We start from the raw sequence: 56213 nt of genomic DNA on the forward strand, positions 1-56213 counted from the left end.
CTCTGACAGTACGATGCCAGGCGGTGGGCACAGCAGGCGGCGCTTAATCTTCTGTGCGTTCTCCTCTCCCGAGTCCAACTGCTGCACCAGCCTCTCATAGGTCTGGCGCCACAAGGAGAGACGGGTCCCGGCGAGTACGACGATGATGTCGAGGCCCTTGTCGATGGCCAAGGCTGAGACACCCAGCATGGAAGCGGTCTTGCCGGACTGGACCGAACCCATGACGAGTCCCGTGCGCGATCGGCGGGATGACCACTCTTCGGTTTTCGCGGTGTCGGCTGCCAAGATTCCGCGCTGGAGAATGTAGCGGGAGTCTGCTTCAACTGAGTGACGCGCTGTGTCGGTCAAGCCGGTGAGCTGAGCCTTGTAGCGGGCCCACCACGAGTCCGCCTCCTGGGGAGCGGGTGGATTGAAGTAGACGTGCTCGACGAGGGGGGAGCTTCCTGGCACCGCTCTCAACCCTTCGGTTTGATGAGCATCCGTTGCAACGACGCGTACCCGCAGGACCCGAACTGCTGACGTACGGCCTCAGCCGCTTGATCAGGGTCGATGTGCAATAGTTCGAGTAGACTTTTGCTGATCCTGGCTATGTAGTCCCACTGGGTTTTGGTCTGCGTTTTGTTGGGGCGTTCCCAGTCCTTGGATTCTGCGCTCGCCGTTCGGATAGCATCGCCATTAGCCTCGATGCGGTCCTCGATGTCGTCTGGCGAGGCCGCTAAGGCCATTGTAATGCCCACGAGGGAACCTACGAGTTGGAGTTCCTGCCACTTGGCACCCTTACCGCCATCCTTGAATTGATCGGACCACAACTCATCGTGCGATGAGTGGAGCTCGACAGCTTTTAGCAGCAGCGAGAACAGCTTCGTCAACGTCGAGGAATGGGCTAGCGGGTGTGACTTGCTCTTCTGAATCGCGATCAGCAACTGGTCGATGTTGCGACTAGTCGATGCCAGGTCTTTGCCAGCGGTGTCATGCACCAGGACCGAGATGACCCAAGCGAGAACCTTGGTGCGCTTGTAGCGTGTGTCCCCAAAACCGTAGTTCTTCAACGCCTCACCGAGGCGGCCAAGATCGGGGACACCGGCCAGCGATTCAGCAATTTTGGCGGCATCAGTGTTCGGGTCGGCGTCGCCGGCGGCGGCAAGAGTCGCGCGGGTGAGTTCTACCTCGTGGTAGACCGCGTTACGGATCTCTTCCGCGTTCAGGTGCACGCCCTGCTTGTTGTAGAGGCGAAAGACCTCATGAATCTGGGCTTGGCTCGCCTGTGTGTACTCGATGACGGGAATGGTGTATTCCACGACGTCCTCGAACAAAGCATCGACGGTGAGTTGCTGACCAGCGACGTTGATTTCCCGGGTTTTGATCTGCGTGTAATACTTGCCACGGAGAGGCTCAAGGTTGGAACCAACAAGTCCGCCGTCTCCAGTCGTGCGCAGCTTGAACGGGAAGTAGTAGTCGTTCTCCTGTGCGGAATTGAGTGCGTAACCCTCCAACGCTTTCCACGCACGGCGGAAGGCCGGGTAGTCGTCGTTGAACAGATCTGTCAAGTTCCTGCGACCGCTATCGTCGAGGCGTCCTTGTTCGTTGAACTTTTTTCCACTGTGCCGGGCGGTGACCTCAGCAACCTTCTGCTTGGCAACGGGGTGCTTTCCCACGAACCGGAGGATGGCCGTGAGCCGCTGCTTGCCGTCGACGACCTCATGCGGGGTCGAAGATCCGGTTCTCAACAGTATGATGGACGGCAGGGGGACGCCCCGGAGGATGGACTCCATCAGGGACTGCCGGTCGCCATTGCCCCAAACATCACCTCGTTGGTACGACGGCGTTAGGTTAGGCGCCTTCTTGGTGAGTTGGAAGATCGGCCAAACTGCGGCCTTTGCCGTGACTGGTTCCGGGCTCACCGCTTCCTCGCTCGCGTCGATCTCGGCCCACGCGTCAGCCCAGGACTGGGTGGCCGTCGCACGGCTAGTGCCCTTCGCCTCAAGTTCTTCAAGAAAATTAACCTGGAGCCGAGCGGCGGCTTCCACACGCTCGTTCAGACGTTCAAGCGCGCGAAGGCTCAGCGGCGGGTAGGCGTTTCCGGAAGCAAGGAGGTCGGTGGGTTCAAGTTTGAGTTCAGCGATGAGCGCCTGAAGGAAGGGTTCACCGCCTGTGAGTGGGAGGTCTTCGCTGAGGCTCAGCCAGCCTTGGATCTCCGCCAGTTTGTTCATCCATGCGTCTGAGGCAAAGTCGACGTCATCGCTGCTGAACATTGAAGATACTGGGGGAACGCCGTCGGGCGTGTCTGAAGCCTCCGAGAGAGTCGCCAACCCATCGGCGAGGCTCTCCAGCAACAGGACCCGCGGGTCCTCCTCGTCGAAGTCGTCTTCGTGTTCGATGTGGTCAGTCACGCAGCAGTTCTCAACGGTTCGAGGTCAGAGGTGATGCTCAAGGTGGGCCGGATGAGCCCGCACAACAATCGTTCGGCGATCGCTTTGACGACGCGGGCATTCACTGCGTTACCCAAAGCTTTATACGCGTCGAGGTCGGACGCGGGCAACTGGATGCCGCCGAGGCACTGAAGTTCAGCGCACTCGGCTGGGGTCATGTAACGACGTTCGCCGGTCAGGTTCGCACCGAGGATGGGCACTTGGGTCTGCGTGAAGGCGATGAGACTTGGGGAGGTCGTGGGCCGCTTCACCCGCAGTCCAGACGCACGCACCTGTAGCACGAAGTTGTCGATGTCACGGTCTTCACCTTGCGCGTTCCATTCCATCTTCTGGAAGCTAGAGTGGAAGCCTTGTGGGTTCCATTGTGCGATCCAGGGATCGATCCAGGAGCGGTTGGCTTGGTAGAACTCGCGGTTCTGCCTGATAAAAGTCCGCTTCCACTGTGGGAAACTCAAGTCGCCTGGGCGGTTGGCGTGGCTCGGTATCCTCGTAAATTGTTCGTCGAGCGAGCACTCGAGGGATTGGCCGAAGCTGCCCTTGAAGCCCATCTGACGAAGACCCCACACAGGTCTGCGAACCCAAACCGCTGCCGGAGTCTCGTCCTCGTAGGGATATGTTGCCCCAAACTCCATTGCCCAGATCGGGAAGGAAGGCAGCTTCAGCGCAGCCGGCGAGCGGCGCAGGAAGTCGCCCCACATGTCGATGGCTCGCAGCGTCTGGTCCGGGATGGCGCGCCTGGAATGCCCTTCGTGGCGGAGTACCCAGTGGATTTCCGTGGGATTCTTGTGCTTCGTGGGCCACTCGAAATGATCGAGACCCTCGAGTGAACCTACGAAGTAGGCGCGGTCTCGCACCTGTGGAATGCCGAACTCGTGGGGCGAGAAGTGCTCTACGTCGACGGAGTAGCCAAGCTTCTCCAACATGCGGATGATCCTGGTCTTGGTGCGACCGCCGTCGTGCTTGAGGATGTTGGGCACGTTCTCCAAGATGAAGTGTCGTGGCCGCTTGACGCGCAGGATGTCGTGCACCTTGAAGAAGAGATTGCCCTGACTGGTGTCCTTGAAGCCCAGTTGGTCTCCTGCTTTCGAGAACGGCTGACACGGAAAACCCGCAGTAAGGACGTGGTGATCGGGTACGTTACAGGCGATGATCTCGTCGCTGCTGAGATCGTTAAGGTCGCCCCAAGCGTCTATGCCGAAGTTGACCTTGTAAAGGGCCTTCAGCGTGGGCTCCCACTCTGCCGCGAACACGCCGCGTCCCTCCAACTCATCAAGGGCGACGTGGAAACCGCCCAGCCCGGCGAAGAGGTCGACGAAACGGAAGGCCTCGCTGCTAGTTCCCATCACTTCGGTCCCGTCCTTCCCCGTCTGATCGGGCGAGATTTCTCATGGTTTGTTCAATGCGCGCATTATGTCACGTCTTGCTGTACGCGGAAACGGGGCAGGTCAGGGCACCGGACCAGATCATCGATTGGCGGGTAAGGCCAGCCGCGATACGTTGCGACAACGGTCCGGAGTATCTGAGCGAGGCGATCACGTAATGGGCGATGGCGCAGGGAATCGCGTTGAACTACATCCAGCCGGGGAAGCCCTAACAGAATGCCTACGTGGAGCGATTTAACCGGACTGTGCGATATGAATGGCTGTCCCAGTACTACTGGGATGACCTGGCACACGTGCGGGACTTCGGGAAGCACTGGATGTGGCAATACAATCATGAGCGCCCGAACATGGACTTTGGTGGCATGACGCCAAAACAGCGGCTCCTGGCCGCAGCATAGTCTCTACTTCCGCCTCGCGTTAAAAGCGGGGGGATTACCAACTATTTCACGGCACTAAATTCGACGGCAGAGCCACAGGGCTAGGAGCCGACAGCTTTGAGCCTTGCTCGGTAGTCCATCGGTTCAAGGTCCAACTGGTCCTTCAGTCCCCCACGCAATACAAACAGCTTTGGCTCGGTGGCGAAGTCGAAGACTCGATATAGATAAAAAGCATCTCCTTTCTCTTCGGAAAACTCCACCTCGTTCTGACTAACCATGAATGGCGTCTGAGAGACGCCAGTCGTAGTCTTGACCTCGATGAACATCTCTTCCCCATTCGCCGCGTAGGACAGGATGTCGTAGCCGGCTCCATCGCCTAAGCTCTCGGATACCCAGTCAATTTTCTCGGCCAAATCGGGCCTGTGCTCGTCAACCAAACGAGCGCGTTCCACGTCCACGACCCAGCTTTCCCCGTTCCGGCCCAACGTACGATTGCGCTCGTCGCGAGCGGCGTAGTCGATCTTTCGCGGTAGTCGGGCGCGTCGCACGCGGTGCTTGATAGGCTCGATGACCGGTGGGGCGACGAATACACCCTTGAGTTTTAGTTTCCCGGGAGCGGTTTGATCCTCGAAGTTGTCGACGATCTCTGCCATCTCCTTTTGGTGAGTCAGGACATATTCCCTCACTACCTCCCGCAGCAGACCTTGAGAGTTTGAGAGCGGTTTGTAGCCAGTGATGTAACGCAATCCAAGTTGATCAAGGATGGAGGAGATGTTTTGGTGCTTCTGTTCGACCGCTCGATGGCTTCTCGTTGTGAGGATCGTACGAAGATCGGCATTGCGCTGGGTCTTGATGAACGGAACGTTCCGCGACTCTAATAAAAGCATCTGAAAATAGTCGTTCACCGTGAGTTCGACTTCGAAGCGAGTCCAATCTTCGCCTCGGAGGCCAATTTTATTGCTGTCGTCGTCAGCCGATTCTAAAGCTTTCGGATTGATAGTCATTGGGGCGCAGGGGGCGGTAACGCCGAATATAGGCGTCCAAATCCTAAGACATTTCCCACCCTTTGTGACGCCCCCCTGTCACATTGATGTAGCCCATCAATCACGCCCCTGTCACAACCCCTCCCTAAACTCCACCCCGCCTCACATGTCCTTTCCGTGAAACATTCCAACGCGATTGGCCTGATCAATCGCCTGACACCATGTTTGCCCGTCCTTCTCTCAAAACATTGCTCGCCTCGTTGCTGGTGACCGCCGCGCTGGCCGCTTGCGGTGGCGATGATGCGCCGTCTACCCCGGCGAATCCGAATCAGCCGGCCAATCCGCCGGCGGCTGGTCAGCCGAATCCGACGCCGCCTACCAAGAGCTGCGCGCCGGACTGAGCGGCCGGCTGGATATCGGCAAACGCCTTGAAAAGCGTACCCACCGCTGCGCTCCGCGCCATCTCCCCGCAATCTCTCGCACAAGATCGAGCAATGAATTCACGTCGTAACTTCCTGAAGGCGGCCGCTGGTACTGGCTTGTCCGCCGCCGCGCTGGCCGCGTTTCCGCCGAGCATTCGCAAGGCGCTGGCCATTCCCGCCAACAACGCCACGGGCACCATCAAGGATGTGGAGCACGTCGTTATCCTGATGCAGGAGAACCGCTCCTTCGATCAGTACTTCGGCACGCTGCGTGGCGTCCGCGGTTTTGGGGATCGGATGACGATTCCGATGGTCAATGGGCGCAAGGTCTGGCAGCAGGCGCGCGCCAACGGCACGCTCATTACGCCTTATTACCTCGACAGCACGGCCAATAACGCGCAGCGCGTTTCCGGGACGCCGCACTCGTGGGCGGATTCGCAGAATGCGTGGGATGCGGGGCGCATGGGCAACTGGCCCCAGTACAAGACGGACGCCTCCATGGGGTACTTCAAGGAAAAGGAGATTCCGTTCCACTTCGCGCTGGCGAATGCCTTTACCTTGTGCGATTCGTACCACTGCTCGATGCATACCGGCACCGACGCCAACCGGTCGTTCCATTTGACCGGCACCAACGGTCCGACCGCGCAGAACGTGGCGTATGTCGTCAACGAGTGGGACTACATCGATGGGCTGCCTGCTTCGGCCAACGTCGGGTACACGTGGAAGACCTATGCCGAGCGTCTGGAAGACGCCGGCGTGAACTGGATCTGCTATCAGAACATGCCGGACGAGTGGGGCGACAACATGCTCGGCGCGTTCCAGCAGTTTCGTCGGGCCAATCTGGCGTCCGGCTATCCCGTGGCCAGTGGCGGGTCGCCGAATGCGCCTTATGCCAACACGGGGCAGGCTTTGCCTTACAAGGCGTATGACGCCGCCACCGACAATCCCGGTAATCCGCTGTACAAGGGCATTGCCAATACGCTGCCGGGGACCACGCCGGACACGTATCTCGATGCGTTCAAGCGCGATATCGCGGCTGGCAAGCTGCCGCAGGTGAGCTGGGTCAGCGCGCCGTCCATCTATTGCGAGCACCCGGGGCCGTCCAGCCCCGTGCAGGGCGGCTGGTTCATTCAGGAAATTCTCGATGCGCTGACCGCGAACCCCGAGGTCTGGAGCAAGACCGTTCTGCTCGTCAACTACGACGAGAACGATGGCTACTTCGACCACGTGCCGTCGCCGTCGCCGCCTTCGCGCAACCCGGACAACACGCTCGCCGGCAAGACGACGCTGTCCGATGACGACATGAAGTACGAGTACTACACCTTCAACCCGCCCGCTGGCAGCACGAACCAGCCGGCGCGCGATGGCAAGGTGTTCGGCCCGGGACCGCGTGTGCCGATGTTCGTGATCTCGCCCTGGAGCCGCGGTGGCTGGGTGAACTCGCAGGTGTTCGATCACACCTCGGTGCTGCGTTTCCTCGAGGCGCGCTTTGGGGTGCAGGAGCCGAATATCTCGCCGTTCCGTCGTGCGGTCTGCGGCGATCTGACCAGCGCCTTCAACTTCGCGACCCCGAATGCCGAGGCACTGGCTTCGCTCGGCGGGCGTAGTACGCGCACCACCGCGGATGCACTGCGCGCTGCGCAGGCAGCGCTGCCCGCCGTGCCGGTGCCGGTCGATATGAAGCTGCCGCTGCAGGAAAGCGGTACACGTCCGTCACGCGCGCTCCCTTACGAGCTCCATACGACGGCGCATGCCAATGCGTCGGGCACGGTCGAGCTCGTGTTCGCGAACTCGGGCAAGCAGGGCGCCGTGTTCCATGTCTACGACCGTCTGAACCTCGGCCGGCTGCCGCGTCGCTATACCGTCGAGGCGGGCAAGACGTTGAGCGATACGTGGAATGCGCGGATCGATAACCTCGGCATGTACGACCTGTGGGTGCTGGGTCCCAATGGCTATCACCGTCATTTCAAGGGCGATCTGAATCGCATCTCGGCGTCCGCCGTTGCGCCGGAGATTCGGGTTTGCTACGACACGAATGGCGATGTGTATGTCGATCTGAAGAACGGTGGCAAGGCCGCTGGCAACTTCACGATTACGCCGCTGGCTTATCGGAAGGATGCGCCCGTGCAGGTGGCCGTGGCTGCCGGCGCAGTGGTCACGCGCCAGTGGTCGCTGGCCGATAGCGGGCACTGGTATGACTTTGCTGTGACCTGCGACAGCGATTCGGCCTTTTATCGTCGGTTTGCTGGCCGGGTGGAGAATGGTCAGCACTCGGTGAGTGATCCGGCGATGGGGACTGTGTTGGGTTGATCGGGAGCGGGGGAACAACGGCCGAGCGAGCCTATCGTTCCAACGCCCGGCACAACGCCGTCAAGTCCGACACGATCAGGTGCGGCGCCGGCGTGGTCCGGTCCCACTTCACCGGGACCGGCGCCTCGCCCACCTCGCCGCGCACGACCCATGCGGCATGCATGCCCGCGCTCATCGCCCCCACCACATCGAGATCCGCATCGTCGCCAACGTGCAGGATGCGTTCGGGCGCCACGCCCACGGCCTCCGCCGCCGCATGGAAGATCGCGGCTTCGGGTTTGCCGCTGCCGAACGTCTGCGCGCTGAATGCCGCCTTGAAATACTCGTGGCCGCCCGTGACCTGCAGGTTGGCATTGCCGTTCGATACGGCCACCAGCGGGTACCGCGCGCTCAGCCATTGCAGCGCGGGCAGCGCGTCCTCGTAGAACGCCACGCGCTGCCGCGCCGCGAAGAACACGTCGTAGGCGGCTTCGGCCAGTGCGACATCTTCTTCGGCGTGTTCGAGTGCCCAGCGGATCGACCCCAGCCGCAATGCGCGCATGTCATGGCTCAGGTCCGGACGTTCTTCCTGAAACCGGATGCGCAGTTCGCGCAACGACTGCGGCGTGGTCAGCGTGCGGGATGTGCCCGGCGCGTTCGCGATCAGCCAGTCGTGCAGCGCCTGTTCGGCACCGAGCACCGCGGGCAGAAAGGGCCACAGCGTGTCGTCGAGGTCGAGGGAAATGGCGGCGATGTGTTTCAGAGGCATGGGCAGTCGGCGCGCGTGATGTGGCGCCGTGGCAGGAAGCGGAAAAGCATCGACAGTGTAAACGTTTAAGCATTAGCCGATGGAAAGCCCGCGCAGGCTCCCTAGAGTGGGAAGTTTTGCGAGGACGGCCGGCGTGCCGTGTGGGTGTCATGTTCGGCAAGCTTCCGCTGTTGTTGCTAATTGCGTCGGCGTCGTTCGTCGCCACTTCCGTGTTCAGCAGGGACTACTGGAAGTACCTGTTGCGCGCGATGGCGAGTTATCGCGCGTCCTGCGCATGGGCGCGCTTTGTTCTCTCCGATGCGCGCATGCGCGAGATGGCGCGGCACGATCGGTCGCTGATGTTTCGGCTGCAGCGGCCTTATCTGCGGACCGCGTTATCCACCGCGCAAAAGCTCTGTTATCTGCTCGATCACTATCGCTGGATGCGTGACGCCTTGTCGCCGGCAGTGACGAGTGCCCTGTTGCATGACGGGCGTGTCGTGCTCGCGCGGCTCTCCGCGACCTATCGCATTGAGCTGATGACGGCCGGACGCAATGGCAAGGAAGGCGAACTGGCGATGGCGCTGATGATGGACGATGCGCCGCTGATGCTCGCGGCGTTTGCGGTGCATCGCTTTGGCGACGGTCTCGCGCTCGATATCGGTTGCATGCAGGGGCTCCGCAATGACGATGCGCTCGCGTTGCAGCGCCAGGCCACGCGCGATCTGCATGGACTGCGACCGAAGCAGGCGCTGCTCGTTGCCCTGTACGCGTTTGCCGCGCACTCGGGCATTCGCCAGCTGCTCGGCGTTCCCAACGACGCGCATATCTATCAGGACAACGCGCGCACACGCGGTCGCGTGCGGGCGGACTTCGACGATTTCTGGGAGGAGATGGGCGCGACCCGAGTGGGCGCCGATTACCGGTTACCGGCGAGCCTTCCGCGCAAGCCGATCGAGGCCGTGCCGTCGCACAAGCGCGCGCAGTATCGGCGCCGCTATGCGCTCGAGCAAGCGCTGGAAATATCGCTTCAGGAAGTGCTCGTTACGTCTGGTTACATTGATCGGACGCACGTTGTTGCATTCTCGCCTCATTGCGCCGCGGCTTAAGTTCGGCAGCGCACATTCCGTAAGACCCCCAATAGATAATCGATCCCCAAATACATCGACGACCCGCCCCGCGATCCCATCCGGACGACAGGACGGGCACTCACTATTCGGGGCTGTTACTGAAGGGGCGTTATGTTTGGCAAATTCACAAGCCAGGCCTTCGTGTGCCTGCTGACCGCATGCGCGAGCGGTGCGCTCACCGCATGCGGCGGTGGCGGGGATGATTCGGGCGGTTCGACCGTGCGCGTGAGCGATAGCTCTGGTACCAATACGACCTCCGGGACGACCTCCGGAACGGCATCCGGTGGATCGAACGGCAGCGGAAATACCGGCACGGGGAATACCGGCAGCGGGAATGCCGGCAGCGGGAATACCGGCAATACCAACGCCGGCACGCAACCCACGACCTCGCGCTGGGTGCCGCAGCTTGGCGATACCTGGCAGCTGCAATTGCAGGGCACGGCCAATATCGGCTACAACGCGGCCGTGTACGACATCGACATGTACGACACGCCGCAGGCGACCATCAATCTGCTGAAGTCGCAGGGCAAGCGCGTGGTCTGCTATTTCTCCGCGGGCAGCAGCGAGAACTGGCGCGCGGACTTCGGGCAGTTCCAGGCCAGCGACATGGGCAACGGTCTCTCGGGCTGGCCCGGCGAACGCTGGCTCGATACGCGTTCGGCCAACGTGCGCGCGATCATGGCGGCGCGCATGGATATGGCCAAGGCCAAGGGTTGCGACGGCATCGACACCGACAACGTCGATGGCTATACCAACAACACGGGCCTGCCGCTCACGGCCGCCACGCAGCTCGACTACAACCGCTATCTGGCCGCGCAGGCGCATGCGCGCGGGCTGGCCATCGGGCTCAAGAACGACGTGGATCAGGTGGCGCAGCTTGCCTCGGACTTCGACTTCGCCGTCAACGAGCAGTGCTTCCAGTACAACGAGTGCGGGGTGTACTCCGCGTTCACCACGCAGGGCAAGCCGGTGTTTCAGGTGGAGTACGACACGAAGTACAAGGTTGATGCCACGCGCGCGCCGTTGTGCGCCTCGGCGCGGGCGTTGAATCTGCGAACGTTGGTGCTGCCGCTGAGCCTCAACGACGGATACCGCTACAGCTGCGATTGAGCCGGCGCCTTGCCCTGCGCCGCATCGAGTTCGCGCCACGCCAGATACAGGCGGGTGTCGAACTCGAGCTGATGGTAGTGCGGCTCCATATGTTCGCAGAGCCGGTAGAACGCCTTGTTGTGATCGCTCTCCTTCAGGTGAGCGAGTTCATGCACGACGATCATGCGCAGGAATTCCGGCGGCGCGTCCTTGAACAGCGACGCCACGCGGATTTCCTTCTTGGCTTTCAGCTTGCCGCCCTGCACGCGGGAGATCGCGGTATGCAGGCCGAGCGCATGCTGCGCGGTATCGAGCCGCGCGTCATAGCCCACCTTGTGCAGCGGCGGCGCGCTGCGCAGGTATTCCTGCTTCAGCTCGGTGGTGTAGTCGTAGAGCGCGCGGTCCGTCTGCACGGTATGCCGCTGCGGATACCGCCGCGCAATATGCTCGCCGAGCTTGCCGGCAGCCATCATCGCGCGCACCTGGTCGAGCACGTTCGCCGGGTATCCCCCCAGAAAACGCATCGGATCTTTCGCGGTCAGGCGCCAGCTTTCCATGACGTACGGCTACCGTTCAGTGGTGGTGATGATGGTGGTGCATCCAGCTGTTGTCGAACGAGTTCACGAACGACTCGACGGCATCCTTGTCGCCGGTGGCGTGGCGCATCAGCTCGCCGCACTTGCAGAAGCCCTGATAGGGCGTGATATGCGAGCAGGCGGAGGTTTTTTGCAGGTACAGCGTGACGGGCTTCGTGCACTTCTTGCACTTGAACTTCAGGGTCAGGGCGGGCTTCATCGGGCGTGTGGTGGCAATGCGGATCGGAATCCGAGGGCCGTATTGTAATGGGGGCGGGCGATCGCCGATGCAAGGGCGCTTCACGGTCCGCCTGCTACACTTCGCCCATCGCAATTCCACCCAATACCGCTGCCATGGCTCAGTACGTTTTCACCATGAATCGCGTGGGCAAGATCGTTCCGCCCAAGCGTCACATTCTCAAGGACATCTCGCTGTCGTTCTTTCCGGGCGCCAAGATCGGCGTGCTGGGCCTGAACGGCTCGGGCAAGTCCACGCTGCTGAAGATCATGGCGGGCCTCGATCAGGAGATCGAGGGCGAAGCCACGCCGATGCCGAACCTCAATATCGGCTATCTGTCGCAGGAGCCCGAGCTCGATCCCGAGCAGACCGTGCGCGAGTCCGTGGAAGCGGCGCTCGGCGGCGTGTTCGAGGCACGCAAGAAGCTCGACGAGATCTACGCCGCGTATGCCGAGCCCGATGCGGACTTCGACGCGTTGGCCGCCGAGCAGGCCAAGTACGAGGCGATCCTGTCGGCCAGCGACGGCAACAATGCCGAACTGCAGCTCGATATCGCGGCCGATGCGCTGCGCCTGCCGGCGTGGGATGCCAAGGTCGGCAACCTGTCCGGCGGTGAAAAGCGCCGTGTCGCGCTGTGCCGCTTGCTGCTGTCGCGCCCCGACATGCTGCTGCTCGACGAACCGACCAACCACCTGGATGCGGAATCGGTCGATTGGCTCGAGCAGTTCCTTACGCGCTTCCCGGGTACCGTGGTGGCCGTGACCCACGATCGCTACTTCCTCGACAACGCGGCCGAGTGGATTCTCGAACTCGACCGTGGCCATGGCATTCCCTGGAAGGGCAACTACAGCTCGTGGCTGGACCAGAAGGAAAATCGCCTGAAGCAGGAAGAGGCAAGCGAGTCCGCGCGCCAGAAGGCACTGCAGAAGGAACTGGAGTGGGTGCGCCAGAACCCGAAGGGCCGTCAGGCCAAGTCGAAGGCGCGTCTCGCGCGGTTCGACGAACTGAACAGCCAGGAATACCAGAAGCGCAACGAGACGCAGGAAATCTTTATCCCGGTGGGCGAGCGCCTGGGTAACGAGGTCATCGAGTTCGACGGCGTGAGCAAGGCCTATGGCGACCGCCTGCTGATCGACAACCTGAGCTTCAAGGTGCCGCCGGGCGCCATCGTCGGCATCATCGGCCCGAACGGCGCCGGCAAGTCGACGTTCTTCCGCATGATCACGGGCAAGGAAACGCCGGATAGCGGCGAGATCAAGATCGGGCCGACCGTGAAGCTCGCGTACGTGGACCAGAGCCGCGATGCGCTCGATGGCACCAAGACCGTGTTCGAGGAAATCTCGGGCGGCGCGGACGTGCTGACCGTGGGCCGCTACGAAACGCCGTCGCGCGCCTATATCGGCCGCTTCAACTTCAAGGGCGGCGACCAGCAGAAGCAGGTGGGCACGCTGTCGGGCGGCGAGCGCGGCCGTCTGCATATGGCCAAGACGCTGATCGCGGGCGGCAACGTGCTGCTGCTGGATGAACCGTCGAACGACCTCGACGTGGAAACGCTGCGCGCGCTGGAAGATGCGCTGCTCGAGTTCGCGGGCTGCGTGATGGTCATCTCCCACGATCGCTGGTTCCTCGATCGTATCGCCACGCACATCCTCGCGTTCGAAGGCGATTCGCACGTGGAGTTCTTCGCGGGCAACTATCAGGAGTACGAGGCGGACAAGAAGCGCCGCCTTGGCGAAGAGGCCGCGAAGCCGAAGCGTATCCGCTACAAGCCCATCACGCGTTGAAGCGGGTGATCGCTGCGGGCAGCGGCTCGGGCCATTTCATTTGGCCGCAACGAGCCGCACCCGGGTGATCTCCGATGGGGCGCCGAACCGTTTCGGCGGGCCCCAGTATCCGGTGCCGCGGCTGACGTAGATCCACATCCGCTCATGCCGCCGCAGCCCGTGCACATACGGCTGCTGCATCGGGACGAACAGGTTCCATGGCCAGAACTGGCCGCCATGCGTGTGTCCCGACAACTGCAAGTCGAATCCGGCCGCCGCCGCGGCGGGCGCGCTGCGCGGTTGATGGGCCAGCAGCACGCGTACGGCCGCATCGGCCGGCGCCCCGGTGAGCGCCTGCACAGGGTCGCTCCGATGGCTCGGGATGAACTGGCCAGCGGTGAAATCCGTCACGCCCCCCAGCACCAGCGACGCGCCGTCGCGCTCCACCACCACATGTTCGTTGAGCAGGACGCGCAGGCCGATGCGCCGAAGCTCGTCGATCCACGCTTCCGCGCCCGCGTAATACTCATGGTTGCCCGTCACCACGAAGGTGCCGTGACGCGAGGCGAGCCGTCCCAGCGGCGCCGTATGCCGCGACAGGTCGCGCACGCTGCCATCGACGAGGTCCCCGGTAATGGCCACCGCATCGGCATCGAGGCCGTTCACGCGATCGACGATGCGGTCGATATACGGGCCCTTGATCGTCGGCCCCACGTGAATATCGCTGATCTGCGCGATGGTGAACCCCTGGAGCGCGGCCGGCAGCCCCGCCACGGGTACATCGACCTCGACCACCTTCGCGACGCCGCGCGCGTTGAAGAAACCGATCGCGCTGACAACGAGGGCGAGGACGGGGGGCACTACCGCGCTGGTTTCCAGCAAGGCAGGTGTATGCCATCCAGCCAATAGCGAAACCAGCAGGAAGATGTCGCGCAGGAACGTGAGGACCAGTAGCGACGAGAACAGCCCCATCGCCAGCATGCCGATCCAGCTGATACGGTCCGCCCAGGGCGGCTCGTAGCGTCGCGCGCGCATGCCCGCGGGCACCAGCAGCGCGGAGATCGCGAGGAAGATCGCAAACGCGACCTTGATGGCCATGGGGCCCGGCAGGTCCGGCACGAGCCGGAAGCCGATATAGGAATGCAGCAGGATCGGGGTCAGCGCGGAGAACAGAATCGCGCGGCGCGGACGCATGGAGCTCATGGTGTTTCCACGAGAGGAGACATCTGGCTGAAATGAGGCCGGATGCGCGCGGCTTCAAGGGCGCGATGCGAAGTCGCCCGCCACGCACCCGTCATGCACTGGTTTGGCGCGGATCGCGACCTCCGCGCGCCGATATGCAGGAATTCCGGCGCGTTCTGAAGTTTTTTGTGTCCGATTGTTCCGGAATACGCGCTAATTTAGATTGAGGCACCGATCATGGAGCGCGAACCCGTATGCCACGCATCCGTTACGACTTAGGTCTCGATTTCCGCGCCGCCGCCTGTCTGGTCGCGGCACTGTGGTGGCTGACGCCGCCGCCCGCCGTGGCGGCGCCGACCGCGTCCAAAGCCGCCGCCGCGCGTGCCTCGCTGCAGTGGCCGCGGCAGTTCGACGCGGCGGGCCAGCATATCGAGGTCTATCAGCCGCAGATCGAGCGCTGGGAGGGCAATCAGCTTGGCGGCCGCGCGGCGGTCGCGGTGGGACCGAAGGACGGCGCGCCCACCTATGGCGTGGCCCGGTTCTCGGCCACCGCCGATATCGACAAGCCATCGGGCCTCGTCCAGCTGTCGCAGCTGCGCATCGACAGCGTGGACGTGCCCACGCGGCCCGATGCCGCCGAGCAGGTGCGGCAGGCGCTGATCGCGCAACTGCCGCCGCAGGGGCTGACCGTGCCGCTCGAGCAGCTGCAGGCGAGCTATGCCGTGGCGCAGCAGATCGCGCAGGGCCAGCGCGTGGCGGTTCGCAACGATGTGCCGCAGATATTGTTCGCGACCACGCCGACGGTGCTCGTGCTCGTCGATGGCGATCCGGCCTGGCGCAGGATGGCGGGGAGCCATTACGAGCGCGCGCTCAACAGCCGCGCGCTGCTGCTGCGCGACGAGTCGGGCGAACTCTTTCTGCAAGCCGCGGGGTACTGGTACCGCTCCGAGTCCGCGGGCGGGGCATGGGAGCCGATGCCGACGCCGCCGGCGTCGCTGCTCGCCGCGGCCAGCAAGGCCGAGGCACCGAAGCCGGACCCGATGCTGCCCGCCGATGGCCGCAAGCCGCCGTCGGCGCCCGCCGTGCTGCTTGCCACGCGTCCGGCAGAACTGATCGTGACGAACGGCGCGCCGCAGATGGCGCCCGTGAACGGCGTGGGACTGCTGACCGTGGCCAATGCCGACCACGCGGTGTTCGTCGACCCGACGTCGAATCAGTCGTACCTGCTGCTGTCGGGCCGATGGTTTCGCGCGCCGATGCTGACCGGGCCATGGGAGTATGTTCCCGGCGATCAGCTGCCGGCCGACTTTGCGAAGATCTCGCCGAACGATCCGAAGGCCAACGTGCTGGTGTCGGTGCCGGGCACCCCGCAGGCACGCGAGGCGGAGATCGCCGCGAACATTCCGCAGACCGCGTCGGTATCGCGCGCGAAGGCGTCGCTGACCGTGGCGTACGACGGCGCGCCGCGCTTCGAGGCGATCGATGGCACGTCGCTGCAATACGCCGCCAATACCGGCACGCCGGTAATCGATGTGGGCGGGCGTTTCTTCGCGGTGGCCAACGGCATCTGGTTTGCCGCGCCGTCGCCCACGGGACCGTGGAGCGTGGCCACCGAGGTACCGGCCGCGATCTACGCGATGCCCCCTAGCTCGCCGCTGTACTACGTGACGTACGTGCGCATCTACTCGGTGACGCCCGATGTCGTCGTGGTCGGCTATACGCCGGGCTATATGGGCGTGGTGGTCGGGCCAGCAGGCACCGTGGTCTATGGCACCGGTTATGTGTACCCGCCCTATGTGGGCACCGTGTACTACGGCTATCCCCTGACCTATGGCTACGGCGCGGGGTTCGGTATCGGCATGGCCGAAGGGTTTGCGTTCGGGTTTGCGGCCGGTGCGATCTGGGGCGCGGCCACGCCTTACTGGGGACCTTATTGGGGCGGCGCGTACGGATGGAACTACGTGAACGTGAACCAGGCCAACGTCTATGGCCGATGGGGGCAGGGCACGGTCACGCACGCGCAGGGCTGGAACGCGTGGACGGGCACGCAGTGGCGCGGCGCGGCGGCATCGGGCTACAACCCCGCGACGGGCGCGCAGTTTCAGGGGAGCCGTGGGGCCGCGTTCAATCCGTACTCGGGCAACTACGCGGCGGGGCGGCAGGGCTCATTCTCGAATCCGTCCACGGGCAGCGCGGGCGCGGGGCGCGGGGGCGTCGTCGGCAATGCGGCGACGGGCGACTATGCGGCCGGCCGTCAGGTGGCGGGCTACAACGCGCAGACCGGACGTATCGGCGCGGCGGAGGCCGGCGTCACGGGCAACACGCAGACGGGCGCGCAGACGGCGGGCAGTCGCGGCGTGGTCGCGAATCCGAGCAAGGACAACGCGGTGGCCTGGAACAACGGTAACGTGTATGCGGGCCACGATGGCAACGTCTATCAACGGACCGACGATGGATGGCAGAAGCACACGTCGAATGGCTGGGAGCCTGTGCAGTCGAATAATGCCAACGCCGAATCGACAAGACAGGTCACCAGCGGGCTCGATAGCCAGCAGCATGCGCGGCAGCTCGGCGACCAGCGCACGGCCGGCGCGGCGCAGCAATGGCAGGGGCGCTTTGGCGGCGCGGGTGCGGGCGGTGGCGGACGCTTTGCAGGGGGCGGCGGCGGTGGACGATTCGGTGGCGGCGGGTTTCACGGCTTTCGCCGCTAGCTTCGAATCCGCTTAACTCGTCGCCGAAAACTTTGAATGGTCGCGTGGGCGGTGCGGACGTAACCTCGGACAGTGGCGTGGGCAGGGCCGGCGATGACCGGATGCCGCGCCGGCAAACGAGGGAGCGGCCAGATGACGCAGCGGGCAACGATGGGGCGAGTCCGATCGACGCCGATGATTGGGCCCAGGCGCGCCAGCGCGCTGCTCGGCTGCATGGCGTTGTGGATGACCGCCTGCGGCAAGCAGGAACCGCCTCCGGCCGCCGCGCAGGCCGTCCCCGTACAGGTGTTTCAGACACGCGCGCAGGATCTTCCCGTGACGTTCGAGTTCGTCGGCCAGACGCAGAGCGACCAGGCCGTGGATGTGCGCGCGCGCGTGTCCGGCTTCCTGATCAAGCGCAACTACGTGGAAGGCGCGATGGTCAGGGAGAACCAGGTCCTGTTCGAGATCGACCACAAGCCGTTTCAGACCCAGCTCGATGCCGCGCAGGCCCAGCTGTCGCAGCAGAAGGCACGGCTCGACGTCGCGCGCTCGAACCTCGCGCGCGTAAAGCCGCTCGCGGAGCGCAACGCGCTGTCGCAGAAGGATCTCGACGATGCCACGGGGCAGTTTCATTCCGCCGCGGCGGGCGTGGAGCAGGCCACGGCCGAGGTCGAGACGCAGAAGCTCAATCTCTCCTATACCTATGTGCGCTCGCCCGTCGATGGCGTGTCGAGCTTCGGCGTGCTGCCGGTCGGCGCCTACGTGAGTCCGACCAACAGCCTGCTGACGACGGTGTCCACGCTGACGCCGATGCGGATCAATTTCAGTATCTCCGAGCCGCAGACACTGGAGTTCCGCGCGCAACAGCAGAACAGGCAGCTGGTGGTGCCGCCGGACCGGCACTACGCGGTGTCGATCGTGCTGGCCGATGGCACCGAGTATCCGCACAAGGGCCGCATCACGTTTGCCGACGCCACCTACAACCAGCAGACGGGCACGTTCCTCGTGCGCGCGGAGATGCCCAATCCGAACAACGAATTGCAGCCCGGGCAGTTCGTGCGCGTGCTGGTCGGCGGGGCCTCGCGGCCCAATGCCATCGTCGTGCCCCAGCGGGCGGTCATGCATGGGCCGAAGGGCGACCTCGTGTTTATCGTCGACAAGGAGGGCAAGGCTCAGCCACGGCCGGTGACGGTCGGCGAGTTGTCGGGGCCGATGTGGCGCATTGCGCAGGGGCTCGACGCGGGGGAGACCGTCGTAGTCGATGGGGCGGGCAAGCTCACGGCCGGTGCGCCGGTGCAGGTCACCGGCGAGGCGCCGCTGGCGGCGGTGGGCGCGGGAAGCGCGCCCGTCGGTGCGGCCTCCGGCGCCATGGCCCCGGCATCGGCGGCACCAGCGTCGGCCGCGCAACCCACGCCATCTCGCTGAGCCCGGACCGCCATGATCTCCGCCTTCTGCGTCCGGCGTCCGATCTTCGCGATCGTGCTGTCGCTGGTCATCGTCATCGGTGGCGGCGTCGCGATGTTCGCGCTGCCCATCGCACAGTATCCCGATATCACGCCGCCCCAGGTCACCGTCACCGCGACCTACGCGGGCGCGGACTCCGATACCGTGGCCCAGACCGTCGCCGCGCCGATCGAGACACAGGTCAATGGCGCCGACAACATGATCTACATGCAGTCGACATCGTCGCCCACGGGCTCGATGACGCTGAACGTGTTCTTCGATATCGGCACCGATCCCGATACCGCGCAGGTGCAGGTGCAGAACCGCGTGAACCTCGCGCTGCCGCAGCTGCCGGACACCGTGCAGAAGACCGGCATCAACGTGCAGAAGCGCTCGTCGAGCTTTCTGCTGCTGATTGCCGTGCACTCGCCCGACGGTCGCTTCGACCAGCAGTACATCAACAACTATGCGAACCTGTACGTGCTCGATGCCATCAAGCGCATCAACGGCGCGAACCAGGCGCAGATCATGGGCTCGGCCGACCTCGCCATGCGCATCTGGCTCAAGCCCGATCGCATGGCCGCGCTCAATATCACCGCGCAGGACGTGCAGCGCGCGGTGCAGAGCCAGAACGAGCAGTTCGGCGCGGGTAGCGTGGGGCAGGCGCCGAACGCGCGGCCCGTGGAGTTGTCGTTTCCGCTCGTCACGCCGGGGCGCCTGACGTCGCCCGAGCAGTTCGACAACATCATCCTGCGCGCGGACAACGAGGGGGCCGCCATCGTGCGGCTGCGCGACGTCGGCCGCGCGGAGGTGGGCCAGCAGCTCTACACGCTGCGCTCGTCGCTGAACGGCAAGCCCGCGACGATCATCGCGGTCTACCAGCAGCCGGGCTCCAACGCGATTCAGGTGGCGAAGGACGTGCGCCGCGCGCTCGACGATATGTCGAAGACGTTCCCGCCGGGCATCGCGTACAAGGTGTCGCTCGATACCACCGAGTTCGTGAGCGCGTCCATCGAGGAGGTGGTGCACACGCTGGCGGAAGCCGTGGTGCTGGTCGTGCTCGTGGTGTTCATCTTCCTGCAGAACGTGCGGGCAACGGTGATCCCCGTTCTCGCCGTGTTCGTGTCGATCATCGGGACCTTCGCGGGGCTGCTTGCACTCGGATTCTCGATCAACCTGCTGACGCTGTTCGCGCTGGTGCTCGCCATCGGGATCGTCGTCGACGATGCCATCGTCGTGGTGGAAAACGTCGAGCGCAATATGGCCGAGTTCCATCTGTCGCCGCGCGAGGCCACGCTACGCGCGATGGAGGAGGTGACGGGCCCGGTCATCGCCATCGTGCTCGTGCTGTCGGCCGTGTTTATTCCCGTGGCGTTCGTCTCGGGCACCACGGGGCAGTTGTACCGGCAGTTCGCGCTGACGATCGTCGTCTCGGTCGTCATCTCGGGCTTCTGCGCGCTGACGCTGTCGCCGGCGCTCGCGGCCATGATCCTCAAGTCCGGCCACCACACACCATGGCGCGGCTTCGTCTGGTTCAACGACAAGTTCGACCGGCTCGTGCACCACTACGGCAACTGGGTGCGCGGCTTTATGCGGCGCGCGGTGCTCGCATTGCTGATGTTCGCCATCATGCTGCTCGCCGTATGGCAACTGTTCGCGCGCATTCCCACGGCATTCGTGCCGCCCGAAGATCAGGGCTATCTGCTGGTCGCGGTGATGATGCCGGACTCGGCCAGTCTCGACCGCACCGACAAGGTCACCCAGCAGGTGGCGGCGATGTTCCGCGAGCATCCGGCGGTGGAAGATGCGTCGGCGCTGTCGGGCTACAGCTTTATCGACAGCCAGTACAAGACCAATGCGGGCACCGTGTTCGTCGGCCTCAAGAGTTTCAAGCAGCGGGGCACGCGCGATCTGTCCGTGCGCGCGGTCATCGTCTCGCTGATCGGCAAGCTGCGCGCGATTCCGGAGGCCATCATCATTCCGGTCAATCCGCCGTCGATACCTGGCCTCGGGTCGCAGGGCGGCTTCGAGTTCTGGATCCAGAATCGCGGCACGGGCAATGCGGCCGAACTCGAAGGTGTGACGCGCAATTTCATCAAGGCCGCGGCGGCGCATCCGGAGCTTGGGCGATTGACGAGCACGATTCAGGCCGCGTCTCGGCAGATGCGCGTAGAGGTGGACAAGGAGAAGGCGGAGACGATGGGCGTGCCGATCGCCGATGTCTACGGCACGCTGCAGACGCAGTTCGGTTCGCTGTATGTAAGCCAGTTCTCGCAGTACAGCCGCGTGTGGCAGGTGATCCTGCAAGCCGAACCGCAATACCGCGCGAACCCCGACGATCTGCAGTTCCTCTATGTGCGGCAGCAGAGCGGCAAGATGGTGCCCGTCACCGGGCTGCTGAAGACGCGTTACGCGAGCGGGCCCGATCTGCTCTCGCGCTTCAACAACTTCCCGGCAGCAAAGATCACCGGCGATGCGGCGGCGGGCTACAGCTCGGGACAGGCCCTGGCCGCGATGGAGGCCGTCGCGCGCGAGTCGCTGCCCGCAAGCTACAGCTTCGCGTGGAGCGGCGAGGCGTTCGAGCAGAAGAAGTCCGGCAATACGACGACGATCGTGTTCGTGTTCGGCATCGTGATGGTGTTCCTGATCCTCGCCGCGCAGTACGAGTCGTGGTCGCTGCCCATATCGATCCTGAGCGCGGTGCCGTTCGGCATTTTCGGGGCGCTGCTGGCGATCCTGTTGCGCGGGCTGTCCAACGACGTGTACTTCCAGATCGGCATGGTGACCCTGATCGGGCTCGCGGCCAAGAACGCCATCCTGATCGTCGAGTTCGCGGTGCTCAAGCAGAAGGAGGGCATGTCGCATGCGGACGCGGCCGTGGAAGCGGCCAAGCTGCGGCTGCGGCCGATCGTCATGACGTCCCTCGCATTCATTCTTGGCGCGGTGCCGCTGTTTATCGCGGCGGGCGCGGGCGCGAACTCGCGGCATTCCATCGGCACCGGCATCATCGGCGGCATGCTCGCGGCGACCACGCTCGCGCTGCTGTTCGTGCCGCTGTTTTCGTGGCTGATCGGCACGGGTGTGGACAAATGGCGCGCGCGCGGCGGCAAGGCGGCGCCGGCTGCGAATAGCACACCCGGGACGCCGCCGGCCGGAGAGGCGCCATGATCGCGCGGCGGCTCGCGCTCGCGACCGCGGCGCTCGGGGCTTTTGCCGCCGGCTGCGCGATCGGCCCCGACTACCAGCCTCCGGAGGTCGCGTCGCCCCCGTACTACCGGCTCGATACGGGCGCGCTGACCATCGAGGCGGACAGCGCATGGTGGAACACGTTCGACGATCCCGTGCTGACCGCGCTCGTGGAGACCGCGCTGCGCAATAGCTACGATGTGCGCATCGCCACGGCACGCATCGACGAGTTCCGCGGGCAACTGATGATCGCGCGGTCGGCGTTCTTTCCGCAGATCGGCGCAATGGCATCGGCCGCGCGGCAGCGCAGCGGCACGTTCAACACGCTGATCGGCACGCCGCTCGAAGCGTTCAGCGGGCCGCGCAACAGCTACCAGCTCGTGGCCAATGCCAGCTGGGAACTCGATGTCTGGGGCCGCATCCGCCGACAGGCAGAGGGCGCGGAAGCCGATCTCTGGAATGCCGAGTACACGCGGCGCGGCACCGTGCTCGCGCTCGCGGCCTCGGTGGTGCAGGGTTATGCGACGCTGCGAGGATTCGACGCGCAGCTCGAGATCGCCCGGCAGACGCTCGACGTCCGCGCGAAGGCGGTGGATATCTTCCGGCAGCGCTTCGAAGGCGGCGTGGTGTCGCAGGTGGAACTGGTACAGGCGGAGAACGACTACTACGCGGCGGAGTCTTCGATACCGCCGATCCGCACATCGATCGCGCAGACCGAAAATGCGCTGTCGGTGCTGCTGGGCCGCGAGCCCGGACCGATCGAACGCGGCAAGCCGTTCGATGCGCTGCAGGCGCCCGCTGTCGGCCCCGACATGCCCGCGATGCTGCTGTCGCGCCGTCCCGATGTGTTGCAGGCCGAGCAGGCCGCCGTGGCCGCGAATGCGCGGCTCGGCGCGGCGGAGGCGCTCTATCTGCCGACCGTCGATCTGTCGGCCATGTTCGGCGCGATTGCCGCCACGCCCGGGGCGCTGTGGCATAGCGCGTCGCGCGTATGGGGCGTGGGGGCGGGCATCACGCAGCCGATCTTCCAGGGCGGCGCGATTCGCGGGCAGGTGCAGAGCGCGGGATCCGTGCGCGATCAGGCCATGCTCGCGTATCAGGCGAGCGTGCTCAATGCGCTGGCGGATGTGAACAATGCGCTCGCGGCCAATATGGAATCGCGTGTCCGGCTCGCGAGCCTGCGGCGGCAGGAGCAGGCGCTCGTGATCTATGCCGATCAGGCCAATGCCCGTTACGAGGGCGGCTACACCAGCTATCTGGAGGTCACCGACGCGCGGGAGAAACTGTATTCGGTACAGCTGGCGGCGGTGCAGGGGCAGGTCGATGTGCTGACGGGCGTGGCCGCACTGTACAAGTCGCTCGGCGGCGGATGGCCCGCGGTGCCGGGCGAGGTGCGTGATGCGGGGATGATCGGCGATGCGCGGCAATTGCCGCCGCCGGCCGACCGGCAGTCGTCACGCTGATCTCATGCCTCGTCGTCGGCCATGGCCGCGACAGGCAGCATCGCGTTGAACCGCTCGAGCTCCGAGCGAAACGCCTGCGCGCCGGGACCCGGCACGATCTCCACGTCGCCGATGGTGATCTCGGTGCCGTCATCGCGCAGCAGTCGCGGTGGCCTGATCTCCGCGCCGTCGCGTCCGTCCTTCAGGATCGTCAGCGGCCCATGCTCGGTCGCGCGCCAGCGATCGGCCCATCCCTTCAGCGAGACGAACACCGGGAAGAACTCGCGGCCCGATTCGGTCAGCGTGTAGACATGCCGCGCGCCGCCGCCGGGCGTATGCGTTTTCTCGAGCAGGCCATGTTCGACGAGTGCCTTGAGGCGGTTGCTGAGAATGTTCGGCGCGATGCCGAGCCGGCGTTCGAACTCGTCGAAGCGCGTGCTGCCGTAGAACGCCTCGCGCATGATCAGCATGGCCCAGCGTTCGCCCAGCACACTCAGCGCGCGGGCAATCGGGCAGGGCATGGCCGAGAAATCTGTGGATGCCATGACATCGTCACTTTGATGGTACAAGTCTGTATCATCATAGCTTGCATCATGAAAGTATGAAACCCTCGTTTTTGCATGGGGGCATGATCGCGCGAACAATCGACCGATGCGCGCGGCTCCGCACGGATTTTGTCGGGAGCACGGCATGCGCGCGTATAGTGGCAGGGTCTTATCGTCCCCACGCGCGGGCTGCCAGCCGTCGCGCGATCGTTGCTGCCGCTGCGTCATGACCGACCCCACCGATCCCTCCTCCTCCGAACCCGCATCCGGCGAGGACGCCGCGTCGCGCGGTATCCGTCATCGCGCCCGGCATGCGATCGCGCGCAAGTCCCGTCAGGCCGGCCGCATCTCGCGCACGACGATGCGCTACGCCGTGTTCATGTGCGGCGCGGCCGGCGTCGCGCTGTTCTCGCTGGTCTTCGCATGGATCGCCGAAACCGCGCTGCGCTGGAACGCCCATCTGACCGCCGCCACGCCGTGGCTCGCATTCGTGATGCTGCCATTCGGCCTGGCCGCGCTGCGCTGGCTGACTATCCGCTATGCGGCGCAGGCGCGGGGCAGCGGCATTCCGCAGGTGCTGGCCGCGATCTCGCTGCCGCCCGACAGCGCCGCGCAGCGCGTGCTCGTGTCGTTCCGGCAGGCGATGTGGAAGGTGGTGCTGACCGCCGCCGCGCTGCTGGCGGGCGCGTCCGTCGGACGCGAGGGACCGTCGGTGCAGGTCGGTGCCGCGGCCATGCTGTCGTGGGGCCGATGGTGCGAGCAGAAGCTGCGCTTCCGCACCGGCTTCCATCCGAATGCGCTGATCGCCGCGGGCGCGGCGGGCGGGCTGGCCTCGGCCTTCAATACGCCGCTGGCCGGCGTGGTGTTCGCGATCGAAGAGCTCGGGCGCGGTGCCGCGATGCGCTGGGACCGCGTCGTGCTGTCGGGCGTGCTGACCGCGGGTTTCCTCACGCTCTCGCTGCTCGGCAACAATCCGTACTTCAGCATCAAGGTGCCGATTCTCGCGCTGCACGACGCATGGGGGCCCGTGCTGCTCTGCGCGGTCGTCAACGGCGTGCTCGGCGGGCTGTTCGCCAAGCTGCTGATCGGCGGCGTGCCGGGGCTGCTGCCGGCGCGCTGGCGCCAGTGGCCGCAGGCGCATCCGATCTGGGTGGCGTTCGGCTGCGGCCTGATCGTCGCCGCGATCGGCTTCGGCACGGCGGGCGCGACGTTCGGCACGGGCTATGAACAGGCGTCGGCGCTGATCAACGGCCATGGCGAGCGCTCGCCGTGGTTCGGCGTCGGCAAGTTCTTCGCGACCGTGCTGTCGTACTTCGCAGGCGTTCCGGGCGGGATCTTCACGCCGGCGCTGGCCATCGGCGCGGGCATCGGCGACAACGTCGCGCACATCCTCGGCTTTATGCCGGAGCCGCGCATGCTCGCGCTGATCTCGATGGCCGCGTTCCTCGCGGCCGCCACGCAGGCACCGATCACCGCGAGCGTGATCGTGATGGAGATGACGCGCACGCAGGACCTCACGGTGTTCCTGCTCGCGTCGTCGCTGCTGGCATCGTTCCTCGCGCGGCAGTTCTGCCCGCATCCGTTCTATCACCACATGGGCCACGCATTCCGTCGCGAAGCGGTTAACGTGACGCGGCGGCCATCGTCGGCAGAGTGAGCGCTCAGGGCATATGTGCGCGCGGCCGAGGGCCCGCTCGAATCGTGCGGTCACGCATGGATTTCCGTAACGCTTTGCCCTACCATGTGCCGCGCACGTACCCGTGGCGGCAGATCCGGGACGCGCGTGTGTTCCGGCGGCACACTCCACGCGCCGGCATGCCTTTCGATGCACTCGGGGGAGCGCAAGATGGCCACGCAACGACCTGTTGGCAGGGGACAGTCCCAGCAGAAACCGCAGCAACCCGGTGCGAACCGGCCCAGCGAGATCGACCTCGGTGCCGACAGCATGTGGCATACGCGAGGCTTGCAGAGCAATACGCGCATGCGTGTGCCGCTCGCGCGCCGCACACCGCCGCGCCAGTTACCGCCAAGCCGCCTGCCGCGCCTGCTGTTGTGGGCCGTGCTGCTCGCGGTGGGCGGCATGCTCGCGAATGCGGTCATGCATATGCTGCGTTAGCCACAACGGAGATTCGTAACGAACTCCGACATCGGGGCACGGAACGTCTGGTATCAGGCAAACTCCAACCCGAGCTATTTCCAGGAGTTCCGTTTTGAAATTCTCAGTTGCCGCGGTCGCGGCCGCCGGCCTGTTCGCCACGTTTGGCTCGCTTGTTTCATCGCCAGCATTCGCGGCCGGCACCCCCGCGGACGCCATGGCGCAGGCCCCGGGCCAGGGGGACGCGCTCACGTCCATGTTGTCCACGCTCGAGATCGGCAGCCCGCTGCCGGAGATGCCCGATTGCGCCGATCACCGCACGCCCAATGGCCGCGACGTGACCGCGCTGTGCGTGGAATTGCGCGGCGACGGCACGATGCGCCAGATCGGCGTGCCGCGCGACAAGCGCCCCGTGTTCATGGATGGTCCGCATCTGCTCGGCTTCGTCGATGGCAACGCGCTCGTCGGCGTGATCATCCCGACCGATGGCATCCGCTCGCAGGATGCCGCGATGCAGAGCCTGAGCGCGCGCTACGGCAAGCCGTTCCGTCAGGAGCAGGAAGACCTGCGCGACAAGGCCGGCAAGACCGTCAAGGCGACGCACGCGGGCTGGATGCGCAAACCGCTGACGGTCGAGTTCTATGCGATTCCGGACGATCCGTCCGAGGGAACGATCGAACTGCTGCTGCCGCGCGCGCGGGCCTTGATGGCCAATCGCGATGCGGAGGTGGCGAAGTCGCTGGCACCGGCGTCGGGCCCCGCGGCCAAGGGTGGGAAGGCGGCGGACAAGCCCGCCGAGAAGGCTGCCGACAAGTCCGCGGACAAGAAGGCGCCCGTGAAGCCCGTCGATCCGGGTAAATGGTGATGGCGTGGCGGTCGCGCTAGTCCGCCGCGCGCCGCCGATCGATCTTCCGGGCGAGCACGATCGACGTGGTCGTGTGATTGACCCCATCGAGCATGCCGATCTCGTCCAGCAGCTTGTCGAGCCGCGCATGCGTATCGCAGCGAATCACGGCCATGTAGTCGACGGGCCCGCTGACCGAGTTCAGTTCCTCCACTTCGGGTAGCCGCTGCAGCGCGCGGACCACGGTCGGCGCGGCCTTCGGCTGCACCGACAGCCCGCAGAACGCGAGAATCGCGCTGTCCTCCATCTGCCGTCCCAGCCGGACCCCATAGCCGGCGATCACTCCCGTCTTCTCCAGCCGCGCGATGCGGGCCACCACGGTCGTGCGCGCAATGCCCAGAGCGCGCGCCAGGTTCGCGGCAGACTCGCGCGCGTTGCCCTGCAGCAGCGACAGCAGATGACGATCGATGGGATCGAGTTCAGTCATAGCGTCAGAAAGGTTCGTCGATTCGGCGGATTATGCCGGGCATTCGTCAATCTTGTCTCTACATTTCGTCGGCGGCGCTCGCCATACTGAAGGTAACGACAACGCACACGGAGCCGCCATGCCTACCTCGATCTCTCGTCCCTTTCCCGTGGTTGTGCTCGGCGCCGGCAATATCGGCCGCACGATCGCGACGATGCTGCACGACACCGGCGACTATCGCGTGACCCTCGTCGATCGCGATGCCCGCCGGCTGGGCGGCGTCACTGACGCTATCGCCGACGCTATCCCCGACGGTCTCGCCGTGCGCACCGCCGATCCGACCGACCCCGCCACCTGCGCGGCGCTGCTCGCCGGCGCCGGCGCGGTACTCAACGCGCTGCCGTTCCACGCCGCCATCGGCGTCGCCACCGTGGCCGCGCGGCTCGGCGTGCATTACTTCGATCTGACCGAGGACGTGGCGGCCACGCATGCGATCGGCGCGCTCGCCGAGGGCGCGCGCGCGGTGCTGATGCCGCAGTGCGGCCTGGCTCCCGGCTTTATCGGCGTGGTCGGCCACGACCTCGCGCGGCGGTTCCTCGATGGCGGAGAACTGCTCGACCTCCGCATGCGCGTGGGCGCGCTCCCGCGCTATCCCGACAACGCGCTCAAGTACAACCTCACCTGGAGCACCGAAGGGCTGATCAACGAGTATTGCAATCCTTGCGAGGCGATCGTCGATGGGCGCCGCGTGGAACTGCCCGCGCTCGAGGGGCTCGAGAGCTTTGCGGTAGACGGCATCGAATACGAGGCGTTTAATACCTCGGGAGGACTCGGCACGCTGCCCGAAACGCTGGCCGGCCGCGCGCGCCACGTCGATTACAAGTCCATCCGCTATCCCGGACACTGCGCCCAGATGAAACTGCTGCTCAACGACCTGCGCCTGCGCGAGCAGCGCGACTGGCTGCGAGAGATCTTCGAACGCGCGATTCCGGTGACGGAGCAGGACGTCGTGATCGTGTTCGCGAGCGCCACGGGCTATCGGGGGGGCGGTGGTGGCGGGGGATCGGCGAAGGGCCCGCTGACGCAGGCCTCGTTCTCGGCGCGGATCGGCGGCATGGATACGCCGCACGGCCATGTCAACGCCATCCAGCTGACCACGGCGGCGGCCATCTGCACGGCGCTCGATCTCGTGGTCGCGGGCGAACTGCCGCAATCTGGCTTCGTGCGGCAGGAGGCAATGCCGCTGGATCGCTTCCTCGCGAACCGATTCGGCCAGCATTACGCACACCATCCACTGCGGGAAACCATCGCATGAAAGCACAAGACTTTGCGGCCTGCTGGCAGGCCATGGGGCTGCCACCGGCATGGGAGGCGACCACGGACGACTCCGCAACGGGCCGGCGCGCGGGCATGCTGCCGCTGCGCTCGCCGATCGACGGCGAAGTGTTTGGCCATCTCCGCGAGTGCGACGTGGCGGAAGCCGACGGACGCATCGCGCGCGCACACGAGGCGCTGAGCACCTGGGCGCTTGCGCCGGCGCCCGCGCGCGGCGAGCTCGTGCGCCGTTTCGGCGAGACGCTGCGGCAGTACAAGGCGCCGCTGGGCCGGCTGGTCTCGCTCGAGTCCGGCAAGATCCTGCAGGAGGGCCTGGGCGAGGTGCAGGAGATGATCGATATCTGCGACTTCGCCGTGGGGCTGTCGCGGCAGCTGCATGGTCTGACCATCGCTTCCGAACGGCCGCGCCATGCGATGCGCGAGACGTGGCATCCGTACGGGCTTTGCGGCGTGATTTCCGCGTTCAACTTTCCGGTGGCCGTGTGGGCGTGGAATGCCGCGCTGGCGCTCGTCTGCGGCAACGGCGTCGTGTGGAAACCGTCGGAGAAGACGCCGCTCTGCGCGCTGGCCGCGCAGGGCCTGCTCGATCGCGTGATCGCGGCCGAGGCTCCGCAGTACACGGGCATTGCCACGGTGCTGCCCGGGGGCCGCGCGGTGGGGCATCACCTCGTGCAGCATCCCGCGGTGCGGCTGATCAGCGCGACCGGTTCCACGCGCATGGGGCGTGAGGTCGGCACGGTCTGCGCGGGCCTGTTCAAGCGGACGATTCTCGAACTCGGCGGCAACAACGCGGCCATCGTCGCGCCGTCGGCCGACCTCGAGCTGGCGATTCGCGGCATGACGTTCGCGGCGGCGGGCACCGCGGGGCAGCGCTGCACCACGCTGCGTCGCGCGTTCGTGCATGTGGACCTCGTCGAGACCGTCGTCGATCGGCTGCGCCAGGTCTATGCGCGGCTGCCCGTGGGCGATCCGCTGCAGGACGGCACCCTGGTCGGACCGCTGATCGATGCCGCGGCCGGCGACGCCATGGCCAACGCGCTCGCAAGCTGCCGCGCGCAGGGCAACGTCGTGCATGGTGGCGAACGGCTGCTGGGCGATCGGCTGCCCCACGCCTGCTATGTCCGCCCCGCGCTCGTGCTCACGGACACGCAGCACGACACGATGCTGACCGAAACTTTCGCGCCGATTCTCTATGTGATGCCATACACGTCGCTCGATGAGGCCATCGCGCTGAACAATGCATCGGCGCATGGCTTGTCGTCATGCATCTTTACCGAGTCGATGCGAGAGGCGGAGTATTTCCTGTCGTCGGCCGGCAGCGATTGCGGCATCGCCAACGTCAATATCGGTACGAGCGGCGCCGAGATCGGCGGCGCGTTCGGCGGAGAGAAGGCGACGGGCGGCGGGCGCGAGTCCGGCTCCGATTCCTGGAAGGCCTACATGCGGCGCGCCACCAATACGATCAACTACGGCGATGCGCTGCCGCTTGCCCAGGGCATCCGCTTCGATATGTAGCGAACGGTAACAAGGGTTACAGCGCCTTGACCCTGTATTACCAAACGTGGCCGTATAACGTTCTTGAAGGCGAGGGCATCACAACAAGCCCGCCTGCCCCCAAGGACGAAAACATGAAAGCGATACTGACTGGATTGGCTGTGACTGGCGCCGCGCTGCTGATGACGGGATGCGCGGTCTATCCCACGCCCGGTGGCCCGGTCGTGCAACCCGCGGTGGCCGTGGCACCGGCACCGGTCTACTACGGCCCGCCGGCGGCGGTCGTGGTGGCACCGCGGCCGTATTACTACGGCGGCTATGGTCATGGCTACTACGGGCGCCGTTACTACCGCGGCTGGTAAGCGCGGCTGTCGCGCAGCGCTCAGGCGTCGCCGGACGTCGCCGGGTTGAGGCCGCCCCAGCCCGGCGCGAGCGTCTCGCCGACGTGATGCAGATCGACGAGGTCGAGCACGCGGCCCACCGTGTGGTCGACCATCTCGTCGAGCGTGCGCGGCTTCTGGTAGAAGCCCGGCACCGGCGGGAAGACGATGCCTCCCATTTCCGTGACCGCGGTCATATTGCGCAGGTGCGCGAGATTGAGCGGGGTTTCCCGAACCATCAGCACGAGCTTGCGCCGCTCCTTGAGCGTGACATCGGCAGCGCGCGTGATCAGGTTGTCGGACAGGCCATGCGCCACGGCAGCGAGCGTGCGCATCGAGCAGGGGGCCACGACCATGGCATGCGCGCGGAACGAACCGCTCGCGATGGTCGCGCCAATGTCGCGCACGTTGTGCACGACGTCGGCCAGCGCTTCCACTTCCGCGCGGCCGATCTCGAGTTCGTGCTGCAGGTTCATGACGCCCGCGGGCGAGATCAGCAGATGCGTTTCCACATCCGCCACATCCTTCAGAACCTGTAGCAGCCGGACGCCGTAGATGGCGCCGGTGGCGCCCGTGATGGCGACGATCAGACGTTGCGGCACGGGCATGCGCGCATCAACCCTTGAGCAGGGTCTGCATTTCGCCGTTCTGGTACATCTCCATCATGATGTCCGAGCCGCCGATGAACTCGCCGTTCACGTAGAGCTGCGGGATGGTGGGCCAGTTCGAGTAGGTCTTGATGCCCTGGCGGATGCCGTCGTCCTCGAGCACGTTGACCGTGGTCGGGGCATCGACGCCGCAGGCCTTCAGGATCTGGATGGCGCGGCCGGAGAAACCGCACATCGGAAATTGCGCGGTGCCCTTCATGAACAGCACGACGGGGCTGCCCTTTACGATCTGGTCGATCTGTTGCTGTACGTCACTCATGATTTTGCCCGGAGGAATTGTCAAACTGCGATGAAGCGGATTTTACCGGAATCGCGGCTTTACTTCAGGCGGCGAGCCTGCCGCCCGTGCAGCGCTCGTGGCCACCGAGGTCGCGTGCGCTGAACACCTCGGCAAATCCGGCCCGTTCGAGCAGCGCGCGCGTGGCCGCGGCCTGATCGTAACCATGCTCCATGAGCAGCCAGCCGCCTGGCGCCAGCCGCGCGGCCGCGCCCGCGACGATGGCCGCGAGGTCGGACAGGCCGTCGCCATGGTCGGTCAGGGCGTCGATGGGTTCGAAGCGCAGGTCGCCCTCGGCAAGGTGCGGGTCGCCCGCCGCGATATAGGGCGGATTGCTGACGATCAGGTCGAATCGCAGTGCCGGGTCGGTGCCGTCCGGCAGCGCGGCGTACCAGTCCGAAATCCGGAAATGCATGTTCGTGGCGCCCAGCGCCTGCGCGTTCCGCTGCGCCACCGCGAGCGCGCCTTCGGAAATATCGGTCGCCCAGACCTCGGCATCGGGCCGTTCGCAGGCGATGGTCACGGCCAGCGCGCCCGAGCCGGTGCCCAGGTCGAGCACACGCGGCGATTCCAGCGGCTCCAGCCGCGCAAGCACGGCTTCCACGGCAATTTCGGTATCGGGGCGGGGAATGAGGACATCGGGGGTGACGTGGAACGTCCGCCCGTAGAATTCGCGCTCGCCGAGCAGATAGGCCATCGGCTCGCCGGCGAGCCGCCGCGCCAGCAGCGTGGACAGTGCCTCGTGCTGGGCGGCGGTCAGGTGGTCACTGTCGCGCGTGATCAACTGCGTGCGCGACAGCCCCGTCACGTGCGTCAACAGCATGCGCGCCTCGAGCGTCGGCAGGCCGGCCATGGCGGCTAGCGTCTGCGCTTCTCGCAAGGTCGGCGGGCATGCGGTCATTACTTGTTGACGGCGTCCTTCGCCTTGTCGGCGGTGGTGTTCACCGCGTCGCGCGCGGCATCCTTGGCGTTGGCCATCGCGGAACCCGCGTCGACTTTGGCCTTCTCGGCCGCGGCGGAAACGTCCGATGCGACGCCGCTGGCAGCGGCCTTCGCGGCGTCGGCGGCGTTGGCGGCGGCAGCCGCCGCATCGCTGGCCGCGGCCTTGGCGGACTCGGCAGCGTTCTGCATGGCCGTGTCCGCACTCGTGTTGGCGGCTTCGTCCTTCTTGCCGCAGGCGGCGAGGGCGGTCGTGATCATCAGCAGCGCGAGCAGTTTCTTCATGATTTCATCCTTGTGTCTGATTTTCGGAGTCGACATCTGCCGGGCCATGCGTACGCCTCACCATGTCTCCGATCGTCCGGTATCTGACCATTCAGAATATGTGACGAGGAGGCGGCCCGGTCGAAAACGATTATAGACACCGCGTTTTACGCAACCAGTGCTGTTTCAAGCATTTACAAGAGATACAAAGATTACGCGTCGTCGCCCAGGGCGGCCAATTGGTCGGCCTGATGCTCGGCCGAGAGGGCCGCGATCAGCTCCTCCATGTCGCCGTCCATGATCATGTCGATCTTGTAGAGCGTGAGGTTGATCCGATGGTCCGTCACGCGGCCCTGCGGAAAGTTGTACGTGCGGATGCGGTCGCTGCGATCGCCGGAGCCGATCAGGTTGCGGCGCGTGTTCGCTTCCTTGGCCTGCGCGGCGCGCAGTTGCATGTCCTTGATCCGCGCGGCCAGGACCTTCATCGCCTTTTCCTTGTTGCGATGCTGGCTACGGTCGTCCTGGCACTCGACGACGATGCCGGTCGGCAGGTGGGTCAGGCGCACCGCGGAATCGGTCTTGTTGATGTGCTGGCCGCCCGCGCCCGAGGCGCGGAACGTGTCCACGCGCAGGTCGGACGGATTGATCTCGACCTCGCCCACCTCGTCGGCTTCCGGCATCACGGCGACCGTGCACGCCGACGTATGGATGCGGCCCTGCGCTTCCGTCGCCGGCACGCGCTGGACGCGATGGCCGCCGGACTCGAACTTGAGCCGCGAGAACGCGGCCGCGCCCGCGATGCGGACGATGACTTCCTTGTAGCCGCCGAGATCCGAGGGCGACTCGCTCATCACTTCCACCTGCCAGCGCTGGCGTTCGGCAAAGCGCGTGTACATGCGCAGGAGGTCGGCCGCGAACAGCGCGCTTTCCTCGCCGCCGGTACCCGCGCGGATTTCCAGCAGCAGGTTGCGGTCGTCGTTGGGATCCTTCGGCAGCAGCAGCGTCTGCAGGCTCTTCTCGAGCGCCTCCAGCCGGTCTCGCGCGGCGCCGATCTCGTCGGCTGCGAAGTCCTTCATCTCGGGGTCGGACAGCAGCGCCTGCGCCGTCGCCAGATCGTCCTGCGCCTGCCGGTACTGCCCGTATTGCTCGGCCACCGGCGACAGCTCCGCATGCTCGCGCGAGAGCTTGCGGTACTGGTCGATATTGGCGGTGGCATCCTCGCGCGCGAGCAGTGCGTTGACTTCGTCGAGCCGCTCGGCCAGTTGGTCGAGCTTGTTGAGCATGCTGGGTTTCATGGGCGGGGCCTATCGGAATCGCGGTAGCGTCGCGGCGTGGCGAGGCGAAGCGGATATGTTCTGGGGGCGTTGCCGTCAAAGTCTGGCGGTCGCGACTGGCTTGGGCTCGCTGGGGCGAGGGCGGCCGGCATGCGGCGGCCGATGGGAGCAGCGGGGCTACCGCTCGGAGTGGCTGCTGTGGCGGAACAGACCGGGTACGAGGCGCAGCAGCGCTTCGCGGTCATCGCCCTGGGTGTGGTTGAGCGCGTGCGTCGGGCCGTGCAGGAACTTGCGCGTGAGCGCGCCGGAAAGCGCCTCGAGCACGGCCTCGGGATCGTCGCCGCGCGCGAGCATCTTGCGCGCGCGTTCGAGCTCGGCCTGGCGCATCGATTCGCCCTGGGCCTGGATCTCGCGAATCACCGGCACGACGCTGCGCGTCTCCAGCCAGTGCATGAAGTTCTGCACGCGCGTCTCGATGATCGCCTCGGCCTGCGCCACGGCGGCCTGCCGCATGGCATTGCCTTCGCGAACGATCGCGCCGAGGTCGTCGACGGTGTACAGGAACACGTCGTTCAGGCGCGCGACTTCGGGTTCCACGTCGCGCGGCACGGCCAGATCGACCATCATGATCGGGCGATGCTTGCGTCGCTTGACCGCGCGTTCCACGGCGCCAAGGCCGATGATCGGCAGCGAGCTCGCCGTGCAGGACACGACGATATCGAATTCATGGAGGCGGTCGCCGAGTTCCGACAGGCGAATCGCCTGCGTCGTCAGGCCCTGCTCGGCCAGTTGTTCGGCCAGCTTCTCGCCGCGTTCGACGGTACGGTTGGCCACGACGATCTGGCGCGGCATCTGCGCGGCAAAGTGCGTCGCGCACAATTCGATCATCTCGCCCGCGCCGATGAACAGCACGCGCTGCGTGGACACCGATTCGAAAATCCGCTGGGCAAGACGGACCGCCGCGGCGGCCATCGATACCGAATGCGCGCCGATCTCGGTCTGGCCACGGACTTCCTTGGCCACCGCGAACGTGCGCTGGAATAGCTGATTCAGGTACGTGCCGAGCGCGCCGGCTTCCCCCGCCGTCCGCACCGCATCCTTGAGCTGGCCAAGGATCTGCGTCTCGCCGAGCACCATCGAATCCAGGCCGCTGGCCACGCGGAACGCATGGCGCACGGCTTCCGACTGCGGCAGCGCGTACAGATGCGGCGCCAGATCGCCAGCGGGCACGTTGTGATGCTGGGCCAGCCAGCGCAGCGTGTGCTCGAAACCTTCCGCGCCGGGCTTCAGGACGTCCGTGGCGCAGTAGATTTCCGTGCGGTTGCAGGTGGAAAGGATGGCGGCTTCGGTACCGCTGCGGCCCGCGAGATGCGTGCGCAGCGCCCCGAGGGCGGGTTTGATCTGCTCGAGCGGAAACGCCACCCGTTCTCTGAGCGAGACAGGTGCCGTCGTGTGATTGATGCCGATCGCGAGCAGTTGCATTTGTGGGGAAAGTCGTGCTTGCCGGGACGTGGCCGGAGCGCTGGTCATTATACGCCCCGGCGCAAGTCTTGCAGGGCTCAGCTGCAATCCGCGATATATGCAGTATCGTATGGGCACGGCACAGGTTGTGGCGTTTTAGACACAGTTGGACGCGGGAGGCGCGATGTTTGGCATGTTGGTGGTGGGCGCACTGGTGGGATTCGTGGCCCGGATGACACATCCGGCGGGCCGGGTGGTCAGCCTGATCGCCGCGCCCGTACTGGGCGCCGCCGGCGCGCTGCTGGCGTTCTATGGCGGCCGCGCGCTCCATCTCTTTACCGACGGGCAACTGATGGGGTGGGGGGCCGCCATCCTCGGCGCGGCGCTGGTGGTGGCGCTGTGGGGGCTCGTTCGCCCGCGCACGGCCACCAGGCGCGCGCGGTAATGAGCGTTAAGGCGCGTGAAGGCGCGGTAATGAGCGTTAAGGCGCGCTAACGGGCCCTAAGGCACGCTGATCGGTGGCGGACAGGCCTGCAGCGCCACCTCCAGCGTCGCCTTGACCGCTTCCAGCCAGCCCGCCGCCTCCGGCGTGGCCGAAGTCAGCGACAGATGCAGGCTGCCATCGACCGTCGCGGCGCCGAGCATATGGTCGCCAACGTCCCCGGTCTGCACGAACGGACCCCATAGCGCCGTCATCCGGTAGGGGCCGATACGCGCGCCAAACCTCAGCGGACCCAGATTCGACACGATCAGGTCGCGCGAATATGCGTTTGAATGTGCGCCTGAATGTGCGCCTGAATGTGCGCCTGAATGTGCGATGCGGCGTGCCTGGAGGGCGCCCGCCGCGTCGAGTCCATCGGCGAGCTGGCCCCGCAGATCGCGTGTCTCCAGCCTGACCGAGGCGCGCGTGCCGGGCACGTCGGTCATGTGCAGGATATGGCGGGCCATGTCCCAGAACCCGTGCCGCGCATGGGCATCGACGAGCGCGCGGCCCACCGTCACGTACACCGCGCAATCCTCGTCGGTCCCGACCTGGCGCCGCAGATCGATCGGCGAGACCACCTTGACCGCCGCGTCCTGCCACGCGCGCATATACGCCCGGCCTGTCAGCAGCATCGCCGCGCACAGCGCGCCGTGCACCGTTGCGTGGGCCGCGCGCGCGCGGATGCGCAGCACCCCGGTGAGCGTGCGCGACAGCCGCAGGCGATGGACGACCGGTGTGGCGGCGTGAGGCGGCGCAGGGACTTCGGGCGAGATGGCGCGCGCTGGGGGCCGCACGGGCGGGTGGGCCGGTGGGTGGGTCGGCGGGCGGCCCACGGCGACGCCGAGCAACTGGTTGAGCGAAGGCGGCACGGGCAGCGGCGCGAGCGTCTGACCAGCGAGCGCGCGCAGCACGTCGCGGATGCAGCCGGCCAGGCCGATGCCGTCGAAGATCGCGTGGCTGCCGGCGACGATCAGCAGCGAACGCGTGCCGTCGCTCCCGACGATCGCGCGCATCAGCGGCGCCCGGTCATGGTCGACCGGTTCGATCAGTTCCCGCGCGATTTCGCGATCGAGCCACTCGGCGTCGATGCCGTCTTCGTGCCATGGCGCGTCATCGGTGACATGGACGGGAATGGGCCGATCCTCGATCGAATCGAAATATGGAAAGGCGTACGGAAAGCCGTCCGGCATGGCGGGAATGCGTACCCGAAGCAGCGGATGACGGTGCTGCAACGCGTCGAACGCGGCGCGCCACGCCTGCGGCGACGCGATGCCGTCGATCTCCGCGGCATAGACGATATGGTTGTTCGTACTGCGGCCCAGCAGCCAGTAGCAGTGCTCGTGGGTTCCAAGCGGACGGGGCATGGCCTGCAATATCCATCGTGGTAGACGGCGCCCAGCGTGCCATTGCCCGGCGTCGCCGCTGTTCACGAAGCCATGGTCTTGTCCGAATCACCGACGCGGATGCCCGCGGAGCCGTGCCCGTCGTCGCGGGCAGGCAACGAATTCTCTCCGGCGCTTGAGAAAGGCGTGCGGATCTCGCGCGAGCGTTTAATTCCGCGCCGGCTGCCGCGCGCGCAGAAAGCGCTCGAGCGCACCGGCCGAATAGTGGCTCGCCACGTCCTTGAGGAATGCCGGGAAGTCGATATGCGCGCTGTCGTCGGCGCGGTCCGAGACCGTGCGCATGACCGCGTAGGGCACGCCGAACTCGTGGCACACCTGTGCCAGCGCGGCGCCCTCCATCTCCACGGCCTGCAGCGCGGGCAGGCGTGAGCGCAACTCGCCCACGGCCGCCGGCGCGTTGATGAACTGGTCGCCGCTCGCGATCATGCCCACGTGCAGGCGCGGCTCGCTGACGCCGAAGCGCGCGCGCACTTCCTGCGGCACGGCGGTGGGCAGGTCTTCGCGCAGAAAGTCTTCCACGGCACGGCAAAGCTGCGCGGTCAGCGCGGCGTCGGCCGGGAACTCGGCGCGGTCCAGCAGCGGGACTTCGTGGCGCGCGAAGAACGGGCGCGCGTCGAGGTCGTGCTGGATCGTGCGGTCGGCCACGACGACATCGCCCACGCGCGTATCCGTACCGACACCGCCGGCGAGGCCCGTAAAGACGATCTCGTCCACCTTGAACTCGCGGATCAGTGTGACCGTCGTCGCGGCGGCCGCCACCTTGCCCATGCGCGCGAGCACGAGCACGACCGGATGGCCGTGCAGATGGCCGACGTGATAGTCGCGCATGCCGATCGTATGCACGGTGGCGCGGGCGTCCTCGTGCCGCATGGCGGCGATCAGGGCATCGACTTCGTCGTGGATGGCGGCGAGAATTCCAAGAGTCATGGCGGCGTGAAGGCGGGGGATCTGGCGCGAAGCATAACCGTACCGATGCTTCGCGGATACCGATTTTGACCTATCCGCACGGCCTGCTACATTGCGGCCATGCCGACACATGTCAGGACAACGGAGATTGCCGGTTGGAAACCTTCTCGCATCGTCGCAACCTACAGCAGGCACTGGCAGACTGGCGCGCGCAAGGCCGGCTCGCCCCGCAGGACGTGGAGACGGTCTGGCGCACGTCCCTGCCCACACGCGCCGACTGGCATGACTGGCTCGACCGCGCGCTGCTGATTCTGGGCGCCGCGCTGATTTGCGCTGGGGTCGTCGTGTTCTTCGCGTTCAACTGGGCCGCGCTCCACAAATTCGTGCGGTTCGGCCTGCTCGCGGCCGCGCTCACCGCGCTGGCGGGGTTTGCGATGTTTCGGCCCGCCGGCGATCTGCCAGGCCGCGCCGCGCTCGGCGCCGCGCAGATCCTGTCCGGCGTGCTGATGGCCGTCATCGGCCAGACCTACCAGACCGGCGCCGATGCGTGGCAACTGTTCGCATGGTGGGCGGCGCTCGCGGTGCCGTGGGCGCTGGCCGCGCGCGCCGCGCCGCACTGGTGGATCGTGCTCGTCGTCGGCAACGTAGCGCTGCTGCGGTATTGCAGCGTCAACCTCGGCGTGGGCGGCATGCTCGAGCTGCTGTTCTCGGCCGATCGCGCGGGCGGCACCATGCGCATCCTGCTGGCCGCCGCGGTGGCGCAACTCGCGCTCTGGTATCTGCTGGCCGCGCGCGCGGCGGGCTTTGGGTTCCGGGGCATGACGGGGCCGCGGCTGCTGGGGCTGCTGATTTGCGGCTATGCCGGATGGATCGGCCTGCTCGCGCTGATCGGCACCCGCCTCGATGAACTTGAACCGTTGATGAACCTGCTGCTCGCGGGCGCCGCGCTGGCAGCATTGATCGGCTGGTTCCGCTGGCGCGACTTCGATATCGTCGTCCTCAGCTTCGCGTGCCTGACGGCGATCGGCGTGATCGTGACGGCAGTGGGGCGCTGGCTGATGGCGGTGACGAACGATATTGGCGGCTTTCTGCTGCTGACGCTGATCGTGGTGGGACTGGCTGCCTTCGCGGGCAGCTGGCTGATGTGCGCATGGCGCAGCCATGTCGCGGGCACCGACGCCGTGGTGGAGGGGGCCGCATGAGCGCCGACCGCATCGAGCGCGCGCTCTGGTCCGATCTCGCCGCGCGCGGGGCCGTCCAGGGCGAATACACGCCAACGATCCGCACGCCGTGGCCCATCCGTCTGCTGATGGGCGCCGCGGGCTGGCTCGGGGCGATCTTCTGCCAGCTGTTCGTCTTCGGCTTTGTCTTCGCCTTCACGCGCAACAATGGCGCGGCGATGTTCGTGCTCGGACTGGTCATGGTGGCGCTCGCTACCGTCTTCTATCGCTCGTCTCGCGCCCAGACCGGCATCGCCGCCGGGCAGTTCGCGCTCGCGCTGAGCCTGAGCGGGCAGGGAATGATGCTTGCGGGGCTGAGCCTCGTCATGGGCAGCGGCATCGCGATCCGCGACAGCGCGTTCTGGCTGATCGTCGCCGCGATCGAGGCGGCGTTGTTCGTCGTCGTGCCGAACCGGCTCCATCGCTTCCTCGCCGCGCTGGCCACATGGTCCGCGCTGACCGTGGGGCTGTCGCTGCTCGGCGGCCACCTGATCGGCCAGCGGCTGATGATGCTGCCGGTGACCGTGGGCGTACCCGGTGCAGCGGCCATGGCCATCGTCATGTTGTTTGTCTGCAAGGAATCGAAGCTCGCCACGTCGGGCCGGCATGGCATGTGGATGCCCGCCGTCGATGCGACGCTGATCTTCGGACTCGGCGCCGCGTTGTTCGTGACCGGCGCGGCCAACCCCGCCGCGCTGCTGTTCGGCACTGGCAACCCATGGCCCGTGCCGGGCGCCTGGGCATGCGGCGCGCTGCTCGGCCTGATCCTGATCGCCTTTGCGGCCACCGAATGCCAGCGGCTGGCCGTGCCCGCGCGCACGCAGGCCGGCGTGCTCGGCGTGGCGCTCGTGTTCAGCGGGCTGATGCTGTTTGCGCCGGCCGTCACGGCGGGCCTGCTCGGCCTCGCACTGGCCCTGCGCCGCGGGTCGCTGCCGTGGCTCGGTTTGGCGATCGCCACGATCCTGCTCGGCTTTGTCTGGTACTACAGCACGCTGCAATGGACGCTGCTGGCCAAGTCGATCACGCTGGCCGCGGCCGGCGTACTGCTGCTGGCCGCGCGTGCCGCGCTGGCGCGCACGAGGAGCGCATCATGAAACGCTGGATCGTCGTGGCGTGGCTACTGACCCTTGCCGTGGCCACCGTCGGCATCGCCGCCAACGAACGCGTCCTCCGCGACGGCGAGGTCCTCTACCTGCGGCTGGCCCCGGTAGACCCGCGCTCGCTGATGCAGGGCGACTATATGGCCCTCAACTTCACGGCCGGCATCGAAATCGCCGCCGCGCAGGGCGCCCAGCACAAGACCGACCGCCGCGACGTGACAGTAGTCATCCGCCGCGACGCGAACCATATCGGCCAGTTCGTCCGCCTGCACGACGGCACCCCGCTGGCCGACGGCGAACAACTGCTGCGCGTGCAGAACGTCCCCACCCGCTGGGGCGGCAACGGCGTGCAGGTCTCAACGAACGCGTGGTTCTTCGAAGAAGGTCAGGCCAAACGCTACGAACGCGCCCAATACGGCGAGTTCCGCGTGGACAGGAACGGGCATGCGCTGCTGGTGGGGATGCGAGGGGAGGGGCTCTCGGCGCTCTAGCGCCGAGGCCAAAAAAAAAGCCCGGCAGCTGCCGGGCTTTTTCATGACGCTACGACGTCAGACGTTGAACAGGAAGTTCATCACGTCGCCGTCGTGCACCACGTATTCCTTGCCTTCTGCGCGCATCTTGCCGTTTTCCTTCGCGCCTTGTTCGCCCTTGAACGCGATGTAATCGTCGTAGGCAATCGTCTGCGCGCGGATAAACCCGCGTTCGAAGTCGGTGTGGATCACGCCGGCCGCCTTCGGGGCGGTGTCGCCCACGTGGATGGTCCAGGCGCGGACTTCCTTCACACCGGCGGTGAAATAGGTCTGCAGGCCCAGCAGCTTGAAGCCGGCGCGGATCACGCGGTCGAGGCCCGGCTCTTCCATGCCGAGGTCGGCCAGGAATTCGGCCTTGTCGGCATCGTCGAGGTCGGCGATCTCGGCTTCGATGGCGGCGCACACGGCCACTACCGGGGAGCCCGTGGTCTTCGCGTACTCGCGCACGGCGTCGAGGTGGGGGTTGTTCTCGAAGCCGTCTTCGCGCACGTTGGCCACGTACATCGTCGGCTTGGCGGTGATCAGGCAGAACGGACGCAGCGCTTCCCACTCTTCCGGGGCGAGGTCCAGCGTGCGGACGGCCTTGGCCTGGTCGAGCACGGCCTGGGCCTTCTCGAGCACGGCCACCAGGCGGATCGCTTCCTTGTCGCCGGCGCGGGCCGGCTTGACGTAGCGCGCGAGCGCCTTCTCGACCGTGGCCAGGTCGGCCAGCGCGAGTTCGGTGTTGATGACCTCGATATCGGACAGCGGATCGACGCGGCCCGCTACGTGAATCACGTTCTCGTCCTCGAAGCAGCGCACGACGTGCGTGATGGCGTCGGTTTCGCGGATATTGGCGAGGAACTGGTTACCCAGGCCTTCCCCCTTGGACGCGCCCGCCACGAGGCCGGCGATATCGACGAATTCGACCGTCGCCGGGAGCACGCGCTCCGGCTTGACGATCTCGGCCAGCTTCGCGAGCCTCGGATCCGGCACTTCCACGACGCCCACATTGGGCTCGATGGTGCAGAACGGATAGTTTTCGGCGGCGATGCCGGCTTTCGTCAGGGCATTGAACAGCGTGGACTTGCCGACGTTGGGCAGGCCGACGATGCCGCATTTGAGGCTCATGGTGTCAGGCGGAAAATAGCAAAGGCTGTATTCTAGCGGATGGCCGCCCTCCGGCCTCCCTCTGTCTGCCCCCGGCCGCGCCGCCTGCCTCACAGCCCCCCCGCTATAATCCCCGTCATGATCAGTCCGCCACGCGGGCGAGCCGTGCGGATTCCCGCCGCGCGGACGCCGCTGGCCCCCAATCCATGTCGTCGACGTCCTCTTCTCGTTTCCAGATCGCCGTGGTCGGTGGCGGCATCGTCGGCAAGGCCTGTGCCTTGCTGCTCGCGCAACAGGGCATGCAGGTGGCGCTGATCGCGCCGCGCCCCGCCAGCGATACCGCGCGGACCGGGGAGGACGACTGGGACAGCCGGATCTATGCGTTCTCGTCCAGTTCCCAGGCGTTGCTCGAGCGCCTGCGCGTCTGGGAAGCGCTGGACCCCGCCCGCATGCAACCCGTGCGCGATATGCGCGTGTTCGGCGACCAGAGCGCGGGCGAGACCGACCCCACGCCGCATGGCGACCTCCATTTCTCGTCGTACGCCGCCGCCGTGCCGCAGCTGGCATGGATCATCGAGTCCGGACACGTCGAACGCACGCTCGACACCGCGCTGCGTTTCCAGCACCAGGTGCAGTGGTTCGACGATACCGGCGAGGTGTTCGAGCGCGATTGCGATGGCGTGACCCTGACGCTGGCCCGCGGCGCCCGCGTGCGCGCGGCCTGCGTGGTCGGTGCCGACGGCGCGCGCTCGTGGGTTCGCCAGCAAAGCCATATCTGCACGACCACGCGCCGCTACCGCCAGCTGGGCGTCGTGGCGAATTTCCGATGCGAATTGCCGCATCAGGATACGGCCTGGCAATGGTTTCTCGGTTCCCCCCAGAAGCTCATGGCCGACGAGGAAGCCGAGAACGGCGAGATCCTCGCGATGCTGCCGCTGCCCGGCAACCGCGTGTCGATGGTCTGGTCCGCCGAGGAAGCCCATGCGCGCGATCTGGTCGCCCTGTCGCCCGAGGCGCTGGCCGCCACGGTCATGCAGGCGGCCGCGGGCGCCGTGGGCGCCCGTTTCGGCACGCTGCGCTGCATCACTCCGGCACAAGGCTTCCCGCTCGTGCTGCAACGCGCGGAGCAGTTCGTGCAGCCGCATGTGGCGCTGGTCGGCGATGCCGCCCACGTCATCCACCCGCTGGCCGGACAGGGCATGAACCTCGGGTTACGCGACGTTACGGAACTTGGGCGCGTGATGGCCGACAAAGAAGCGTTTCGTGCCGAAGGCGATCTGCGCCTGCTGCGCCGCTACGAGCGCGCGCGTGCGACCGATCTGCTCTCCCTGACCGCGGCGACGGACGGCCTGCATCGCCTGTTCTCGCTGCCCGGCAGCCCGGCGCGCGTGATGCGCAACCTCGGCATCCGCGCGGTGGGCCGGCAGTCGATGCTCAAGCAGTTTCTGATCGGCCGCGCACTGGGCTAGCGCGCCCCGGCATACGAATATCCCATCAATAGCAATCGGACGGGCATGCGGCCCGCCGACCTCTGGAGTCAGCATGTTGCAAATGTTCCGCCGCAAATCGCTCCGCGCGACCGCGGCCGTCACCCTGGTGGGCGGTCTGGCCGCCGCCGGCTACGCGCTGCACGCTCTGGCCGCCGACGAGCCCAGCACCGCGAGCATCAAGGCGACCATCGAGAAAATGGTGGGCGGCCGCGCGGAAGTGCGCAGCGTGACCAAGACACCGGTGCCGGGCCTGTATGAAGTGAGCCTGGGCAGCCAGGTGGTGTACACCGATGCCACCGGCCGTTACATCCTCAACGGCGAGCTCATCGACACCAAGACCAGCACGAACCTGACCGAGGAACGCGTCGCGGAACTGAACCGCATCAAGTGGTCGGACCTGCCGCTGTCGCGCGCCGTGAAATGGTCGAAGGGCGACGGCAGCCGGACCATCGCCGTGTTCTCCGATCCGAACTGCCCGTACTGCAAGCGCATCGAGCAGACCTTCCAGCAGATGGACAACATTACCGTGTACACCTTCCTGTACCCGGTGTTGTCGCCGGACTCGACGCAGAAGTCCAAGCAGATCTGGTGCGCGAGCGACCGTTCGAAGGCGTGGCGCGACTGGATGCTGAACCACGTGGCCGTGACGGGCAAGTCGGACTGCAAGAACCCGATCGACGACAACCTCAAGCTCGGCCAGAGCATGAACGTGACGGGTACGCCGGCGGTGTTCTTTACCGACGGCTCGCGTATTCCGGGCGCGGCAGACGTGGCCACGCTGGAGCGCAAGTTCGCCAGCCTCAAGAAGTAAGCAGAACAAGAAGCAAGCAGCACAACAACGAGGAGACATCATGACGTTCAACGCCCTGTTGCTCACGCAGGCCGACGGCAAGACCCAGGCCGCCGTGACCGCGCTCGAGGAGAGCCAGCTGCCCGATGACGGCGATGTGGTCGTTGCCATCGATTACTCAACGATCAACTACAAGGACGGCCTCGCCATCACCGGCCGCGCGCCCGTCGTGCGCAAATGGCCGATGGTGGCCGGCATCGACGGCGCGGGCACGGTGGTGTCGTCGAGCCATCCGAAGTGGAAGGCGGGCGACAAGGTCGTGCTCAACGGCTTTGGTGTCGGCGAGACGCACTGGGGCTGCCTGTCGCAGCGCGCGAAGCTCAAGGGCGACTGGCTCGTGAAATTGCCCGACGCGTTCACCGCGAAGCAGGCCATGGCGATCGGCACGGCCGGTTACACGGCGATGCTGTCGGTGCTCGCGCTGGAACGTGGCGGCGTGAATGGCCCGGTGCGTCCCGGCGACGGCGACATTCTCGTGACGGGTGCATCGGGCGGTGTCGGCTCGGTGGCCATCGCGGTGCTGTCGAAGCTCGGCTATCGCGTGACGGCGTCCACGGGCAAGACCGCCGAAGCGGACTTCCTGCGCGCGCTGGGCGCGGCGGACGTGATCGACCGTACCGAGCTCGGCACGCCGGGCAAGCCGCTGCAGAAGGAACGCTGGGCCGCGGTGATCGACTCGGTGGGCTCGCACACGCTCGTCAATGCCTGCGCGCAGGTGCGCTACGGCGGCGTCGTCACCGCCTGCGGCCTCGCGCAGGGCATGGACTTTCCCGCATCGATGGCGCCGTTCATCCTGCGCGGCGTGACGCTGGCCGGTATCGACAGCGTGATGGCCGCGATGCCGCTGCGCGAGCGCGCATGGGAACGGCTCGCGCAGGATCTGGCGCCGGACCGGCTGCAGGCGATCACGCGCGAAGTCAGGCTGGCGGAGGCCGTCGAGGCGGGGCACCGGATCGTCGAAGGTGGCATGCGCGGCCGCGTGGTCGTGAACGTGAACGGGTGAGGCGGACGGGGCGCTACAATCGTGGCCATGACGCCGATCCGCTACGCCATTGCTCCCCTCCATCCGGAAGCGCATCTGTTCGCCGTGACCGTCACGGTGGACACTCCGGATCCCGAAGGCCAGACCTTCTCGCTGCCTGCCTGGATTCCGGGCAGCTACATGATTCGCGAGTTCGCGCGCAATATCGTCCGCATCCGTGCCGACGATGCGCGCGGCCAGGTCGCGCTGACCAAGGTCGACAAGCAGACCTGGGTGGCCGCGCCCTGCAACGGTCCGATCGCATTGCGCTACGAGGTCTACGCCTGGGACTTGTCGGTCCGCAGCGCGCACCTCGACACCACGCACGGTTTCTTCAACGGTAGCTCGGTGTTCCTGCGCGTCGATGGACAGCAGGAACGGCCGTGCCTCGTCGAGATCGCGGCACCCGCGGGCGAGGCTTACGCCAACTGGCGCGTTGCCACCTCGATGCCCGAGGCGCGCGGCCGCGACGGCGCGAAGCGCTACGGCTTTGGCCGCTATCAGGTGTCGGACTACGACGAGCTCGTCGATCATCCCGTGGAAATGGGCGAGTTCGCGCTGGCCAGCTTCAAGGCATGCGGCGCGCAGCACGACGTGGTGTTCACGGGCCGCGTGCCCGGCCTGGACCTGCAGCGCATCTGCCGCGACCTGAAACAGATCTGCGAAGCGCAGATCCGCCTGTTCGAGCCGCGCTCGGCACGCGCGCCGTTCCTCGACAGTAACCGCCGCTACGTGTTCATGACGATGGTCACGACCGATGGCTACGGCGGCCTCGAGCATCGCGCGAGCACGGCGCTGATGTGCGCGCGCGCCGATCTGCCCGTACGTGGCAACAGCGAGACCAGCGAAGGCTACCGGACCTTCCTCGGCCTGTGCAGCCACGAGTATTTCCATACGTGGAACGTCAAGCGCATCAAGCCGGCGGCGTTCGTGCCGTACCGGCTGGATGAAGAAAGCTACACGCCGTTGCTGTGGCTGTTCGAAGGGTTCACGAGCTACTACGACGACCTGATTCTCGTGCGCACGGGGCTGATCGACGACAAGCAGTACGTCGAGATGATCACCAAGACCTGGAACGGCGTGCTGCGCGGCAACGGCCGCACCAAGCAGAGCGTGGCGGCCAGCTCGTTCGACGCGTGGACCAAGTACTACCGTCAGGACGAGAACGCGCCGAATGCGATCGTCAGCTATTACACCAAGGGCTCGCTGGTCGCGCTCGCGCTGGATCTGACCATTCGCGAGAAGACGGGCGGCCGCCGCTCGCTCGACGACGTCATGCGCGCGCTGTGGCAGCGCTATGGCCGCGAGTTCTACGCGCCGGGCCATGTCCAGCGCGGCGTGACGGAGGCCGAGGTGTATGCGCTGTTCGACGAGGTCACGGGCCTGCGGCTCGGCACGCTGCTGCGCGCGCTGACCGAGGGCACGGGCGAGATCGGACTGGTGCCGCTGCTGCGCGCGTTCGGCATCAAGGCCGAGACGCAGAAGCCCGCCACCGCGATCAACACGGCGGCGCTCGGCATCAAGACGCGCGTCGAGGACGGCTGGGTGCGCGTGACGCAGGTGCTCGACGATGGCGCGGCGCAGGCTGCCGGCATCTCGTCGGGCGATCTGCTCGTGGCCATCGACGGCCTGCGCGTGACCGGCGGCCAGCTCGACAAGCTGCTGGCGCGCTATCGCGCCGGCGATCGCACCGAGGTGCACGTGTTCCGCCGCGACGAGCTCCAGGTGCTGCCCGTCAAGCTGGGCCGCGAACCCGCCACGCAATATCGCGTCACGGTCGAGGAGGGCCGCCACGCCTTGCGCGCACGCTGGCTCGGTCAATAACCCACCGGGGGGCGGCCGTCATCGCGCGCCGCCGCCCGAACGCCTCGCCCCATGGAATACGCGCACGATCCCCGCACGTTCCTGTTTTCCCACTATATCTACCGTGGCCTGCGCTCGGCCACGGGCGTCATCGGCATTACGCTGCTCGCGATGCAGGTCATGGACCTGCCGAGCGCGATGGTGGTCTCCATCGGCGCGCTCTGCACGAGCCTGATGGACCTGCCGAGCCCGCTGAACCACAAGTTCAACGAGATGCTGGCCAGCGTGCTGCTCTGTACGGCCGTGGCGCTGATCGTTGCGCTGGCGGTACCGTTCCCGCGCGTGATGCCGTTCGTTCTCGTGGCCGTCACGTTCTTCGCGGGCATGCTCACGGTGTACGGCAACAAGACGATGTCGCTGCAGTTCTCGGCGCTGTTCGTCATGACGCTGACCGTCAACGAGGAATTCGTCGTGCGCAAGGCCTTCGCGCACGCGGGTCTTTTCGGCGCCGGCGCCATGGCGTACATGATCTACGCAATGGCCGTGAGCTGGATCACCGAGCAACGCACGCGGCAGCAGATTCTGGCCGAGGCGCTCTATGAACTCTCGCGCTACCTCGAGATCAAGTCCGCGTTCTATGACGCGGGCAACGACTTCGACGAGCAGTTCAACCAGCTCGTGCGGCAGCAGATGGTGGTCGCGGAGCGCCAGCAGGCCGCGCGCGATCTGGTCCTGCGCGGCAACAAGACCATGCACGACGGGCTGCTCGTGCAGGTGCATCTGCGGATGCTCGATCTCTACGAGTACGTGCTGTCGACGAACACCGACTACCAGATGCTGCGGCAGGTCTTCGGCGGCACGCCGGTGCTCGACCATCTGCGCGACCTTGTGCGCAAGATGTCGCAGGACGTGGAGGAAGTCGCGTTCGACGTGACGCGCGGGCGGCCCTCGTATGCCACGGTCGATTACGCGCCGACCATCCGCCGCGTGGAAGAGGAGATCGCGCAGCTGCGCCATCACCATATTCCGGCCTCGGCGATGACGGCGCTGTCGGACACGCTCGAGATGATCAAGGGCGCGATCACGCTGATCGGCCAGCTGCACGAGGCCTCGCGGACGCCGGTGGAACCGGCCAAGGTCCTGCCGGGTTCGGACATGACGCCGTTTCTCACGCGCCAGAAGTACGAGTTCGGCGTCATCCGCGACAACCTGAACTGGCGTTCGCCGGCGTTCCGGTTCTCGCTGCGGATCACGATGGCGGTGGCCGTGGGCCTGTGGATCGGCGACCATCTGCCGTACGCCTCGCATGGCTACTGGATTCTGCTGACGATCGTCGTGATCCTCAAGCCGAACTTCAGCACGACCAAGCAGCGCTACAACGATCGTCTCATCGGCACGCTGATCGGCTGCATCATCAGTGTCGTGGTGCTGCGTTTCATTCACGATCCGCTGGCGCTGCTCGCGGTGCTGTTTCTGGCGCTCGTGGCCAGCGCGACATTCGTCACCATCAAGTATCGCTACACGGCCATCGCGGCCTGCGTGCAGGTGCTCATTCAGATCAACCTGCTGGCGCCGGGCAGCCAGACCGTGGTGGGCGAGCGGCTGATCGATACCGTGATCGGCGGCGTGGTGGCGTCGATCTTCAGCTTTGTGCTGCCCAGCTGGGAGTATCGCGCCATTCCGAAGCTCGTCGAAAGCGTGTTGCAGGCCAACCGCCGCTATATCGCGGCGACGCGCGACCTGCTGCTGCGCAAGAGCAGCGACGACTTTGCGTATCGCGTGCAGCGCAAGCAGTTCATGGACAGCCTGTCCGCGCTGATCTCGTCGTTCCAGCGCATGCTCGACGAGCCGCGCAGCCGGCACCGGGCCGTGGACAACCTGAATCGCTTCATTCTGCAGAACTACCTCGTGGCCGCGCATATCGCGGCGGCGCGGATCCAGGTGCGGCAGCACTACGCGGAGCTGGACCTGCCGGCGGCGGAAGCGGCGGTGGCGCAGGCGACCGATGCCGCGACGCGCAGCCTCGAGCTGGCGAGCGAGCGGCTGCAGGGCGAGGAGATCCACGGCGCGCGCGGTGTGGGCTTTATCCGCACGCCCGCGGAAGTCGCGGTGGCGGGCCTGGCGGCAACCGAGGCCGGTGCGGCCGATGTCCTGATGGCGACGTCGGAAGCGCCGGCAGCCGCGCGGGACGAGGCGCAACCGGTGGCCGAGCCCGAGGCGCAGGCCGAGGCCCTCGCGGAAGCGGATCAGAAGGAAGCCGAAGCCGACGCCGCCAGCGAACGCCGCGCGCGCCTCGCGGATTCGGCGGACCGGCGCAAGGCGGAAGTACTGGTGCAGGCCGCGACTTCGGGCGAACTCGGCGCCAGCGAGATCACGCAGTTCGCGCCCGACGGCGCCTCCACGGCGAGCTCCACGGGCCGCGCGGCCAATGCGTTGCTCGAACGGCGCCTGCGCGCGCTGCGCGAGGACACGGCCAAGATCGCGCTACGGACAGGCGCGATCGGGCGGGCGATGCGGAAGGAAGACTGAATCGGCGTCGCGCGCTCGCGCATTCATTCATCGTCCGGCGCCGGCAACGTCAACATCCCGCTGTTGTACTGGTAAGCGTAGATCTCCCCGTACCGTCCCCAGGCGATGACCACCGCCAGCACCCGCTCGGCCTCCTCGGGCTTGAGGAACGCCTCGAGCTCGCGCAACACCTGCTCCTCGCCGACTTCCCCATCCTCCGCGGCCTCGAGCTCGCGGCGGATATGGGCGGCCAGCGCCACGTGCCGCAGCAACTGCCGCCCGAACAGCACCTTGCGCTCCGCGGGCTCCGCGGCATAGTAGGCACGCCCGAGCGCGGTCGCCGTGATATCGCCGCGTTCGAGCGTGGCAAGCTGCAGCAGTTGCAGCGCCTCGCACGCGGGCAGCAGTTCGTCATCGGTGAGGCCGGCCTCGCTGGCCAGATGCGGCAGATCCGCGCGCCCGAGAAAGGGCGCCTCGAGCAGCAGATCGAGAATCCCTTCCATCCGGCTGATATCGGCATTGGGCAGACGGAAGCCGATCTGCTGGGCGGCCGCCATCGTCGCCATGCGCGGCCCCATCGCCGCGGGCGAGGTCATCAGCGCATACACTTCGTCGATCAACGCGCGCACCTGCGCATCGTCGCGATTGCGCGGCCGCGGGAACGGCACCTTCACTTCCGCCCGCACGCGCCCCGGATCGCTCGACAGAATCACGATGCGGTCGGCCATCATCACCGCTTCTTCGATATTGTGCGAAACGATCAGGATGCTGCGAATATTCGCGCGCCCCGACTCCCACAGATCGATCATCTCGTCGCGCAGCGTCTCGCCGGTCAGTACATCGAGCGCGGAGAACGCTTCGTCCATCAGCAGCAGATCGGGTTCGGTCACCAGCGCGCGCGCAATGCCCACCCGCTGCCGCATGCCGCCCGACAACTCGCGCGGCAATGCGCTGTTGAAGCCGGACAGGCCGATCAGATCGATCGCCGCCTCGGCGCGCCGCGCGCGTTCGGCCTTGGGCACGCCCTGCGCCTCGAGCCCGAGCTCCACGTTCTGCTGCACGGACAGCCACGGAAACAGCGCGAACGACTGGAATACCATCGCGATGCCCTCGGCCGCGCCGGCCAGCGGCTGCCCGCGAAACCGTACCTCGCCGTGATCGCTCGCCACGAGCCCCGCCATGATCCGCAGCAGGGTGGACTTGCCCGAGCCCGAGCGGCCGAGCATGGCCACGATCTCGCCCTCGCGCAGGGTCAGGTTCACCCCCTCGAGCACCGAGCGATCGGCATGGTCGGCCGTGCGAAATACCTTGCCCACGTTGTGCAACGCAATCACGGGAGGTTTCGCTGCCGCGTTGTCCGCCACCCCTGCGACGATCTTGTCCTGATCCGCCATCATCCAATCCTCACCGAGGCCTAGAGTCGATTGCGCGACTGCGCAATGTCATACAGCCGGTTCCACAGCAGCCGGTTGAACCCGACCACGAACAGCGCCATGACGCCGATGCCGAGCGCGATGCGCGGAAAGTCGCCCTTCGCGGTCATTTCGGCAATGTAGCTGCCGAGCCCGGTCGCGACGAGCGTGCGATCGCCCCACGTCACGTACTCGGACACGATGCTCGCGTTCCACGACCCGCCGGCCGCCGTCACGAGTCCGGTCAGCAGGCTCGGGAACACGGCCGGCAACAGAAAGCGGCGCCACACGAGCCAGCCCCGCAGCCCGAAGTTGCGCGCGGCCAGCCGCAGCTCGGTCGGAATGCCCGACGCCCCGGCCACCACATTGAACAGGATGTACCACTGCGTGCCGAAGATCATCAGCGGACTGAGCCAGATCTCGGGGTTCAGGCCGAGCTTTACGATTGCCATCACCGCGATCGGAAACATCAGGTTGGCCGGGAATGCCGCGAGGAACTGCGCGATCGGCTGGGCAATGCGCGCCAGCGACGGATTCAGGCCGATGCGGATGCCGATCGGCACCCAGATCACCGCGGCGATGGCGATGAGCACGATCACGCGCGTCATCGTCAGCACGCCAAGCCACAGCACATGCGCCGCCTCGGCCCAGCCCACCTCGCCATGCACGAACCACAGCACGCGCCCGAGCGCGATCAGCGCGACGAGCAGGATCGCGCCATCGCGCGCGCGGTCCTTCCACCCCGCGCGCACGGGCACCGGGGCGGGGCGCCCGACCAGGCGATGCCGCGCGCTCCACGCCAGCGAGCGTCCCGCCAGCGCGGCGGTGGCCTTCAGCAGCGTATGCACCCATGCCGACCGCCGCAGCAGGTTCAGCACCCACGACTGCGGCGCATCGTCCTGCGACAGCGTCTCGAAGCGGAAACGATCGGCCCATGCGACCAGCGGCCGGAACAGCAGCTGGTCGTACAGCACGATGCCGACCAGCATCGCGACGATCGCCCAGCCGATCGCGGCCAGGTTCTGCTGCTGGATCGCGAGCGCGATATACGAGCCGATGCCTGGCAGGCGGATGTCGTGCCCCGATACCGAGATGGCTTCCGACGCGACGACGAAGAACCAGCCGCCCGACATCGACATCATCATGTTCCACAGCAGGCCCGGCATCGCGTAGGGGACCTCGAGGCGCCAGAAGCGCTGCCATGCGGACAGGCGCAGCATCGTCGCCGCTTCGAGCAGATCGCCGGGAATCGTGCGGAACGACTGATGGAGGCTGAACGCCATGTTCCACGCCTGCGACGTGAAGATCGCGAAGATCGCCGCGCATTCCACGCCGGCGAGGCTGCCCGGAAACAGCGCGATAAAGCCGGTGACCGTGATCGACAGAAAGCCGAGCACGGGAATCGACTGCAGGATATCGAGCGCCGGCACGAGGATCTTCTCCGCCGTGCGGTTCTTCGAGGCGAGCGCCGCGAACGCGAACGAGAACAGCAGCGACGCGCCGAGCGCGGCCAGCATGCGGATGCTCGTGCGCATCAGGTAGTAGGGCAGGTAGGCGACGTCGAGCCGCACGTCCAGCGCCTCGCCGGGCTGGTAGGGCACGTTCATCTGCTGCGCGGTGTACGCGACGATGACGATCACGGCGAGAATGATCGGCAGCAGCGCGAAGTCGAAGCGATTTGGCGGCGCGGTCAGCAGCTGCCCGTCGTAGCCGGGCGCGGCGGTACGGTCGTGGTTCGTTGGCATGGGCGGGCCCCGGTGGAAAGCAGCGTCCGGAGCACACGGAGCGCGCGTTGTCATTCCCCTAACGCGCGAACGGGCTAGGTAGTTTACCTAGGGCGATGGACGTATGCTGCTGGCTATCCGATCGATTTTCGACAACCCACCGACATCCCGATGACACAAGACATCTGGCATCTGACCGCCCACGGCGTGGTCCAGGGCGTGGGCTACCGCGCCGCCTGCCTCGAGCGCGCAACGGCGCTCGGCCTGACGGGCTGGGTCCGCAACCGGACCGATGGTACGGTCGAGGTCATGGCCGCCGGTCCAATCGAACGGCTCGAGGCATTGCGGGAATGGATGCAGAAGGGCCCGCCCGCCGCGCGCGTCTCGCGGGTCGATGCCAAAACGGGGGAGGGTCCTTTCGACCGGTTCGACCGTTTCGACTGGTTGCCGACGGCCTGACGTTACAGCTGGCTCGGCTGGCTCAGCTAGCCAGCCAGTCGATACCCGGCCGCCCATGCCGGGCCAGGAAATCGTTGGCCGCGCGGAAATGCCCGCAGCCCAGAAAACCGCGATGCGCCGAGAGCGGCGACGGGTGCGGAGCCTCGAGCACGCAATGATCGTCACCCGCGAGCAGCGCGCGCTTGGCCTGCGCATGGCTGCCCCACAGCATGAATACGAGATGCGGCCGCGCGGCCGCGAGCGCGTGGATCAGGCAATCGGTCACCGCCTCCCACCCGCGCTTCGCATGGCTGGCCGCCTGGCCCTGCTCGACCGTGAGCACGGTGTTCAGCAGCAGCACGCCCTGACGCGCCCAGCCTTCGAGGTTGCCCGAGCCGCGTACGCCGTCCACGCCGTACTCGGCCCCGATCTCCTTGAAGATATTTCGCAGGCTCGGCGGCACCTTGACGCCCGCGGGCACCGAGAACGCCAGCCCATGCGCCTGCGGCACCTCTGCGCCACCGACCGTGCCCGTGCCGTGATACGGGTCCTGCCCGAGGATCACGACCTGTACCGCTTCGGGCGGCGTCAGATGCAGCGCGTGGAATACCGCATGCGGAAACACCGGCTTGCCGGCCGCGCGTTCACCATCGACAAAGCGGCACAGGTCGTCCCATGCGCTGCCCGTCAGGCACGGCGCCAGCAAGGCGCGCCATGCGGCGGGCAGGGCATCGACCTGCGTCTGCACGCTATCGACGATGGCGGGCTTGGACGCGGGCGTGGCGGGTGTGGCGGGCGTGGCGAACAGATCGGCTTGCATGCGGTAGAAAAGGGGCGGGATAGGGAGGGCTGACAGTCGAGGGCTGAGAGTCGAGGTGACAGTCGGCAGCCGTTACGCGACGGGCGCGGAGGAGGACGCGGGCGGTTCCGTCAGACGATAACCGCGCGCGGCCTTGCTGAGATCGGACGGCGTCAGCGGGGCCACCGCACGCAACCGTTCGCCCAGCGCGCGCAACGCCGTCTCGGCGTTTGCTTCGTCGCCGGACAGCCATTCGAGCTCGAGCTCCTGAATCGGGTCGATGGCCGCCACACCCGCCGCGCTGATCGTGCCCGTATCGAGCGCGGCCTCGATGCGCGCGCCATCCTGCTCGACGATCCACGTCCGGCGCACGAAGTCGGTACGGAACGCGGGCGCAAGCTGCGTCATCAGCGGCGCCAGCACCTTGCGCGCCGCGTCGGGAAAGCGATGCAGCTCGATCGCCTCGCCGGCCACCGGCGTTTCCCACTCGTTGCGCGATGTCATGCCGCCCACGCTCTGGCCGACGGTCTTCAGCGTCTGCAGCCACTGCGTGTCTTTTCGTCGCAGCCGTAGCGCGGCACGCGCCCGCGCCAGATCGCGCGCGGGCGTGTCGAGGTACACATTGAGCATGGTCACCTCGCCACACGCCTCGCCATGCTGGTCCAGCCAGCCCGACACCACGGCCAGTGCGTCGTCCGGCACGGACAGCTTCAGCTCGATCTCGCGACCCATGAATGCAACTCGCCTTACGCGAACAGTCGCGCGAGTTCCACGCCGGGCTCGGGCGCGCGCATAAAGGCCTCGCCCACGAGGAACGCGTGCACGTTCGCCTCGCGCATGCGCTTGACGTCGTCCGGACCGAGAATGCCGGACTCGGTCACCACCAGCCGTTCAACGGGCATGCGCGGCAGCAGGTCCAGCGTGTTGTCCAGCGACACCTCGAACGTGCGCAGGTTGCGGTTGTTCACGCCGAGCAGCGGCGTCTTGAGCCGCAGCGCGCGATCGAGCTCGTCCGGGCCGTGCACTTCCACGAGCACGTCCATACCGAGCTCGTGCGCGCAGGCTTCGAGCTCCGCCATCAGGCCCGGATCGAGCGCGTCCACGATCAGCAGGATGCAGTCGGCCCCCCACGTGCGCGCTTCATAGACCTGATAGAGGTCGATCATGAAGTCCTTGCGCAGCGCCGGCAGCGGGCACGCGCCGCGCGCGCGCTTGAGGAAGTCCGCATGGCCCTGGAAGAAATTCACGTCGGTCAGCACCGACAGGCAGGCCGCGCCGTGCGTGGCGTAGCTCTCGGCAATGGCCTCCGGCACGAAGTGCTCGCGCAGCACGCCCTTGGACGGCGACGCCTTCTTGACCTCGGCGATCACGCCCGCATGGCCGGCCGCGATCTTCTCGCGAATGGCCCGCTCGAACCCGCGCGGCGCGAGGCCTGCCTCGGTGCGCAGGCTCTCGGCCTCGGCGCGCAGGCTGGGCAGGTCGCGCACCTTGCGCGCGGCGTTCACTTCATCGGCCTTCACGGCCAGGATTTTCTGCAGGATGTCTGACATGGCGATACTTTTCGATGTGTGCCAACCGGGTTGGTAAGCGCACGGGGCGCCGGGGTTCCCGCAGACTGTTGCGGGAGCAACCGGTCTTATCGGAACTGCTGGGTGGCGCGCACGAACTGGTCGAGCTTCTCGCGCGCGGCGCCGCTTGCAATCGCTTCGCGCGCGCGGCCGATGCCGTCCTCGATCGACGACGCCACGTTGGCCGCGTACAGCGCGGTGCCCGCGTTCAGCGTCACGATCTCGCGCGGGGTGCCGGTCACATTGGTCAGCGCCTCGAGCACCATCTCCTTCGACTCGGCCGCGTCCGCCACCTTGAGGCCGCGGTTGGAGATCATCGACAGGCCGAAGTCCTCGGGGTGGATCTCGTACTCGCGCACTTCGCCATCCTTGAGCTCGCCGACCATCGTGGCCGCGCCGAGCGATACCTCGTCCATGCCATCCTTGCCGTAGACGACGATCGCATGCTTCGCGCC

The 56213-nt window shown here is 66.3% G+C and carries 49 protein-coding genes and 1 pseudogene (2 of these 50 running past the window's edge); 25 read left to right on the forward strand and 25 right to left on the reverse strand.

Translation table 11 applies throughout. From position 1 onward, the window contains the following. From FOB72_RS16535 to FOB72_RS16545, 3 genes are all read right to left on the reverse strand, one after another. Window positions 1-285 carry the 5' end (the start) of a Z1 domain-containing protein gene (locus FOB72_RS16535; RefSeq protein WP_223851368.1) on the reverse strand. It extends 2361 nt beyond the left edge of the window, so 285 of the gene's 2646 nt are visible here — the first part of the coding sequence; the start codon lies at window positions 283-285; its stop codon lies beyond the left edge, outside the window. A gap of 170 nt (window positions 286-455) precedes the next feature. Then, on the reverse strand, window positions 456-2390 hold the full coding sequence (locus tag FOB72_RS16540; RefSeq protein WP_150373572.1) for a DUF262 domain-containing protein: 1935 nt from the start codon (window positions 2388-2390) through the stop codon (window positions 456-458). After that, window positions 2387-3772: a DNA cytosine methyltransferase gene (locus tag FOB72_RS16545; protein WP_150373573.1), complete on the reverse strand. Its 1386-nt coding sequence runs from the start codon at window positions 3770-3772 to the stop codon at window positions 2387-2389. Before FOB72_RS16545 ends, FOB72_RS16540 begins: the two co-directional genes overlap by 4 nt. A gap of 104 nt (window positions 3773-3876) precedes the next feature. On the opposite strand from FOB72_RS16545, the pseudogene FOB72_RS32575 reads away from it, so the two are divergent. Next, window positions 3877-4209 (forward strand): annotated as a pseudogene (locus FOB72_RS32575) (integrase core domain-containing protein); the annotation flags it as partial. 80 nt (window positions 4210-4289) lie between these two features. Here FOB72_RS32575 and FOB72_RS16555 read toward each other — a convergent pair. Further along, the gene (locus tag FOB72_RS16555; RefSeq protein WP_150373575.1) at window positions 4290-5192 is read right to left on the reverse strand and encodes a DUF3883 domain-containing protein; all 903 of its coding nucleotides are present in this window, start codon (window positions 5190-5192) and stop codon (window positions 4290-4292) included. 473 nt (window positions 5193-5665) lie between these two features. Here FOB72_RS16555 and FOB72_RS16565 point away from each other — a divergent pair, with 473 nt between their 5' ends. Then, on the forward strand, window positions 5666-7903 hold the full coding sequence (locus FOB72_RS16565) for a phosphocholine-specific phospholipase C (protein ID WP_150373577.1): 2238 nt from the start codon (window positions 5666-5668) through the stop codon (window positions 7901-7903). Window positions 7904-7934: 31 nt separating this feature from the next. Here FOB72_RS16565 and FOB72_RS16570 read toward each other — a convergent pair whose 3' ends face one another. Continuing rightward, complete coding sequence (locus FOB72_RS16570) at window positions 7935-8651, reverse strand: HAD family hydrolase (protein ID WP_150373578.1); 717 nt, start codon at window positions 8649-8651, stop codon at window positions 7935-7937. Window positions 8652-8671: 20 nt separating this feature from the next. Here FOB72_RS16570 and FOB72_RS16575 point away from each other — a divergent pair, with 20 nt between their 5' ends. Together FOB72_RS16575 and FOB72_RS16580 are read left to right on the forward strand one after the other, a co-directional pair. Then, complete coding sequence (locus tag FOB72_RS16575) at window positions 8672-9739, forward strand: VirK/YbjX family protein (RefSeq protein ID WP_150373579.1); 1068 nt, start codon at window positions 8672-8674, stop codon at window positions 9737-9739. Between the two features lie 132 nt (window positions 9740-9871). Next, window positions 9872-10870 carry an endo alpha-1,4 polygalactosaminidase gene (locus FOB72_RS16580; protein WP_150373580.1) on the forward strand — a complete coding sequence of 333 codons (999 nt, stop codon included), beginning with the start codon at window positions 9872-9874 and terminating at the stop codon, window positions 10868-10870. On the opposite strand, the gene FOB72_RS16585 is transcribed toward FOB72_RS16580, so the two are convergent. Together FOB72_RS16585 and FOB72_RS16590 are read right to left on the reverse strand one after the other, a co-directional pair. Further along, complete coding sequence (locus FOB72_RS16585) at window positions 10855-11373, reverse strand: M48 family metallopeptidase (RefSeq protein ID WP_150373953.1); 519 nt, start codon at window positions 11371-11373, stop codon at window positions 10855-10857. The genes FOB72_RS16580 and FOB72_RS16585 overlap by 16 nt on opposite strands. A 49-nt stretch (window positions 11374-11422) precedes the next feature. After that, window positions 11423-11644, reverse strand: coding sequence for a hypothetical protein (locus FOB72_RS16590; protein ID WP_150373581.1), 222 nt, complete (start codon window positions 11642-11644; stop codon window positions 11423-11425). A 134-nt stretch (window positions 11645-11778) separates the two neighbouring features. On the opposite strand from FOB72_RS16590, the gene ettA reads away from it, so the two are divergent. Then, window positions 11779-13446, forward strand: a complete 1668-nt coding sequence (ettA, locus tag FOB72_RS16595; RefSeq protein ID WP_150373582.1) for an energy-dependent translational throttle protein EttA — start codon at window positions 11779-11781, stop codon at window positions 13444-13446. Window positions 13447-13482: 36 nt separating this feature from the next. On the opposite strand, the gene FOB72_RS16600 is transcribed toward ettA, so the two are convergent. Then, complete coding sequence (locus FOB72_RS16600) at window positions 13483-14619, reverse strand: metallophosphoesterase (protein WP_150373954.1); 1137 nt, start codon at window positions 14617-14619, stop codon at window positions 13483-13485. 242 nt (window positions 14620-14861) lie between these two features. On the opposite strand from FOB72_RS16600, the gene FOB72_RS16605 reads away from it, so the two are divergent. The 4 genes from FOB72_RS16605 (at window position 14862) to FOB72_RS16620 (ending at window position 23392) form a co-directional block, all read left to right on the forward strand. Beyond that, entirely contained in the window at window positions 14862-17318 is a 2457-nt protein-coding gene (locus FOB72_RS16605) for a carbohydrate-binding family V/XII (RefSeq protein WP_150373583.1), read from the forward strand. Between the two features lie 174 nt (window positions 17319-17492). Continuing rightward, a complete protein-coding gene (locus FOB72_RS16610; RefSeq protein ID WP_150373584.1) occupies window positions 17493-18725 on the forward strand; it encodes an efflux RND transporter periplasmic adaptor subunit in 1233 nt (410 codons plus the stop codon). A gap of 12 nt (window positions 18726-18737) precedes the next feature. Then, complete coding sequence (locus FOB72_RS16615; protein WP_150373585.1) at window positions 18738-21911, forward strand: efflux RND transporter permease subunit; 3174 nt, start codon at window positions 18738-18740, stop codon at window positions 21909-21911. After that, window positions 21908-23392, forward strand: a complete 1485-nt coding sequence (locus tag FOB72_RS16620) for an efflux transporter outer membrane subunit (RefSeq protein ID WP_150373586.1) — start codon at window positions 21908-21910, stop codon at window positions 23390-23392. Before FOB72_RS16615 ends, FOB72_RS16620 begins: the two co-directional genes overlap by 4 nt. A 2-nt stretch (window positions 23393-23394) precedes the next feature. Here the strand turns inward: FOB72_RS16620 and FOB72_RS16625 are convergent, their stop codons facing one another. Continuing rightward, window positions 23395-23916: a winged helix-turn-helix transcriptional regulator gene (locus FOB72_RS16625; RefSeq protein ID WP_150373587.1), complete on the reverse strand. Its 522-nt coding sequence runs from the start codon at window positions 23914-23916 to the stop codon at window positions 23395-23397. 226 nt (window positions 23917-24142) lie between these two features. On the opposite strand from FOB72_RS16625, the gene FOB72_RS16630 reads away from it, so the two are divergent. The 3 genes from FOB72_RS16630 to FOB72_RS16640 all read left to right on the forward strand — a co-directional run bounded on the left by FOB72_RS16630 (window position 24143) and on the right by FOB72_RS16640 (window position 26876). Continuing rightward, window positions 24143-25573: a chloride channel protein gene (locus tag FOB72_RS16630; RefSeq protein WP_150373588.1), complete on the forward strand. Its 1431-nt coding sequence runs from the start codon at window positions 24143-24145 to the stop codon at window positions 25571-25573. Window positions 25574-25762: 189 nt separating this feature from the next. Next, complete coding sequence (locus FOB72_RS16635; RefSeq protein ID WP_150373589.1) at window positions 25763-26032, forward strand: hypothetical protein; 270 nt, start codon at window positions 25763-25765, stop codon at window positions 26030-26032. 94 nt (window positions 26033-26126) lie between these two features. Then, entirely contained in the window at window positions 26127-26876 is a 750-nt protein-coding gene (locus FOB72_RS16640; protein ID WP_150373590.1) for a hypothetical protein, read from the forward strand. 16 nt (window positions 26877-26892) lie between these two features. Here FOB72_RS16640 and FOB72_RS16645 read toward each other — a convergent pair whose 3' ends face one another. Beyond that, complete coding sequence (locus tag FOB72_RS16645; RefSeq protein ID WP_150373591.1) at window positions 26893-27342, reverse strand: Lrp/AsnC family transcriptional regulator; 450 nt, start codon at window positions 27340-27342, stop codon at window positions 26893-26895. 118 nt (window positions 27343-27460) lie between these two features. On the opposite strand from FOB72_RS16645, the gene FOB72_RS16650 reads away from it, so the two are divergent. The 3 genes from FOB72_RS16650 to FOB72_RS16660 all read left to right on the forward strand — a co-directional run bounded on the left by FOB72_RS16650 (window position 27461) and on the right by FOB72_RS16660 (window position 30512). Next, window positions 27461-28636 carry a saccharopine dehydrogenase C-terminal domain-containing protein gene (locus FOB72_RS16650; RefSeq protein ID WP_150373592.1) on the forward strand — a complete coding sequence of 392 codons (1176 nt, stop codon included), beginning with the start codon at window positions 27461-27463 and terminating at the stop codon, window positions 28634-28636. After that, window positions 28633-30171, forward strand: a complete 1539-nt coding sequence (locus tag FOB72_RS16655) for an aldehyde dehydrogenase family protein (RefSeq protein WP_150373593.1) — start codon at window positions 28633-28635, stop codon at window positions 30169-30171. Before FOB72_RS16650 ends, FOB72_RS16655 begins: the two co-directional genes overlap by 4 nt. Window positions 30172-30284: 113 nt before the next feature. Next, window positions 30285-30512, forward strand: a complete 228-nt coding sequence (locus FOB72_RS16660; RefSeq protein WP_150373594.1) for a hypothetical protein — start codon at window positions 30285-30287, stop codon at window positions 30510-30512. 20 nt (window positions 30513-30532) lie between these two features. Here the strand turns inward: FOB72_RS16660 and FOB72_RS16665 are convergent, their stop codons facing one another. The 6 genes from FOB72_RS16665 to hemA form a co-directional block, all read right to left on the reverse strand. Next, entirely contained in the window at window positions 30533-31138 is a 606-nt protein-coding gene (locus FOB72_RS16665) for a UbiX family flavin prenyltransferase (RefSeq protein ID WP_150373595.1), read from the reverse strand. 7 nt (window positions 31139-31145) lie between these two features. Beyond that, the gene (gene grxD / locus FOB72_RS16670; RefSeq protein ID WP_150373596.1) at window positions 31146-31457 is read right to left on the reverse strand and encodes a Grx4 family monothiol glutaredoxin; all 312 of its coding nucleotides are present in this window, start codon (window positions 31455-31457) and stop codon (window positions 31146-31148) included. A 64-nt stretch (window positions 31458-31521) separates the two neighbouring features. Beyond that, window positions 31522-32328 carry a peptide chain release factor N(5)-glutamine methyltransferase gene (gene prmC / locus FOB72_RS16675; protein ID WP_150373597.1) on the reverse strand — a complete coding sequence of 269 codons (807 nt, stop codon included), beginning with the start codon at window positions 32326-32328 and terminating at the stop codon, window positions 31522-31524. Between the two features lie 47 nt (window positions 32329-32375). Next, entirely contained in the window at window positions 32376-32699 is a 324-nt protein-coding gene (locus FOB72_RS16680) for a hypothetical protein (protein WP_150373598.1), read from the reverse strand. A 191-nt stretch (window positions 32700-32890) separates the two neighbouring features. After that, window positions 32891-33973 carry a peptide chain release factor 1 gene (gene prfA / locus FOB72_RS16685; RefSeq protein WP_150373599.1) on the reverse strand — a complete coding sequence of 361 codons (1083 nt, stop codon included), beginning with the start codon at window positions 33971-33973 and terminating at the stop codon, window positions 32891-32893. A gap of 156 nt (window positions 33974-34129) precedes the next feature. Then, window positions 34130-35434: a glutamyl-tRNA reductase gene (gene hemA / locus FOB72_RS16690; protein WP_150373600.1), complete on the reverse strand. Its 1305-nt coding sequence runs from the start codon at window positions 35432-35434 to the stop codon at window positions 34130-34132. Window positions 35435-35597: 163 nt separating this feature from the next. On the opposite strand from hemA, the gene FOB72_RS16695 reads away from it, so the two are divergent. Then, window positions 35598-35858, forward strand: coding sequence for a GlsB/YeaQ/YmgE family stress response membrane protein (locus tag FOB72_RS16695; protein WP_150373601.1), 261 nt, complete (start codon window positions 35598-35600; stop codon window positions 35856-35858). A gap of 56 nt (window positions 35859-35914) precedes the next feature. Here the strand turns inward: FOB72_RS16695 and FOB72_RS16700 are convergent, their stop codons facing one another. Then, window positions 35915-37261 carry a phthiocerol/phthiodiolone dimycocerosyl transferase family protein gene (locus FOB72_RS16700; protein WP_150373602.1) on the reverse strand — a complete coding sequence of 449 codons (1347 nt, stop codon included), beginning with the start codon at window positions 37259-37261 and terminating at the stop codon, window positions 35915-35917. 186 nt (window positions 37262-37447) lie between these two features. Beyond that, entirely contained in the window at window positions 37448-38227 is a 780-nt protein-coding gene (locus FOB72_RS16705; protein WP_150373603.1) for a 5'-methylthioadenosine/adenosylhomocysteine nucleosidase, read from the reverse strand. A 134-nt stretch (window positions 38228-38361) separates the two neighbouring features. On the opposite strand from FOB72_RS16705, the gene FOB72_RS16710 reads away from it, so the two are divergent. The 3 genes from FOB72_RS16710 to FOB72_RS16720 are packed head-to-tail and all read left to right on the forward strand — an operon-like array spanning window position 38362 to window position 41017. Further along, window positions 38362-39408 (forward strand): DUF2157 domain-containing protein, encoded by a 1047-nt coding sequence (locus tag FOB72_RS16710; protein WP_150373604.1) that lies wholly within the window; start codon window positions 38362-38364, stop codon window positions 39406-39408. After that, window positions 39405-40520: a DUF4401 domain-containing protein gene (locus tag FOB72_RS16715; protein WP_150373605.1), complete on the forward strand. Its 1116-nt coding sequence runs from the start codon at window positions 39405-39407 to the stop codon at window positions 40518-40520. The genes FOB72_RS16710 and FOB72_RS16715 overlap by 4 nt, the downstream gene beginning before the upstream one ends. Further along, window positions 40517-41017, forward strand: a complete 501-nt coding sequence (locus FOB72_RS16720) for a GDYXXLXY domain-containing protein (RefSeq protein WP_150373606.1) — start codon at window positions 40517-40519, stop codon at window positions 41015-41017. Before FOB72_RS16715 ends, FOB72_RS16720 begins: the two co-directional genes overlap by 4 nt. Window positions 41018-41074: 57 nt before the next feature. Here FOB72_RS16720 and ychF read toward each other — a convergent pair whose 3' ends face one another. Next, complete coding sequence (gene ychF / locus FOB72_RS16725; RefSeq protein ID WP_150373607.1) at window positions 41075-42166, reverse strand: redox-regulated ATPase YchF; 1092 nt, start codon at window positions 42164-42166, stop codon at window positions 41075-41077. Window positions 42167-42351: 185 nt separating this feature from the next. Here ychF and FOB72_RS16730 point away from each other — a divergent pair, with 185 nt between their 5' ends. The 5 genes from FOB72_RS16730 to FOB72_RS16750 all read left to right on the forward strand — a co-directional run bounded on the left by FOB72_RS16730 (window position 42352) and on the right by FOB72_RS16750 (window position 49838). Further along, a complete protein-coding gene (locus tag FOB72_RS16730; protein WP_150373608.1) occupies window positions 42352-43614 on the forward strand; it encodes a UbiH/UbiF family hydroxylase in 1263 nt (420 codons plus the stop codon). 73 nt (window positions 43615-43687) lie between these two features. Then, window positions 43688-44446, forward strand: a complete 759-nt coding sequence (locus FOB72_RS16735; RefSeq protein WP_150373609.1) for a DsbC family protein — start codon at window positions 43688-43690, stop codon at window positions 44444-44446. Between the two features lie 40 nt (window positions 44447-44486). After that, entirely contained in the window at window positions 44487-45488 is a 1002-nt protein-coding gene (locus FOB72_RS16740; protein ID WP_150373610.1) for an MDR family oxidoreductase, read from the forward strand. Between the two features lie 27 nt (window positions 45489-45515). Next, window positions 45516-47330, forward strand: a complete 1815-nt coding sequence (locus tag FOB72_RS16745) for a M61 family metallopeptidase (protein WP_150373611.1) — start codon at window positions 45516-45518, stop codon at window positions 47328-47330. A 51-nt stretch (window positions 47331-47381) separates the two neighbouring features. Next, window positions 47382-49838 (forward strand): FUSC family protein, encoded by a 2457-nt coding sequence (locus FOB72_RS16750; RefSeq protein ID WP_150373612.1) that lies wholly within the window; start codon window positions 47382-47384, stop codon window positions 49836-49838. Window positions 49839-49861: 23 nt separating this feature from the next. On the opposite strand, the gene FOB72_RS16755 is transcribed toward FOB72_RS16750, so the two are convergent. Together FOB72_RS16755 and FOB72_RS16760 are read right to left on the reverse strand one after the other, a co-directional pair. After that, complete coding sequence (locus FOB72_RS16755) at window positions 49862-51211, reverse strand: nitrate/sulfonate/bicarbonate ABC transporter ATP-binding protein (protein ID WP_150373955.1); 1350 nt, start codon at window positions 51209-51211, stop codon at window positions 49862-49864. A gap of 20 nt (window positions 51212-51231) precedes the next feature. Further along, on the reverse strand, window positions 51232-52974 hold the full coding sequence (locus FOB72_RS16760; protein ID WP_150373613.1) for an ABC transporter permease: 1743 nt from the start codon (window positions 52972-52974) through the stop codon (window positions 51232-51234). 150 nt (window positions 52975-53124) lie between these two features. Between FOB72_RS16760 and FOB72_RS16765 the strand changes: the two genes are divergently transcribed. Further along, on the forward strand, window positions 53125-53412 hold the full coding sequence (locus FOB72_RS16765; protein ID WP_150373614.1) for an acylphosphatase: 288 nt from the start codon (window positions 53125-53127) through the stop codon (window positions 53410-53412). A 22-nt stretch (window positions 53413-53434) separates the two neighbouring features. Here FOB72_RS16765 and FOB72_RS16770 read toward each other — a convergent pair whose 3' ends face one another. The 4 genes from FOB72_RS16770 to trpD all read right to left on the reverse strand — a co-directional run. After that, window positions 53435-54211, reverse strand: a complete 777-nt coding sequence (locus tag FOB72_RS16770) for a uracil-DNA glycosylase (protein WP_150373615.1) — start codon at window positions 54209-54211, stop codon at window positions 53435-53437. 72 nt (window positions 54212-54283) lie between these two features. Then, the gene (locus FOB72_RS16775; RefSeq protein WP_150373616.1) at window positions 54284-54922 is read right to left on the reverse strand and encodes a CYTH domain-containing protein; all 639 of its coding nucleotides are present in this window, start codon (window positions 54920-54922) and stop codon (window positions 54284-54286) included. A 14-nt stretch (window positions 54923-54936) separates the two neighbouring features. Next, on the reverse strand, window positions 54937-55740 hold the full coding sequence (gene trpC, locus FOB72_RS16780; RefSeq protein ID WP_150373617.1) for an indole-3-glycerol phosphate synthase TrpC: 804 nt from the start codon (window positions 55738-55740) through the stop codon (window positions 54937-54939). An 86-nt stretch (window positions 55741-55826) separates the two neighbouring features. Next, window positions 55827-56213 carry the 3' portion of an anthranilate phosphoribosyltransferase gene (gene trpD / locus FOB72_RS16785; protein ID WP_150373618.1) on the reverse strand. The gene runs 642 nt beyond the window's last position, so 387 of the gene's 1029 nt are visible here — the last part of the coding sequence; its start codon lies off the right edge, out of view; the stop codon is at window positions 55827-55829.

This window comes from Cupriavidus pauculus, assembly GCF_008693385.1.
GTDB lineage: Bacteria > Pseudomonadota > Gammaproteobacteria > Burkholderiales > Burkholderiaceae > Cupriavidus > Cupriavidus pauculus_D.

What these genes read in the sequence shown, in the direction of transcription:
- FOB72_RS16765 (WP_150373614.1), top strand. Translation starts at nt 53,125, where the DNA reads ATGACACAAGACATCTGGCATCTGACCGCCCACGGCGTGGTCCAGGGC.
- FOB72_RS16775 (WP_150373616.1), bottom strand. Translation starts at nt 54,922, where the DNA reads ATGGGTCGCGAGATCGAGCTGAAGCTGTCCGTGCCGGACGACGCACTG.
- FOB72_RS16570 (WP_150373578.1), bottom strand. Translation starts at nt 8,651, where the DNA reads ATGCCTCTGAAACACATCGCCGCCATTTCCCTCGACCTCGACGACACG.
- ettA (WP_150373582.1), top strand. Translation starts at nt 11,779, where the DNA reads ATGGCTCAGTACGTTTTCACCATGAATCGCGTGGGCAAGATCGTTCCG.
- FOB72_RS16760 (WP_150373613.1), bottom strand. Translation starts at nt 52,974, where the DNA reads ATGCCAACGAACCACGACCGTACCGCCGCGCCCGGCTACGACGGGCAG.
- FOB72_RS16615 (WP_150373585.1), top strand. Translation starts at nt 18,738, where the DNA reads ATGATCTCCGCCTTCTGCGTCCGGCGTCCGATCTTCGCGATCGTGCTG.
- FOB72_RS16650 (WP_150373592.1), top strand. Translation starts at nt 27,461, where the DNA reads ATGCCTACCTCGATCTCTCGTCCCTTTCCCGTGGTTGTGCTCGGCGCC.
- hemA (WP_150373600.1), bottom strand. Translation starts at nt 35,434, where the DNA reads ATGCAACTGCTCGCGATCGGCATCAATCACACGACGGCACCTGTCTCG.
- prmC (WP_150373597.1), bottom strand. Translation starts at nt 32,328, where the DNA reads ATGGCCGGCCTGCCGACGCTCGAGGCGCGCATGCTGTTGACGCACGTG.
- FOB72_RS16580 (WP_150373580.1), top strand. Translation starts at nt 9,872, where the DNA reads ATGTTTGGCAAATTCACAAGCCAGGCCTTCGTGTGCCTGCTGACCGCA.
- prfA (WP_150373599.1), bottom strand. Translation starts at nt 33,973, where the DNA reads ATGAAACCCAGCATGCTCAACAAGCTCGACCAACTGGCCGAGCGGCTC.
- FOB72_RS16750 (WP_150373612.1), top strand. Translation starts at nt 47,382, where the DNA reads ATGGAATACGCGCACGATCCCCGCACGTTCCTGTTTTCCCACTATATC.
- FOB72_RS16610 (WP_150373584.1), top strand. Translation starts at nt 17,493, where the DNA reads ATGATTGGGCCCAGGCGCGCCAGCGCGCTGCTCGGCTGCATGGCGTTG.
- ychF (WP_150373607.1), bottom strand. Translation starts at nt 42,166, where the DNA reads ATGAGCCTCAAATGCGGCATCGTCGGCCTGCCCAACGTCGGCAAGTCC.
- FOB72_RS16605 (WP_150373583.1), top strand. Translation starts at nt 14,862, where the DNA reads ATGCCACGCATCCGTTACGACTTAGGTCTCGATTTCCGCGCCGCCGCC.
- FOB72_RS16705 (WP_150373603.1), bottom strand. Translation starts at nt 38,227, where the DNA reads ATGACTCTTGGAATTCTCGCCGCCATCCACGACGAAGTCGATGCCCTG.
- FOB72_RS16630 (WP_150373588.1), top strand. Translation starts at nt 24,143, where the DNA reads ATGACCGACCCCACCGATCCCTCCTCCTCCGAACCCGCATCCGGCGAG.
- FOB72_RS16625 (WP_150373587.1), bottom strand. Translation starts at nt 23,916, where the DNA reads ATGGCATCCACAGATTTCTCGGCCATGCCCTGCCCGATTGCCCGCGCG.
- FOB72_RS16655 (WP_150373593.1), top strand. Translation starts at nt 28,633, where the DNA reads ATGAAAGCACAAGACTTTGCGGCCTGCTGGCAGGCCATGGGGCTGCCA.
- FOB72_RS16695 (WP_150373601.1), top strand. Translation starts at nt 35,598, where the DNA reads ATGTTTGGCATGTTGGTGGTGGGCGCACTGGTGGGATTCGTGGCCCGG.
- FOB72_RS16700 (WP_150373602.1), bottom strand. Translation starts at nt 37,261, where the DNA reads ATGCCCCGTCCGCTTGGAACCCACGAGCACTGCTACTGGCTGCTGGGC.
- FOB72_RS16715 (WP_150373605.1), top strand. Translation starts at nt 39,405, where the DNA reads ATGAGCGCCGACCGCATCGAGCGCGCGCTCTGGTCCGATCTCGCCGCG.
- FOB72_RS16590 (WP_150373581.1), bottom strand. Translation starts at nt 11,644, where the DNA reads ATGAAGCCCGCCCTGACCCTGAAGTTCAAGTGCAAGAAGTGCACGAAG.
- FOB72_RS16585 (WP_150373953.1), bottom strand. Translation starts at nt 11,373, where the DNA reads ATGCGTTTTCTGGGGGGATACCCGGCGAACGTGCTCGACCAGGTGCGC.
- FOB72_RS16660 (WP_150373594.1), top strand. Translation starts at nt 30,285, where the DNA reads ATGAAAGCGATACTGACTGGATTGGCTGTGACTGGCGCCGCGCTGCTG.
- FOB72_RS16645 (WP_150373591.1), bottom strand. Translation starts at nt 27,342, where the DNA reads ATGACTGAACTCGATCCCATCGATCGTCATCTGCTGTCGCTGCTGCAG.
- FOB72_RS16555 (WP_150373575.1), bottom strand. Translation starts at nt 5,192, where the DNA reads ATGACTATCAATCCGAAAGCTTTAGAATCGGCTGACGACGACAGCAAT.
- FOB72_RS16770 (WP_150373615.1), bottom strand. Translation starts at nt 54,211, where the DNA reads ATGCAAGCCGATCTGTTCGCCACGCCCGCCACACCCGCCACGCCCGCG.
- FOB72_RS16740 (WP_150373610.1), top strand. Translation starts at nt 44,487, where the DNA reads ATGACGTTCAACGCCCTGTTGCTCACGCAGGCCGACGGCAAGACCCAG.
- grxD (WP_150373596.1), bottom strand. Translation starts at nt 31,457, where the DNA reads ATGAGTGACGTACAGCAACAGATCGACCAGATCGTAAAGGGCAGCCCC.
- trpC (WP_150373617.1), bottom strand. Translation starts at nt 55,740, where the DNA reads ATGTCAGACATCCTGCAGAAAATCCTGGCCGTGAAGGCCGATGAAGTG.
- FOB72_RS16600 (WP_150373954.1), bottom strand. Translation starts at nt 14,619, where the DNA reads ATGCGTCCGCGCCGCGCGATTCTGTTCTCCGCGCTGACCCCGATCCTG.
- FOB72_RS16745 (WP_150373611.1), top strand. Translation starts at nt 45,516, where the DNA reads ATGACGCCGATCCGCTACGCCATTGCTCCCCTCCATCCGGAAGCGCAT.
- FOB72_RS16735 (WP_150373609.1), top strand. Translation starts at nt 43,688, where the DNA reads ATGTTGCAAATGTTCCGCCGCAAATCGCTCCGCGCGACCGCGGCCGTC.
- FOB72_RS16545 (WP_150373573.1), bottom strand. Translation starts at nt 3,772, where the DNA reads ATGGGAACTAGCAGCGAGGCCTTCCGTTTCGTCGACCTCTTCGCCGGG.
- FOB72_RS16665 (WP_150373595.1), bottom strand. Translation starts at nt 31,138, where the DNA reads ATGCCCGTGCCGCAACGTCTGATCGTCGCCATCACGGGCGCCACCGGC.
- FOB72_RS16720 (WP_150373606.1), top strand. Translation starts at nt 40,517, where the DNA reads ATGAAACGCTGGATCGTCGTGGCGTGGCTACTGACCCTTGCCGTGGCC.
- FOB72_RS16680 (WP_150373598.1), bottom strand. Translation starts at nt 32,699, where the DNA reads ATGAAGAAACTGCTCGCGCTGCTGATGATCACGACCGCCCTCGCCGCC.
- FOB72_RS16755 (WP_150373955.1), bottom strand. Translation starts at nt 51,211, where the DNA reads ATGGCGGATCAGGACAAGATCGTCGCAGGGGTGGCGGACAACGCGGCA.
- FOB72_RS16620 (WP_150373586.1), top strand. Translation starts at nt 21,908, where the DNA reads ATGATCGCGCGGCGGCTCGCGCTCGCGACCGCGGCGCTCGGGGCTTTT.
- FOB72_RS16635 (WP_150373589.1), top strand. Translation starts at nt 25,763, where the DNA reads ATGGCCACGCAACGACCTGTTGGCAGGGGACAGTCCCAGCAGAAACCG.
- FOB72_RS16565 (WP_150373577.1), top strand. Translation starts at nt 5,666, where the DNA reads ATGAATTCACGTCGTAACTTCCTGAAGGCGGCCGCTGGTACTGGCTTG.
- FOB72_RS16730 (WP_150373608.1), top strand. Translation starts at nt 42,352, where the DNA reads ATGTCGTCGACGTCCTCTTCTCGTTTCCAGATCGCCGTGGTCGGTGGC.